Annotated in this window: 55 protein-coding genes, 1 tRNA gene and 1 pseudogene (2 of these 57 only partly in view); 32 read left to right on the forward strand and 25 right to left on the reverse strand. The window is 39.8% G+C overall.

Features of this window, described 5'->3' with window-relative positions; translation table 11 throughout:
• Positions 1-123 carry the 3' end of an acyltransferase family protein gene (locus tag ACX1N5_RS00855; RefSeq protein WP_458800078.1) on the forward strand. 855 nt of this gene lie to the left of the window's left edge, so the window shows 123 of its 978 coding nt (coding positions 856-978); the start codon falls outside the window, past its left edge; it ends in the stop codon at positions 121-123.
• On the opposite strand, the gene ACX1N5_RS00860 is transcribed toward ACX1N5_RS00855, so the two are convergent.
• Positions 120-815, reverse strand: coding sequence for a 3'-5' exonuclease (locus tag ACX1N5_RS00860; RefSeq protein WP_458800080.1), 696 nt, complete (start codon positions 813-815; stop codon positions 120-122). The two genes, ACX1N5_RS00855 and ACX1N5_RS00860, sit on opposite strands and share 4 nt — an antisense overlap.
• Before the next feature lie 54 nt (positions 816-869).
• Positions 870-1,316, reverse strand: a complete 447-nt coding sequence (locus ACX1N5_RS00865) for a hypothetical protein (protein ID WP_458800082.1) — start codon at positions 1,314-1,316, stop codon at positions 870-872.
• Between the two features lie 202 nt (positions 1,317-1,518).
• On the opposite strand from ACX1N5_RS00865, the gene glyA reads away from it, so the two are divergent.
• Together glyA and ahpF are read left to right on the forward strand one after the other, a co-directional pair.
• Positions 1,519-2,772, forward strand: coding sequence for a serine hydroxymethyltransferase (glyA, locus tag ACX1N5_RS00870; protein ID WP_458800084.1), 1,254 nt, complete (start codon positions 1,519-1,521; stop codon positions 2,770-2,772).
• A 550-nt stretch (positions 2,773-3,322) separates the two neighbouring features.
• Complete coding sequence (gene ahpF / locus ACX1N5_RS00875) at positions 3,323-4,888, forward strand: alkyl hydroperoxide reductase subunit F (RefSeq protein WP_458800267.1); 1,566 nt, start codon at positions 3,323-3,325, stop codon at positions 4,886-4,888.
• Between the two features lie 165 nt (positions 4,889-5,053).
• Here the strand turns inward: ahpF and ACX1N5_RS00880 are convergent, their stop codons facing one another.
• The 3 genes from ACX1N5_RS00880 to ACX1N5_RS00890 form a co-directional block, all read right to left on the reverse strand.
• Positions 5,054-5,302 (reverse strand): YfhL family 4Fe-4S dicluster ferredoxin, encoded by a 249-nt coding sequence (locus ACX1N5_RS00880; RefSeq protein WP_131380899.1) that lies wholly within the window; start codon positions 5,300-5,302, stop codon positions 5,054-5,056.
• 3 nt (positions 5,303-5,305) lie between these two features.
• Positions 5,306-6,673 (reverse strand): prephenate-dependent tRNA uridine(34) hydroxylase TrhP, encoded by a 1,368-nt coding sequence (gene trhP / locus ACX1N5_RS00885; protein ID WP_004753210.1) that lies wholly within the window; start codon positions 6,671-6,673, stop codon positions 5,306-5,308.
• A gap of 149 nt (positions 6,674-6,822) precedes the next feature.
• Positions 6,823-7,182 (reverse strand): hypothetical protein, encoded by a 360-nt coding sequence (locus tag ACX1N5_RS00890; RefSeq protein WP_458800086.1) that lies wholly within the window; start codon positions 7,180-7,182, stop codon positions 6,823-6,825.
• A gap of 330 nt (positions 7,183-7,512) precedes the next feature.
• On the opposite strand from ACX1N5_RS00890, the gene ACX1N5_RS00895 reads away from it, so the two are divergent.
• Entirely contained in the window at positions 7,513-8,343 is an 831-nt protein-coding gene (locus ACX1N5_RS00895) for a DODA-type extradiol aromatic ring-opening family dioxygenase (RefSeq protein ID WP_131380895.1), read from the forward strand.
• Positions 8,344-8,457: 114 nt separating this feature from the next.
• Here ACX1N5_RS00895 and ACX1N5_RS00900 read toward each other — a convergent pair whose 3' ends face one another.
• Both ACX1N5_RS00900 and rlmH read right to left on the reverse strand, forming a co-directional pair.
• Positions 8,458-9,234 carry a dioxygenase family protein gene (locus ACX1N5_RS00900; RefSeq protein ID WP_131380893.1) on the reverse strand — a complete coding sequence of 259 codons (777 nt, stop codon included), beginning with the start codon at positions 9,232-9,234 and terminating at the stop codon, positions 8,458-8,460.
• A gap of 35 nt (positions 9,235-9,269) precedes the next feature.
• Entirely contained in the window at positions 9,270-9,749 is a 480-nt protein-coding gene (gene rlmH / locus ACX1N5_RS00905; protein ID WP_004753203.1) for a 23S rRNA (pseudouridine(1915)-N(3))-methyltransferase RlmH, read from the reverse strand.
• Between the two features lie 565 nt (positions 9,750-10,314).
• Between rlmH and ACX1N5_RS00910 the strand changes: the two genes are divergently transcribed.
• Positions 10,315-10,686, forward strand: a complete 372-nt coding sequence (locus tag ACX1N5_RS00910) for an RcnB family protein (RefSeq protein WP_458800089.1) — start codon at positions 10,315-10,317, stop codon at positions 10,684-10,686.
• Positions 10,687-10,985: 299 nt separating this feature from the next.
• The gene (locus tag ACX1N5_RS00915; protein ID WP_458800091.1) at positions 10,986-11,408 is read left to right on the forward strand and encodes an RcnB family protein; all 423 of its coding nucleotides are present in this window, start codon (positions 10,986-10,988) and stop codon (positions 11,406-11,408) included.
• A gap of 86 nt (positions 11,409-11,494) precedes the next feature.
• On the opposite strand, the gene lon is transcribed toward ACX1N5_RS00915, so the two are convergent.
• The 4 genes from lon to ACX1N5_RS00935 all read right to left on the reverse strand — a co-directional run bounded on the left by lon (position 11,495) and on the right by ACX1N5_RS00935 (position 15,530).
• Positions 11,495-13,924 (reverse strand): endopeptidase La, encoded by a 2,430-nt coding sequence (lon, locus tag ACX1N5_RS00920; protein WP_458800093.1) that lies wholly within the window; start codon positions 13,922-13,924, stop codon positions 11,495-11,497.
• A gap of 128 nt (positions 13,925-14,052) precedes the next feature.
• A complete protein-coding gene (locus ACX1N5_RS00925) occupies positions 14,053-14,640 on the reverse strand; it encodes a 5-formyltetrahydrofolate cyclo-ligase (protein ID WP_458800095.1) in 588 nt (195 codons plus the stop codon).
• Between the two features lie 68 nt (positions 14,641-14,708).
• Complete coding sequence (locus ACX1N5_RS00930) at positions 14,709-15,212, reverse strand: hypothetical protein (protein WP_458800097.1); 504 nt, start codon at positions 15,210-15,212, stop codon at positions 14,709-14,711.
• 232 nt (positions 15,213-15,444) lie between these two features.
• Positions 15,445-15,530 (reverse strand) — tRNA-Leu (locus tag ACX1N5_RS00935).
• Between the two features lie 315 nt (positions 15,531-15,845).
• Between ACX1N5_RS00935 and pgaA the strand changes: the two genes are divergently transcribed.
• Genes pgaA through pgaD form a run of 4 tightly spaced genes read left to right on the forward strand, consistent with a single transcriptional unit; the run spans position 15,846 to position 21,869 of the window.
• Positions 15,846-18,356: a poly-beta-1,6 N-acetyl-D-glucosamine export porin PgaA gene (gene pgaA / locus ACX1N5_RS00940; RefSeq protein ID WP_458800099.1), complete on the forward strand. Its 2,511-nt coding sequence runs from the start codon at positions 15,846-15,848 to the stop codon at positions 18,354-18,356.
• The gene (pgaB, locus tag ACX1N5_RS00945; protein WP_458800101.1) at positions 18,356-20,143 is read left to right on the forward strand and encodes a poly-beta-1,6-N-acetyl-D-glucosamine N-deacetylase PgaB; all 1,788 of its coding nucleotides are present in this window, start codon (positions 18,356-18,358) and stop codon (positions 20,141-20,143) included. The genes pgaA and pgaB overlap by 1 nt, the downstream gene beginning before the upstream one ends.
• A complete protein-coding gene (gene pgaC, locus ACX1N5_RS00950) occupies positions 20,140-21,387 on the forward strand; it encodes a poly-beta-1,6-N-acetyl-D-glucosamine synthase (RefSeq protein WP_458800103.1) in 1,248 nt (415 codons plus the stop codon). The genes pgaB and pgaC overlap by 4 nt, the downstream gene beginning before the upstream one ends.
• On the forward strand, positions 21,384-21,869 hold the full coding sequence (gene pgaD, locus ACX1N5_RS00955) for a poly-beta-1,6-N-acetyl-D-glucosamine biosynthesis protein PgaD (RefSeq protein ID WP_458800105.1): 486 nt from the start codon (positions 21,384-21,386) through the stop codon (positions 21,867-21,869). Before pgaC ends, pgaD begins: the two co-directional genes overlap by 4 nt.
• Positions 21,870-22,437: 568 nt before the next feature.
• On the opposite strand, the gene ACX1N5_RS00960 is transcribed toward pgaD, so the two are convergent.
• On the reverse strand, positions 22,438-24,168 hold the full coding sequence (locus ACX1N5_RS00960) for a hypothetical protein (protein WP_458800107.1): 1,731 nt from the start codon (positions 24,166-24,168) through the stop codon (positions 22,438-22,440).
• Between the two features lie 587 nt (positions 24,169-24,755).
• Here ACX1N5_RS00960 and ACX1N5_RS00965 point away from each other — a divergent pair.
• Both ACX1N5_RS00965 and ACX1N5_RS00970 read left to right on the forward strand, forming a co-directional pair.
• A complete protein-coding gene (locus ACX1N5_RS00965) occupies positions 24,756-25,187 on the forward strand; it encodes a hypothetical protein (RefSeq protein WP_458800108.1) in 432 nt (143 codons plus the stop codon).
• A 221-nt stretch (positions 25,188-25,408) separates the two neighbouring features.
• A complete protein-coding gene (locus tag ACX1N5_RS00970; protein ID WP_131380869.1) occupies positions 25,409-25,939 on the forward strand; it encodes a YaeQ family protein in 531 nt (176 codons plus the stop codon).
• A 59-nt stretch (positions 25,940-25,998) separates the two neighbouring features.
• Here the strand turns inward: ACX1N5_RS00970 and metH are convergent, their stop codons facing one another.
• Positions 25,999-29,685 carry a methionine synthase gene (metH, locus tag ACX1N5_RS00975; RefSeq protein ID WP_458800110.1) on the reverse strand — a complete coding sequence of 1,229 codons (3,687 nt, stop codon included), beginning with the start codon at positions 29,683-29,685 and terminating at the stop codon, positions 25,999-26,001.
• A 427-nt stretch (positions 29,686-30,112) separates the two neighbouring features.
• Here metH and ACX1N5_RS00980 point away from each other — a divergent pair, with 427 nt between their 5' ends.
• Positions 30,113-31,732 carry an inorganic phosphate transporter gene (locus ACX1N5_RS00980; protein ID WP_116726366.1) on the forward strand — a complete coding sequence of 540 codons (1,620 nt, stop codon included), beginning with the start codon at positions 30,113-30,115 and terminating at the stop codon, positions 31,730-31,732.
• Positions 31,733-31,833: 101 nt separating this feature from the next.
• Here the strand turns inward: ACX1N5_RS00980 and ACX1N5_RS00985 are convergent, their stop codons facing one another.
• Both ACX1N5_RS00985 and ACX1N5_RS00990 read right to left on the reverse strand, forming a co-directional pair.
• Positions 31,834-33,363, reverse strand: a complete 1,530-nt coding sequence (locus ACX1N5_RS00985; RefSeq protein WP_131380863.1) for a hypothetical protein — start codon at positions 33,361-33,363, stop codon at positions 31,834-31,836.
• A gap of 106 nt (positions 33,364-33,469) precedes the next feature.
• Positions 33,470-34,090 carry a rhomboid family intramembrane serine protease gene (locus ACX1N5_RS00990; RefSeq protein WP_004753173.1) on the reverse strand — a complete coding sequence of 207 codons (621 nt, stop codon included), beginning with the start codon at positions 34,088-34,090 and terminating at the stop codon, positions 33,470-33,472.
• A gap of 138 nt (positions 34,091-34,228) precedes the next feature.
• Here ACX1N5_RS00990 and nfuA point away from each other — a divergent pair, with 138 nt between their 5' ends.
• The gene (gene nfuA, locus ACX1N5_RS00995) at positions 34,229-34,873 is read left to right on the forward strand and encodes a Fe-S biogenesis protein NfuA (RefSeq protein ID WP_131380862.1); all 645 of its coding nucleotides are present in this window, start codon (positions 34,229-34,231) and stop codon (positions 34,871-34,873) included.
• A gap of 284 nt (positions 34,874-35,157) precedes the next feature.
• Here the strand turns inward: nfuA and ACX1N5_RS01000 are convergent, their stop codons facing one another.
• Complete coding sequence (locus ACX1N5_RS01000) at positions 35,158-36,180, reverse strand: hypothetical protein (RefSeq protein ID WP_131380860.1); 1,023 nt, start codon at positions 36,178-36,180, stop codon at positions 35,158-35,160.
• A 224-nt stretch (positions 36,181-36,404) separates the two neighbouring features.
• Between ACX1N5_RS01000 and ACX1N5_RS01005 the strand changes: the two genes are divergently transcribed.
• Positions 36,405-37,019, forward strand: a complete 615-nt coding sequence (locus ACX1N5_RS01005; RefSeq protein ID WP_131380858.1) for a carbonic anhydrase — start codon at positions 36,405-36,407, stop codon at positions 37,017-37,019.
• 490 nt (positions 37,020-37,509) lie between these two features.
• Here ACX1N5_RS01005 and ACX1N5_RS01010 read toward each other — a convergent pair whose 3' ends face one another.
• Entirely contained in the window at positions 37,510-38,724 is a 1,215-nt protein-coding gene (locus ACX1N5_RS01010; protein WP_458800114.1) for an acetylornithine/succinylornithine family transaminase, read from the reverse strand.
• Positions 38,725-38,884: 160 nt separating this feature from the next.
• Here ACX1N5_RS01010 and grxD point away from each other — a divergent pair, with 160 nt between their 5' ends.
• From grxD to ACX1N5_RS01025, 3 genes are all read left to right on the forward strand, one after another.
• On the forward strand, positions 38,885-39,226 hold the full coding sequence (gene grxD, locus ACX1N5_RS01015; protein WP_458800116.1) for a Grx4 family monothiol glutaredoxin: 342 nt from the start codon (positions 38,885-38,887) through the stop codon (positions 39,224-39,226).
• 67 nt (positions 39,227-39,293) lie between these two features.
• Positions 39,294-40,076, forward strand: coding sequence for a Rossmann-like and DUF2520 domain-containing protein (locus tag ACX1N5_RS01020; protein WP_458800118.1), 783 nt, complete (start codon positions 39,294-39,296; stop codon positions 40,074-40,076).
• Positions 40,077-40,208: 132 nt separating this feature from the next.
• Positions 40,209-40,874 (forward strand): methyltransferase domain-containing protein, encoded by a 666-nt coding sequence (locus ACX1N5_RS01025; RefSeq protein WP_458800120.1) that lies wholly within the window; start codon positions 40,209-40,211, stop codon positions 40,872-40,874.
• A 187-nt stretch (positions 40,875-41,061) separates the two neighbouring features.
• Here ACX1N5_RS01025 and trmB read toward each other — a convergent pair whose 3' ends face one another.
• On the reverse strand, positions 41,062-41,778 hold the full coding sequence (gene trmB / locus ACX1N5_RS01030; protein WP_458800122.1) for a tRNA (guanosine(46)-N7)-methyltransferase TrmB: 717 nt from the start codon (positions 41,776-41,778) through the stop codon (positions 41,062-41,064).
• A 246-nt stretch (positions 41,779-42,024) separates the two neighbouring features.
• Between trmB and ACX1N5_RS01035 the strand changes: the two genes are divergently transcribed.
• Positions 42,025-42,636: a glutathione binding-like protein gene (locus ACX1N5_RS01035; protein ID WP_458800124.1), complete on the forward strand. Its 612-nt coding sequence runs from the start codon at positions 42,025-42,027 to the stop codon at positions 42,634-42,636.
• Between the two features lie 71 nt (positions 42,637-42,707).
• Here the strand turns inward: ACX1N5_RS01035 and ACX1N5_RS01040 are convergent, their stop codons facing one another.
• The 3 genes from ACX1N5_RS01040 to ACX1N5_RS01050 all read right to left on the reverse strand — a co-directional run bounded on the left by ACX1N5_RS01040 (position 42,708) and on the right by ACX1N5_RS01050 (position 44,375).
• Positions 42,708-43,124 (reverse strand): HIT family protein, encoded by a 417-nt coding sequence (locus ACX1N5_RS01040; protein ID WP_458800126.1) that lies wholly within the window; start codon positions 43,122-43,124, stop codon positions 42,708-42,710.
• A gap of 24 nt (positions 43,125-43,148) precedes the next feature.
• The gene (locus ACX1N5_RS01045; RefSeq protein WP_458800128.1) at positions 43,149-43,415 is read right to left on the reverse strand and encodes a YARHG domain-containing protein; all 267 of its coding nucleotides are present in this window, start codon (positions 43,413-43,415) and stop codon (positions 43,149-43,151) included.
• A gap of 84 nt (positions 43,416-43,499) precedes the next feature.
• Entirely contained in the window at positions 43,500-44,375 is an 876-nt protein-coding gene (locus ACX1N5_RS01050) for an NAD(P)-dependent oxidoreductase (protein WP_458800130.1), read from the reverse strand.
• A gap of 331 nt (positions 44,376-44,706) precedes the next feature.
• On the opposite strand from ACX1N5_RS01050, the gene ACX1N5_RS01055 reads away from it, so the two are divergent.
• From ACX1N5_RS01055 to trpB, 9 genes are all read left to right on the forward strand, one after another.
• Positions 44,707-45,894, forward strand: coding sequence for an O-succinylhomoserine sulfhydrylase (locus tag ACX1N5_RS01055; protein ID WP_458800132.1), 1,188 nt, complete (start codon positions 44,707-44,709; stop codon positions 45,892-45,894).
• Positions 45,895-45,907: 13 nt separating this feature from the next.
• Entirely contained in the window at positions 45,908-46,240 is a 333-nt protein-coding gene (locus ACX1N5_RS01060) for a YbaB/EbfC family nucleoid-associated protein (protein ID WP_322782728.1), read from the forward strand.
• A gap of 11 nt (positions 46,241-46,251) precedes the next feature.
• Complete coding sequence (gene recR / locus ACX1N5_RS01065; protein WP_116726353.1) at positions 46,252-46,848, forward strand: recombination mediator RecR; 597 nt, start codon at positions 46,252-46,254, stop codon at positions 46,846-46,848.
• A gap of 254 nt (positions 46,849-47,102) precedes the next feature.
• Positions 47,103-48,245, forward strand: a complete 1,143-nt coding sequence (locus ACX1N5_RS01070) for a ribonuclease D (RefSeq protein ID WP_458800134.1) — start codon at positions 47,103-47,105, stop codon at positions 48,243-48,245.
• Between the two features lie 109 nt (positions 48,246-48,354).
• Positions 48,355-48,654, forward strand: coding sequence for a YcgL domain-containing protein (locus ACX1N5_RS01075; RefSeq protein WP_116726537.1), 300 nt, complete (start codon positions 48,355-48,357; stop codon positions 48,652-48,654).
• A gap of 2 nt (positions 48,655-48,656) precedes the next feature.
• Positions 48,657-49,046, forward strand: a complete 390-nt coding sequence (locus tag ACX1N5_RS01080) for a hypothetical protein (RefSeq protein WP_458800136.1) — start codon at positions 48,657-48,659, stop codon at positions 49,044-49,046.
• 15 nt (positions 49,047-49,061) lie between these two features.
• Positions 49,062-49,907 carry an AAA family ATPase gene (locus ACX1N5_RS01085; RefSeq protein ID WP_458800138.1) on the forward strand — a complete coding sequence of 282 codons (846 nt, stop codon included), beginning with the start codon at positions 49,062-49,064 and terminating at the stop codon, positions 49,905-49,907.
• 12 nt (positions 49,908-49,919) lie between these two features.
• Positions 49,920-51,107, forward strand: coding sequence for a vWA domain-containing protein (locus tag ACX1N5_RS01090; protein ID WP_458800140.1), 1,188 nt, complete (start codon positions 49,920-49,922; stop codon positions 51,105-51,107).
• A 24-nt stretch (positions 51,108-51,131) separates the two neighbouring features.
• The gene (gene trpB / locus ACX1N5_RS01095; RefSeq protein ID WP_458800142.1) at positions 51,132-52,334 is read left to right on the forward strand and encodes a tryptophan synthase subunit beta; all 1,203 of its coding nucleotides are present in this window, start codon (positions 51,132-51,134) and stop codon (positions 52,332-52,334) included.
• Positions 52,335-52,484: 150 nt separating this feature from the next.
• Here the strand turns inward: trpB and ACX1N5_RS01100 are convergent.
• From ACX1N5_RS01100 to ACX1N5_RS01110, 3 genes and pseudogenes are all read right to left on the reverse strand, one after another.
• Positions 52,485-52,907 (reverse strand): annotated as a pseudogene (locus ACX1N5_RS01100) (CBS domain-containing protein); the annotation flags it as partial.
• 112 nt (positions 52,908-53,019) lie between these two features.
• Positions 53,020-53,451 (reverse strand): CBS domain-containing protein, encoded by a 432-nt coding sequence (locus tag ACX1N5_RS01105; protein WP_131380832.1) that lies wholly within the window; start codon positions 53,449-53,451, stop codon positions 53,020-53,022.
• 154 nt (positions 53,452-53,605) lie between these two features.
• Positions 53,606-53,839: a hypothetical protein gene (locus tag ACX1N5_RS01110; protein WP_004753120.1), complete on the reverse strand. Its 234-nt coding sequence runs from the start codon at positions 53,837-53,839 to the stop codon at positions 53,606-53,608.
• Positions 53,840-54,056: 217 nt separating this feature from the next.
• Here ACX1N5_RS01110 and ACX1N5_RS01115 point away from each other — a divergent pair, with 217 nt between their 5' ends.
• The 4 genes from ACX1N5_RS01115 (at position 54,057) to ACX1N5_RS01130 (ending at position 57,149) form a co-directional block, all read left to right on the forward strand.
• Positions 54,057-54,419: a hypothetical protein gene (locus ACX1N5_RS01115; RefSeq protein ID WP_004753118.1), complete on the forward strand. Its 363-nt coding sequence runs from the start codon at positions 54,057-54,059 to the stop codon at positions 54,417-54,419.
• A 174-nt stretch (positions 54,420-54,593) separates the two neighbouring features.
• Positions 54,594-54,938: a hypothetical protein gene (locus ACX1N5_RS01120; protein WP_131380830.1), complete on the forward strand. Its 345-nt coding sequence runs from the start codon at positions 54,594-54,596 to the stop codon at positions 54,936-54,938.
• Positions 54,939-55,015: 77 nt separating this feature from the next.
• A complete protein-coding gene (gene ftsY / locus ACX1N5_RS01125; protein WP_004753113.1) occupies positions 55,016-56,131 on the forward strand; it encodes a signal recognition particle-docking protein FtsY in 1,116 nt (371 codons plus the stop codon).
• Between the two features lie 424 nt (positions 56,132-56,555).
• Positions 56,556-57,149 (forward strand): nitroreductase family protein, encoded by a 594-nt coding sequence (locus ACX1N5_RS01130; RefSeq protein WP_458800145.1) that lies wholly within the window; start codon positions 56,556-56,558, stop codon positions 57,147-57,149.
• A gap of 60 nt (positions 57,150-57,209) precedes the next feature.
• On the opposite strand, the gene ACX1N5_RS01135 is transcribed toward ACX1N5_RS01130, so the two are convergent.
• A protein-coding gene (locus ACX1N5_RS01135) for a cyd operon YbgE family protein (protein ID WP_458800147.1) crosses the window boundary here: on the reverse strand, positions 57,210-57,384 show its 3' portion. Its footprint extends 119 nt past the window's final position; 175 of the gene's 294 nt are visible here — the last part of the coding sequence; the start codon falls outside the window, past its right edge; it ends in the stop codon at positions 57,210-57,212.

Here is a 57,384-nt window from a genome sequence, read left to right on the forward strand (position 1 = left end):
GCATTTTGCGCTAGTATTTTGACTTGCTGGGTTTGTATGCTACCCATTTTTCAGCGCAGCATACAGATGTTATCCAGCGGTTTTTTATGGCTATTTACCAAGATTTTTCCGCAAAAAACCTAGATTTTAAAACCTGACTTTTCAAGTGCAGTCCGCAAATAAGGGTCAAGTTCATCCTGTTTCAGTAACCAGTTGGCGTAGTCTGATGGCAAGTCTTTAATGGCTGTACCTTTGTGCTTGCCAAAATTAATCATTTTAGGAATACGTGCATTTTCAGAAGCGACATAAAGTTCTTCAACTGTTTGTATGCCAAGACTGGCAATAATATGCATCAAAATATTGGCAGTTAAAATAATATCTGCATCGGCTCGGTGCGCGCCTTTGAGTAGTTCGCGGGCTTTTTCACTGCCACGACTGATTTGATAAATGAGGGCAGAAATGTTGTGTGCTTCCGCATCTGCCCAGACTTGACGTGCCAGTGCTAGCGTGCAAATCGGTTTTAAATGCGATACATCAACCCCACAACGGGCAATGGCTTGTACGTCATAATCAATATTGTGCCCAATAATATAAGTCGTTTCTTGAGGGAGTTGAAAGGTCGTGTAGCTTGGCTGGTCGGCAATATCCGATTCTAAAATATGATGCACCGCCATAGCCGCATAAGAAATGGGTTCGCCAACCGAATACAATTGATCGAAAATCTTGCTTTTATCTAAGCTGAGTTTGCCTTGCTGGATTTCAATCGGTGCATAAGCAATTTCAATCGGTAAGCCGTTGAGCGTATGGGTTTCAGTATCAAGAATAATAGTATGCATAGCCGTCACAGGAGTTTTTTGTGCAATGTAACATTGCTTGAGATCAACTACAAATTAGCGCGTTCGTTGTTGCTGCAAAACGACTTGTAAATCTTGCTGTAAGGCTTCGCTAGAAATCAGTGCTTTATAAATGTATATAGGAATGCCATCTTCCTGATCTGTTGCTTTAAAACTTTGCGTACCATCACGGTATTCAAAAATTGCCAGTGGCATTTTGTCCTGATCCAGAATAAAAAAGCGCTGCTGTTTAATTGAAACTTCATAATTGAAAAAAGTCTGTTTCAATAAACGTAAAAAAGCTGCCTGATGGGTACTGAGTTGGTTTAGATCACGAATACGGTCACTATCAGAGCGATGCTGACTTTTAGAGTACAGGCGCTGCACATGACTGCGCTGTGGCTGTTGGTTTTGCATAGCTGATTGTGGTGGTGCAGATTGTTTTTGTCCACGAATATAATAGCCTAAGCAAAAACCTAAAATTAAACAAATCAATATCAACATTTTAAAATTATTTTAAAAATCTAAACCTTGTTATGATCTAAAATTCTGCAATTGAATTCAACAGATTTTAAATCATAGTTTAAATTGAGCGATTTTTATTGCAAGCTGAGAAAACTTCATGCCGAAAAACCTCAAACTTCGTGCTAGAATAGGCTTCGATTTTAGCACGGCTTAAAAGCCCTAATTGATAGGACCCTCGCTAATGTTTGCCAACATCTCTATTTCTGAATTTGATCCAGATTTAGCAAAAGCAATTGCTTCTGAAGGTGAGCGCCAAGAAGCTCATATTGAGTTGATTGCCTCTGAAAACTACTGTTCTCCAGCAGTTATGGAAGCTCAAGGAAGTAAGTTAACCAATAAATATGCAGAAGGCTATCCAGGCAAACGCTATTACGGCGGTTGTGAATATGTTGATGTCATTGAGCAAATGGCGATTGACCGTGCTAAAGAATTATTTGGTGCTGACTACGCAAACGTACAGCCACATGCTGGTTCTCAAGCAAACTCTGCAGTTTATTTAGCATTACTTAACCCAGGCGACACAGTTTTGGGTATGAGCTTGGCTCACGGTGGTCACTTGACTCACGGTGCAAAAGTTAGCTTCTCGGGTAAAACTTATAACGCAGTTCAGTACGGTTTAAACCCTGAAACTGGCGAAATCGACTATGAAGAAGTTGAACGCCTAGCTTTAGAACACAAACCACGTATGATCATTGCAGGTTTCTCTGCATACAGCCGTGTTGTAGATTGGCAACGTTTCCGTGACATCGCGGACAAAGTTGGCGCTTATTTGTTTGTTGACATGGCACACGTTGCAGGTCTTGTTGCTGCTGGTGTTTACCCAAGCCCAGTACAAATCGCTGACGTAACCACAACAACGACTCACAAAACACTTCGTGGTCCACGTTCTGGTTTGATTCTTGCGAAAGCAAACGAAGAAATCGAGAAAAAACTTCAATCAGCTGTATTCCCTGGTAACCAGGGTGGTCCATTGATGCATGCGGTTGCAGCAAAAGCAATCTGCTTCAAAGAAGCAATGGCGCCTGAATACAAAGCATATCAGCAACAAGTCGTTAAAAATGCTCAAGCAATGGCTGAAGTTTTAATTGCTCGTGGTTATGACATCGTTTCTGGTGGTACAGATAACCACTTGTTCTTACTGTCATTGATCAAACAAGACGTGACTGGTAAAGAAGCAGATGCATGGTTAGGTGCAGCGCACATTACTGTGAACAAAAACTCTGTACCAAACGACCCACGTTCTCCGTTTGTGACTTCAGGTATTCGTATCGGTACACCTGCTGTAACGACTCGTGGTTTCTGTGAAGCAGAAGTACGTGATCTTGCAAACTGGATCGCGGACATCTTGGACAGCAAAGGTGACGAAAGTGTGATCGCTGCTGTTAAAGACAAAGTTGCAGAAGTTTGTGCAAAATTCCCAGTTTATGCAAAATAATCGTTTTGCCTAACTGAAAAAAGCCTCCTGAATTTGGAGGCTTTTTTATTTTTAAGATTGATAACGATAAAAATCGAATTGAACACAATCTGTATAACTTACAGATAGGAATTCTTCTCTTGATTGCTGTGGTGTTGCTGCATCTTTAATATTCTCTATAAATTACATACTGCTTTTTTAGGCATCCCATTTTTTGGGGAACCTTTGAGTACTTAATTGCTAGAAATTGAAATTATGATGTGACTCTCTGTTTATGACTATTTTCGGTGACAAGGCTGGTGAGTTTGAGTTTTTATGCAAATCTGTTGATTGCTCAATATAGCTATATGAACTACTGCGGTAGTTACTTTATCTGATTGCAAGTTGTATGTTGCAAAAGCTGATTGAAACCTATGCTTCAAAGCAATTGAGTGATTGAGTACAGAACAAGTTTTTAGTTATTTGATTTGTAAAACCGATCACATGAATAAAAATATACTGTTTTAACAATGAAAAGACTTGCGTTAATATAAACCCAAGTTAAGAAATTCGCTCTATTTGGAGAAATATGATGTTAGATCAAAATATTAAAGCACAATTGAAAGCATACTTAGAACGTTTAGAAAGCCCAATTGAGTTAGTTGCCACACTTGATGATTCAGATAAGGCTGAGCAAGTCAAAGAACTGGTGACTGAAATTGCAGAATTATCTGATCAAGTCACAGCCCGTTTCGATGGTGAAAATGCACGCCGTCCTAGTTTTGGTATTGCAAAAGCAGGTGAACAACCTCGCGTATTTTTTGCAGGTTTGCCAATGGGGCATGAGTTTACCTCATTGATCTTGGCGTTATTGCAAGTTTCAGGTTATGCACCAAAAATTTCAGATGAATTATTGAATCAAATTAAAGGATTAAACTTAAAAGCAAATTTTGATGTGTTTGTTTCTTTAAGTTGCCATAACTGTCCTGACGTGGTTCAAGCCTTGAACTTGATCGCGATTTATAATCCAAACGCAACCACCACGATGATTGATGGCGGCTTTTTCCAAGATGAAGTTGAACAGCGTAAAATCATGGCTGTGCCAATGGTGTTCCAAGATGAACAGCATATTGGTCAAGGTCGCATGACCCTTGAAGAAATTGTGGCGCAACTGGATCAAAACTCGGCAGAAAAAGACGCCGCAGCGCTCAATGCCAAAGATGCTTTTGATGTGTTAGTTATTGGTGGTGGGCCTGCAGGCGCAACTTCGGCGATTTATGCAGCACGTAAAGGTATCAAAACAGGGATTGTGGCAGAGCGTTTTGGTGGTCAGGTGATGGACACTATGGACATTGAAAACTTTACCTCGGTACAAAAAACTCAGGGACCAAAATTCGCAGCCGATATGGAAGCGCATGTGCGTGAGTACAATGTCGACATCATGAATTTACAGCGCGTAAAACACATTACAGGTGCAGATCAAACGAGCAATGGTTTAGTCTCAGTTGAACTGGAAAATGGTGCCAAACTTGAGTCTAAAACTGTAATTCTATCGACAGGTGCGCGCTGGAGAGAAATGAATGTTCCAGGTGAAGCTGAATACCGTACCCGTGGTGTCGCATACTGCCCACACTGTGATGGTCCACTGTTTAAAGGTAAACGTGTCGCCGTGATTGGTGGTGGTAACTCAGGTGTCGAAGCCGCAATTGACTTGGCAGGAATTGTTGAGCATGTGACTTTGGTTGAGTTTGATACTAAACTTCGTGCCGATCAGGTGTTACAAGACAAGTTGAATAGCTTGCCAAATACTACAGTCATTATGAATGCATTATCTACTGAAGTATTGGGTGATGGTTCTCAAGTGACTGGCTTGAAATATAAAGACCGTACTACAGGTGAAGAGCATGTGGTGGAACTTGCAGGCATCTTTGTACAAATCGGTTTATTGCCAAATACCGACTTCTTAAAAGACAGCGCAGTTGCATTGTCAAACCGTGGTGAAATCGTGGTGAATGACCGCAATGAAACCAATGTGAAAGGTGTCTTTGCAGCAGGTGACTGTACTACAGTGCCATACAAACAGATCATCATTGCAACAGGTGAAGGCGCGAAAGCATCACTTTCAGCGTTTGACTATATTATCCGTTCAGGGCAATAAGTTGAATTGTAAAAACTAAGCTTGATCTAGCGAGGCTTGTTTCATAAGTTGCTTTTATTTCTTCCTCTAGAAGAAACATAAAGAAAGTGGATGTCATTATGAAAGAAGCCTGTTAATTAGATCAAAAAAAGAGCGACAAGATTGTCGCTCTTTTTTATGGTTGTTTTACACAATATTGAGTGCTTTAAACTTCTGCATTAACTGAGCCTGATCTTCTACGTGCGCAGGGTCAGGTTCAATACAGTTGATCGGACAAACTGCCATGCAGGTTGGCGCTTCATAAAAACCGACACATTCGGTACACCGTTCAGGGTCGATTTCATAGACTTTTTTGCCTTCAGAAATGGCGGTATTGGGACATTCTGGTAGGCACATATCACAGTTAATACATTCGTTGGTAATCAACAATGCCATTGTTTAACCTGCTGAATAAGCTAAAGATGCTGCCTGAATATTGCCTGTGGCATCTGGCAAGTTGCGAACTAGCAAGGCAAACTCAACATCAATGCTGGCATCAAGTGGAATTTCAACGATATGTCCTGAGCCTTTGGCATTGTCAATCTGATTGCCTTTCAGGTCACGCATTTCGGTTAAAGTAAAAGTAATGTTGCCTTTTGGGGTCATAAGCTCAAGTGAATCACCCACAAGGAAGCGGTTTTTCACCTCAATACGAATATAGTCACCATTACGTTCAAGCACTTCACCACAGAACTGTTGATAATCAAAATGTGATGAACCATCTTCATAGTTTTGATATTCGCTATGTACATGGCGGCGTAAGAAACCTTCGGTATAACCACGGTTTGCCAAACCTTCGAGTTGAGTCATCAGGCTCGGGTCAAATGGGCGACCTGCCAAAGCATCATCAATGGCTTTACGGTAAATTTGCGCGGTACGTGCACAGTAGAAATATGACTTGGTACGGCCTTCGATTTTTAATGAAGCAATGCCCATATGCGTCAAGCGATCAACATGCTGTACGGCGCGTAAATCTTTGGAGTTCATGAAGTAAGTGCCGTGTTCATCTTCTTCAGCGGCAAACATATCTTCATCATTACGCTGAATCAGCACAGGCTCGGCAAATTGATGCTGATCATTTGCATTTGAACAACAGGCTTTTTTCTCTTCAACTTGAGTGACAGGAATAACATCACCTGTGGCATCTTCTTGTGTTTCGTGGATTTTGTATTCCCAACGGCAAGCATTGGTGCATGCACCTTGGTTGGCATCGCGTTTATTCATATAACCAGATAGCAAACAACGTCCTGAGTACGCCATGCACAATGCACCGTGTACAAAGACTTCAAGCTCAATCTCTGGAACATGCTGTTGAATTTCTTCAATTTCATCGATTGATAGTTCGCGTGACAAAATCACTCGGGTCAAACCATAGTCTTTCCAGAATTTAACGGTTGCCCAGTTAATGGCATTGGCCTGTACAGACAAATGAATTGGCATATGCGGGAAATGCTCACGTACCATCATGATTAGACCTGGGTCAGACATGATCAAGGCATCGGGTTGCATCGCTACTACAGGCTCAAGATCGCGAATAAAGTTTTTCAGTTTGCTATTGTGTGGCTGAATATTCACGACCACATAGAATTTTTTACCCAGTGCATGTGCTTCATTAATGCCGATTTGTAAGTTGTCATGATCAAAGGCATTATTACGTACACGTAAGCTATAACGGGGTTGACCTGCATAAACTGCATCTGCACCATAGGCAAATGCATAGCGCATGTTTTTGAGCGAACCAGCAGGTGAGAGAAGTTCTGTTTTCATGGTAAACACAGTAAAAGCTTAGAAAAAATAGGGGAATATTTTAGTGATTCTCTGAGTGGCACTCAACCTAGTATTTTAGTCAGGATTTTTGAGTAATTCGGCATAAAAAAACCACACCGAAGGGTGTGGTTTTACTGGGTATAGATGAATTAATCGTGTTTTGGAGCAGGTTTTTTGCTGTCGTGGTCAGTGACTTTGTGTACGACGTGTTTTGTGCCTTGCCCCACTTTATGTACAACATGTTTGGTGCCATGACCTATTTTGCGCGCGACGTTTTTAGTTCCATGCCCAACTTCACGGGCAACATGTTTGGTTTCATGTCCAACGTTGTGGGCTACTTTTTTAGTATCATGCCCAACTGTATGTGCTGCATGTTCAGTTTTTTGTACAACTTTATGTGTTGTTGATTCAGTCTTTTCAGGATGCTGTTGCACAGGTTCAGCCATTGCAGTACCTGTAAATGCAGTTGCAGCAAAACCAAAGATTAAAGCAGCAGTAAGTTTTTTCATTTCGGGATCAACCTTGTTTTTTCGTTAGGTGGTGGATTTCACACTGACATTATCTCTAAGAGTTGTGGAAATTGTATGGAGCTAAGTTGCTAGGATGTATGGAGAAATATGATATATGACATGAGAATGGTTAATTCTTTTATCATTAAAGCTTATTTTAAGAAATGCTGTCACATTTTCCTCATCAAGCCGCAATATTGCAACGATAAAAAATATAAATTGCACAGCGTTGCATAAACTTATGCGAGTGTCCTATTTTCTTTATTGTTTGTATTCTAGGCAAATCGTAAAGTAACACTATATTGTGTTATTCGGATTTAGGTGATTTACATGTCTACAATAATTCCAACTCGGCAGCCTGTATTTTTTGTTTCTCATGGCGGTGGGCCTTGGCCGTGGATGCCAGACCATCTGGAAACTATTTATGCCAATCTTGCGCAGTCATTAGCCACATTATTACCAAGCCTGCCGCAAAAACCCAAAGCCATTTTGATGGTTTCAGCGCACTGGGAAGAACGTGAATTTACTGTACAGGCGACTCCTGAGCCAGGCATGATCTATGACTACGGTGGTTTTCCTGAGCATACCTATCATATTCACTATCGTTCGGCAGGTTGTCCTGAACTGGCACAGCGCGTCAGTGAATTGCTCACCCAAGCGGATATTTCTGTGCAGCAAACCACAACTCGCGGTTATGATCATGGTATGTTTTCACCAATGCAAGTGATTAACCCCGCCGCAGATATTCCTGTGGTGCAGTTGTCCTTGAAAAAGGGCTTAGATCCTGCAGCTCATATTCAAATGGGGCAGGCTTTAGCGCCGCTACGCGATGAAAATGTGCTAATTATTGGCAGTGGTTTAAGCTACCATAACTTACGTATGTTTAATGCATATGCTGCTGAGCCTTCAAAAGCCTTTGATCAATGGTTATATTCAACGGTGGTTGAACATCAAGGTACAGCACGCAATCAGTTATTGACCCAGTGGGAGCAAGCTCCTGCGGCGCGCATTGCTCATCCACGTGAAGAACATCTCTTGCCTTTAATGGTCAGTGTAGGCGCAGCACAACAGGAAACTGGAGTGCAAACCTATCATGAAACTGGATTTGTAGGTGGTTTATGGGTGTCCAATTTTGCTTTTGGTGAGTTGAAACAGGCGTAGTTGAGTCATTCTCTTTCTTTTATCAACCCAGTAGATATGAGATAGAAGTTTACCCAAGCGATAAAAACCGAGGTCTATTTGTACCTCGGTTTTTCATTTTAGAAGATCTGTCAATTAATCAAAACGATAAATGTCCATGCCTAATGCACCCATTGAAAAACTGCTATGCACAATGGTGAAGCGATGCCCCAAACCCATGGCAAAAAATAATGGTGCAAGATGTTCAAGACTTGGGTGATTTTGCTGAATATGGGGAATAGTCTGCCAATCTAAAACAGCTTCGTAGTTCTGATGGTTGAGCTTTTGTACCACATAATTGCGAAATTCCGATGCCCATACAGGCACTGTTGCCTGTGCATTATGCCAAGACAGTTCTGCTAGATTATGGGTAATACTGCCTGAGCCAATCAGCAGGATTTGTTGCTGACGCAGTTCCTTTAAGGTTTGCCCAATCTTAAAAATCTCTTCGGCGCTGTAGCTCATCGGTAAAGAGATTTCGACTACAGGAATATCCGCCTCAGGATATAAATGTAATAAAGGCATCCAAACCCCATGATCACGTGGGCGGGTACTATTGGCATGTGCATGTAAGCCAGCTTCTGCCAGTAAATGTAAAATCTGTTCGGCAAGCTCTGGTTGTCCAGGCGCAGGGTAGCGAAGCTGATATAAGGCTGGTGGAAATCCACGAAAGTCATGCCATGTTTCAGGGCGTACAGCACTACTGACTTCGAGTGCCTGACTTTCCCAGTGGGCAGACATGACCACAATGGCTTGAGGACGAGGCAGGTTTAGACCTAAACGCTGCAATGCTGGGCCAACCTGTTCAGGGTCGAGTGCCAGCAGGGGAGAACCATGAGAAATAAATAACCCAGGTAAAGTTTGAAGATGCATAAGGTTCACCTGAATTTGAACTGTTGCATCATGCTTTAAGCACGATGATACGGATGATTATGATTAATGCTCATGGCGCGGTAAAGCTGTTCAATTAGCATCACCCGAACCAGAGGATGTGGTAGTGTCAGTTTAGACAAAGACCAGTGCCACTTGGCTGCCTGTCGTACGGCATCACTCAAGCCATCGGGTCCACCAATTGCTAAAGCAATATCCTGACCCTCTAGCATCCATTGCTGCATGGTCTCTGCCAGTTTCTCGGTACTCAGTTCCCGACCACCGACTTCAAGTGCGATCAGGGTTTCACTGGGTTTGAGCGCAGCTAAAATACTTTCACCTTCAGTCTGGCAGTATTTCAAGATATCGGCATCGGAGTCATTTTTACCACGTTTTGCCATCGGCAATTCAACAAATTGGGTTTGGACGAAGGGTTGAATCCGTTTTAAATAGTCATCTACACCAGTCAATACCCAAGCAGGCATTTTCTGTCCAATGGTTAAAATGCGAATCTTCATCGTGACAATCTTTGCGAAAAAAACAATTATAACCTGAGCGAAGATAAACAAAGCAAGGCTTTGTCTGAGCGCAAGGCGAAAGCTGTGCTTGAGTGATAAGAAGATAAACAAAGCAAGGTTTGTCTTGAGAAGCGGTTAAAGCTTCGCAAGGAGGCGAAAGCTACATTTAATAGGAATAAGGTGCACTATATCGTGCCTTGCAAGAAACCTTGAAGCAGTTGAAATATTCTAAAAGCGATCTTTATGCTATTTGTATTTTTATACGAAAGTGAAAATGCGATTCAATCGTCCATGGGATGAATTTGGATCGAGCAAAATTATCTTAAAAATTACAGAATCCGCACAAAAAAGAGAATCTTTTAAAAAAATAGATTAATCTGAAATGGAATATGTAAAACTTATTACATAAGGAAATGGCTTTCTACATCATCAAACTATATTTACGGGCTAACTTATTTCTTAAGCAGGATGCATCTTCAAAGTTTGATGATAAAACCAAGTCGGTGTAAATCCTTAGTATCTTCAGTCAAGTTTCGGCTTGATGATGAAAAAGAGGTAAATAGCGATGTTGAAGAAAATTATAACCACCGTGTTAGTGGTTTCGACAGTAGCCACCAGTAGCCTAGCAATGGCAGAGCCTTGGCATGATCGTGATGGAGATCGTCATGGTTACGATCACCGAGGTGATTATCGAGATCATCGAGATTACCGTGACGGACGTGGTTGGGAACATCGTCATGAAGACTGGGATGATCATCGCGGTCACTGGTCACGTGGTGACCGATTACCCCCTCGTTATCGTGGCGATTATGTAGACTGGCGCGAGCATCACTTGCCATACCCACCACGCGGGCATCGTTGGGTACGTGTGAATGGCGATTACTTATTGATTGCAATTGCCACAGGTATAATTACTGGGGCAGTTTTATCGCGCTAGAAAACCGCTGTATTTGACAAAAAACTGCTTCCTTTGAAGCAGTTTTTTTATGCAGATTTACAGTAATTATTCATAAAATCAAAAAATTAAGATTTGCTTAAACCGTTAAAAATCGTAGTAATTAAGCACGAAAAATGAGACAAAGCATTGCACAAAACTGCATCGATCTACATGGTTTCTCTTAAATATTTCCGTACAGTAGCCAAAAGCGTAACGCCGTACATCAGTTTAAATGTATGCGTGAAAGTATCAATATTTTGCTCTGGCGGTATCTGGATGCAAAATGACAGGAGAAAGAAATGAGTAAGTCAAAATGGATGGCTGTCGCCTTGGCACTCAGCACCAGTCTTGCATCGGGTCTAACTTTGGCAGATCCGTGGGATCATGATGATCGAGCATCAGAATATTATGAGCATCATCATTATCGCCATTGGGATGAGCCACCACCACGTTATTGGCGAGAATATTCATCACATGATTGGCGAGAATACTCATCACGTGATGACTGGCGAGATCGAGATCATCCCGTACGTTACTGGCATGAAGGGCAATATATTCCGCGTGATTACATGGATGATCGCTATTATGTAGACTGGCATGAACGACGTTTACCGCCACCTCCATATGGTCATCGCTGGATGCAGATTGATGGAGACTTTGTACTGGTTGCGGTGGCATCAAGTGTGATTACTCAAATTTTACTTGGCCCCCATTTTCATTAAGCTATTCAATGGATTGATGAAAAATTGAATATTTTAGGCAATAAAAAAACCACTTCCGAAGAAGTGGTTTTTTTATGTTTTTGGGATTAGTGACGAGCCGTTTGGTTTTCAGCCACTGTTGCAACCAGTGATGTTTTTGGTAAAGGCGTTGGTTGTTGAGTCAATGCCAATGGCAAGATCTCATCAATGCTTTTCACGGCTTTGATTTCTAAACCTTCCTTCACGTTATCAGGAATTTCCGCCAAATCACGCACGTTGTCCTGTGGAATGAAGACCAGTTTGACCCCACCACGATGGGCTGCCAACAACTTCTCTTTCAAGCCACCAATTCGCAGTGCACGGCCAGCAAGCGTAGTTTCGCCTGTCATCGCGATATCTGCACGGATTGGAATACCTGTAAAGGCAGATACCAATGCCGTAGTCAGTGCCAAACCTGCGGATGGACCATCTTTCGGTGTTGCACCCTCAGGTAAATGCACGTGAATATCGGTTTCATCAAAACGTGATGCTTCGATACCAAGTTCATCAGCGCGGGTACGAACTACAGTCATCGCTGTGGTGATCGATTCTTTCATCACATCGCCAAGCGAACCTGTGGTAATGAACTTACCTTTACCTTTTACCGCAGCTACTTCAATGGTAAGTAATTCACCACCTACAGATGTCCATGCAAGACCATTAACACGACCAACTTGTGCTTCAGATTCAGCCATGCCGTAATCGAATTTATGCACACCTAAGTAATCTGGCAAGTTCTGCTCAGTCACATCAATATGCAAGCTTTTCGCTTTCTTGCTTACCGCTTCTTTCACGACTTTACGAGCAATTTTAGAAATTTCTCGTTCAAGGCTACGCACACCTGCTTCGCGGGTATAACGGCGGACAATGTCACGAATCGCTTCTTCATGCACAGTGAGTTCTTTGTTTCGTAAGCCATTGTCTTTAATTGCTTTCGGTACTAAATAGCGTGAAGCAATATTGACTTTTTCATCTTCGGTATAACCCGGAAGACGAATGACTTCCATACGGTCAAGCAATGCTTCAGGAATATTCATGCTGTTAGCTGTACAGATGAACATGACTTCAGACAGGTCAAGATCCAAATCTAAATAGTGGTCGTTAAACTTACTATTTTGTGATGGGTCAAGAACTTCAAGCAATGCTGATGCAGGGTCGCCACGGTAGTCCTGTGCCATTTTATCGATTTCATCGAGTAAGAATAGCGGATTCTTCACGCCGACTTTAGTCAATGACTGCACGATTTTACCTGGCATCGCACCGATATAGGTACGACGGTGACCACGAATTTCAGCTTCATCACGTACACCGCCCAAAGCCATGCGTACAAACTCACGACCAGTCGCTTTGGCAATGGATTCACCAAGAGAAGTTTTACCAACCCCTGGAGGACCTACTAAACAGAGGATAGGGCCTTTGAGTTTTTTCACACGTGATTGAACAGCTAAGTATTCAACAATACGGTCTTTAACATCATCAAGACCATAGTGGTCAGCATCAAGAATCTCTTGTGCTTTTGGCAAGTTAATACTCACCTTGCTGGCTTTATTCCATGGTGTATCTAAAATGACATCTAGATAGTTACGTACCACAGCCGCTTCGCTTGACGCAGGTTGCATGGCTTTGAGTTTGCGAAACTCTGCTTCTGCTTTTTTGCGCACATGCTCAGGCAAATCTGCTTCGGCAAGACGTTTTTCAAGCTCAGCAACATCATCTTCAGCACCGCCATTCATATCGGAAAGTTCACGCTGAATGACTTTCATTTTTTCATTCAGAAAGTATTCGCGTTGGTTCTTTTCCATCTGGCGTTTGACACTATCGTGTAGTGTCTGCTCAATTTGCTGCTCTTCAGATTGTTGCAACAAATAAGTCATTAGCTCTTTTAAGTGAGCTTCGAATTCATCATGTTCCAAGAAATTCTGTTTAACTTCAATATTTAGAGGAACACGTGTTGCGACGAAGAATAACAATTGTTGCAAATCATCAATCTTAGTTGCAGCGGTAATTAACTCGCGTGCATTGCGCAATTTTGCTTCAGCATATTGAGCAAATAATGCTTTCAATTCTTGTAAGCGCTCATCCTGAGTGTCTTGGTCTAATGCTACACTCATCGGGCTTAGCGTATGTTCAGCTGTGAAATACTCAGTTTGATCAATGATCTTTTCTAGTTTTGCACGATGTAAACCTTCAATCAGTACTTTGATGCAGTTTTCATCGTTTTCGTGGTTCACAACTTGCACGATTTTCGCCACAGTTCCGTATTGGTACAGGTTGTCCTGATCAATATCTTCAGTGAGAGAATCTTTTTGTGCAACCACAAAGACTAAATTGTCACTGCTACGCGCCATATCAACAGCTTTTATTGATTTTTCACGACCAACAAAAAGCGCGATTTGCATGTGCGGATAAACCACTACATCACGTAACGCTAATAATGGTAATATGTTTGGAATTGTCAGTTCTTGCGAACTTTCAAGATTCAAAATTTGTTCAGTCATGGGCACTCCTAATGAGTGACAACAGTGTTGCCATGATTTTTATAGTGATGGGTTTTTTTTAAATTACAAGGGCAAGTCTTGTGAAAAAATTAAAAAACCATGATTTTGATTAAATTTAAAACAGCTTGTTATCGGTTAAAATATCGATAAGATTGTGGTGTACAAAGTGCATGTAGCGGCTGATCCCAAGGCTGATGGGGAAGCACAATATCAAGGCGTTGAAACTCATGCGCTAGCCCTAAGCGAAAGGGAAAATGTTGAGCCTGAGACAATGTACGATCATAAAAACCACCACCCATACCCAAACGCATACCTTTTATATCACAAGCCAGTAAAGGCATACACAATACATCTAGATGCTTCACGGCAATCCCGCGTTGTTGCGGTTCCAGCATACCCAAGCAGTGTGGCGCAAAACGCCGTGTATAAAATTGTTGTCTAGAAATTTTGACCCAGAGTAAATGCTGATTCATATTGCAGATTTTGGGTAAGTAAACTTCTTTATTGAGTTTGAAGCAATGTTCGATGAGCTCTTTGGTTTCAATTTCACCAAAAGCATCTAAATATAATCCGATTTTTTTTGCCTTTTGAATCGCAGGAACGCGTCGGAAACGACTTAATATGGCCTGAGCAGCCTGACGTTGCTGAAAACAGGTGAGTCGACGACGCTTACGCCGCAGTTCACGACGTAACTGTTGGAGGTTTAAAGCATTCATGATCTGGTCATTTGGGTTCGGCTTACGATTGAAGTATTACCATAAAAAGTAAACGAGTAAAGTAGCACCTATGATGCACTGGTCATTTTACTGATTTTTGCTTGGGCGCGATGGGTTAACTGAATAATTTCTTGCTGATTCTGTTCAAGTTTTTTTTGCAATTGTAGGATCTTGAGCGTATCTGGACGTTGAGCTGCTCCCAGTTGTGCAAGTTCAAGGCTAAGCTGATTGTTATGCATCATTTTTTGACGAATCGTATCAACCTCTGCGCTACTCAATAATAAGTCCTGTAATTCATAATTAAATTTTGTGACACGCTGCTGCATGCTTTGAATAATTTGTTCAATTTGGGCAGCATTACCAGAACGAATGGTATGTAAGGCTTGTTGCTGAAAAACAGAACTTTCCTGATTTTGGCGTTGTGCTAAATTTTGTAGTATTCCAAGATCTATTTTAATATCAGTGGCTTGATTGTGGCTAAAATGAATCTGTTGTGAATTTATATGGTTGGGTTTGCAGGCAAATAGTGTCCATGAAGAAAGGCATAAACAGACAATCAACAATGGTTTCATAACATGCCCCGACTTTGCTGTGAATAAAAGAAATATAGTGCCTTCATAGAAAAAGCTTAATCATGCAGGGGGAAAGTATAAAGTCTCTAAGTATGCGCTATGCTGTAAAAACACATAAAAATTGAAAATTTTGTTACAGCTTTGTAATTACACAGAAAGTGCAGAAAATCTATAGATATAAAAAAACCAGCTTTCGCTGGATTTTGTTTACACCATTTTAACAGTTTTAAAATGGTGCCCGGGGCCGGACTCGAACCGGCACGCTTTGTGGGCGGGGGATTTTAAATCCCCTGTGTCTACCTATTTCACCACCCGGGCATGGCCGCAATCATAAAACAAGTTATTTTTGTTGGCAACACTATCTTGTGGTATTTGCTTTAAAATTACTCAAATAACTGTTTTTTGCATAAAAATAAGAAAATATAAAAATATGGAAGTTGATGGTTTGAAAGAAGCACTGTTTCTGCCCATAAAGCGCGTTCTCATTAAGCGAAATATTTTTAAAAAATAATAAAAGACAAGTAGATGAGAACATATTTTTTGATGATGTAAAATTTTGCAACAATAGACTCATAAAGAAAAATATGTTTAAAAAACAAACAATATACTTTTGATTAAAATAGGAATAGAGTTATGGGAAAAGAACATTATAAACTTAAAAAAAGGATGCCAAAATTGTCTATATTTAATTATCGTAGTGCAATAAGTTGCATTACCTCTTTACTGATCATACCGATATCGGTTGCGCATGCCACTGAGGAATCGGTAGAGTTAAAATCATCTCGTGAGAAAGCAGTTGTTCTTGTCAGACAGGGGCAGATTGAACAAGGTATGTCTTTATTTCATACATTAATATCTCAGTACCCCGATGATCAAATTGTACTTGCGGATTATTTAACTTTACGTTTTCAGACACAAAAATTTAATCAGGATGATATTGCCTTACTGCAGCGTATTCAGCCGAATAAATTTCCAGAATATGCCCAGATTCCTGTTATTCAGGGGGTAAGAGACCTGCAACAATTTAACCTTGCTCTGGCATGGTTAAAAAAATTTGAACCATATAATAAAAATGTCCAATTACAGGTAATGAAAGCGGTACTGTATGCCGAATTAAATCAACCACAGGATGCAGTTGCGACTTTAAAAAGCATTTCTTTAAGTGCTTTAAATGCAGATCAACTGACCCAAGTCTCTTACGCCTATCGCATGTCTGGCAAACCGATTGAAAGTTTGAATGCAGCCGGTCTTGCTTATGAAAAAGCACCGAAGGTTCAGGGGGTACAAGAGGAATATTTTTATGCTTTGATGGACTCAGGAGCACTTTTGGAAGCTGAGCAGTTTTTAAAGACTCACAGCAACTTAAGTGACAAAAAGTCAAGCTTATCTTTAAATTTGGAGTTGTTGCAGTTTGGTCAAGATATCAAACATGCCATAGCGCATTATAAGTATTTATCGAATCATGGCGAAGGAGATAAAGTCAGCTATGCAGATTTGGATAAATGCTTAGCCAAAGCAACCGACTTGCAGAAACAGGTATCAAGAGAAAAACCTGGGTATTTTAACTTTTATTACAATTATATTTATGCTCTCAGCTTTCGCGGTAGATCTAGCGAAGCAATTGAGTATGCACAGCAATTAAATCGCCCTTATGCAGATATGCCTGCTTATGTCAGACATGCATTGGCAAATGCTTATCTCCGAATCAAACAGCCTCAACAAGCTGAAACTTTGTATCTCAGTTTACTAAAAGAGAAGAACTATCCAGATATGGAAGTTTATTCTGGTCTTTACTATTCCTATATTGAGCAGGAAAAGTTTCAAGAAGCAGATCAGCTAATCAAGGATGTCGATCATCTCATTCCAACTTATCATTATGGAAATGCTAAGGGTGAGGATAAAACGACTGCCGATGATCGCTATGAATATATTAGCTTAAAAGGTCTGAATTTCGCCTATCGCAATGAATTAAACACATCGGAAAAATACTATCAAGATGTCGTTGCTAAAACACCGAATAATTCTCTTTATCTCAATAATTTGGCAATGATACAGCGCTGGAGAGAACAGCCTCTTCATTCCAAAAAAACTTTAGCAAGATTAACAGGTAGAGAGCCTGATAAAAACACATTAATTAATCAGATGAAGAATGAGCAAGACTTGGGCAACATTCAAGCTTGGAAAAAGGATCTGTCTCATCTGCTCGAATTGTATCCAGATGATAGTGGTGTGATAGAAAGCCGCAAGGAAATGTCTGATCGAGATCACTTTAGTATTAGCCATGAATCGACTTGGGGACATAGTAATTCAGATCAGATAAATCAAAACTTGAGAGGAACGCGGGATTTCGATAGTTATACGCGGCTAAATTCACCATGGATGTATGACAATTATCGTATTTTTGCCTTTTCTCAAAATCGTAGTGGTCATTTTGATATCGGTAATATTCGGGATGATCGCTATGGTCTAGGCTTGGAGTGGGCATCTAATCGTAAAGACTTAACAGTAGCATTGTCTCAAAATTCACATCAAGAAAAAACAGGCGCTGATATCAAGTGGTCGCAATGGCTCAATGATAATTGGCAGTACCGTTTGCAATATAACAGTCAGGCACCGATTCCGTTACAAGCACTACGTAATAAGCAAGATGGGAAATTATATTCAACAAGCATTCTTTGGCGTCAAAATGAATCACGTTCAGCTGGATTGACTTATGCCTATACAGATATTTCTGATGGCAACAAACAACAAGACTGGACTTTTGATTTTACTCAGCGCTTACAGGCTTCTCCTCATCATATAACCGATATGCTTGTAAGCGCAGGCTATGGTACGAATAGTAAACAAGAACCGCTTTATTTTAGCCCCGATCAATATTATGCAATGAACGTTACTCTCCAGCATGATTGGGTAACATGGAGAAAATATAACCAAAACTTTACGCAACATTTTGAACTAGGAACAGGGTTCTACAATGAAAAAAATTATGGAACCAAAGTCACTTGGAATGCGCAATATTTGCATCGCTGGTCATTGTCTCGCACATGGCAGCTTGAGTATGGAATTGGCATTACAAGACACCCTTATGATGGAAAACAAGAAGACCGTACTTATGGTCTAGTAGGATTTAGGGGTATTTTTTAATGATAAAGTTTAATCAAACAATATTGCCATATGCTTTTGTGCTATCAAGCCTTTTGTCAGTGCAAACATATGCTGCAGCGCCTGACAGCATATTAGGACAAAATCAATCAATTGCATTGAATTTTCACAATGTAAGAGAAGACGTACTGAAAAGAGATGATGCGGACTCATATGCGATTAACTCTCGCAATCTTGCCGAATTCTTTGACTGGTTAAGTCACTCCAAGTGGCATCCTGTTTCGCTGCAACAAATTATTGATGCTCGTGAAGGGAAAAAACCACTTCCTCCAAATGCGATTGTCTTAAGTTTTGATGATGGATTACTCAGCTGCTATACGCAAGTTTATCCATTATTGAAGCAGTATAAGTTTCCTGCCGTTTTTGGGATTGTAACGGGCTGGACCAACAAAACCAGTAAATTTGATGAAGAAACGACCTACAACAATCCCAGTAATTTTATGACTTGGGATGAAATGAGGGAAATGCAAAAATCGGGATTGGTCGATTTTGTCAGTCATACAGATCATTCTCACCTTGGGATTTTGGCAAACCCGCAGGGAAATGAAGAACCTGCGGCAATTACTCGGCTATATTTAAAAAATCAGCACCGCTACGAAACAGATCAGGAATTTGAAGAGCGAATTTATAGTGATTTGCATCAGTCCAAAGAGATTTTGCAGAAACAGCTTGGTGTTCAAGTTCGAGCAGTGATTTGGCCATACGGTGCAGTAACACCAGAAACCGAGAATATTGCCAAAAAAGCCGGCCTGCCAATTTCATTTAGTTTAGGTCGATCTGGTATTAATCAAATTAATGACCCAGTATATAAACGAATACTTATATTGAATAATCCTGATTCAGAAGGTTTACAACAAGAACTATTAAATGTTGTGAATTATCATGAAGATTCGAAAATAAACATACGGCATAGCCTGAGTATTAAACTTGATGATTTAATTGGGCAATCGGGTCAATATGATGATCAGCGTCTAGGTGTAATGCTGGATCGTCTACAGGCTTTATCTGTCAATAAAGTCTTTGTAGATGTTTTTGACCAGAGTAATGAAAAAGTATTTTTCCCAAATACTATTTTCCCGATGTCACAAGATGTAATGAATCGTTTTACCTGGCAGGTTCAATCACGTTTATCTGTTGATGTCTATGCCAATATCCCATTGAGCTCTTTTAAAAATCAACCACAAAAATTAAATCCATTTGTTATGGATTTAATGAAAAATAACACAAGTTTATCTGGAATATTTTTAGAGTTTGATGATGACTTATCGGCGATTACAACGCCAGAAAAAATGAAATGGTTTGATAAAATTAAACAAACTGCGGAATATTATTCAAATGTCAGTAAAACATTTAGATTTGGGCTTAGAGTTCCACTTACTCCAGATCTTGAAAATTCCATGGATAATGTTTTACCCAATCTGATGAATCATTTTGAATTTGTTAATTTCATTTTAGATAAACCAGCAGATAAACAACAGACTAAAATATTGAAAAAGGTATTTGGTAACTTGCCATTATCTACAAAAAGTCGAATATCTTTCAGTATTGATACAAAAAATTTAAAATCTGAGTCTGACTGGAAAGCAGCTCAAAAAACATTAATCGATTTACAGGGATTAGGTATTCAAAATATTGGTGCAAATCAATATAACCTAGAAAATGGGATGTTTTTTCATAAGTATCTTTATACACCACTCAGCCAAAATGACAGTCCATTGAATTATAAAAATCCATTTAAAAATGATATGAATTTGGAGAAAGTCCCATGAGCTGGCTAAAATATTTATTTGATTTTGCTTTTTTATACCCTCTATTTATGGCATGGATTTGGATTGTCGGTGGTATATGGTTTTTCTTTAAGCGTGAATATCCAAAACGTCATGTTCCAAAACCTACAGGTGAAGGGTGCAGTATTATTATTCCTTGCTTTAATGAAGAGGAACATGTTCGAGATACCATTCGTTACGCAGCACAGACACAATATCCAAAATTTGAGATCATTGCGGTTAATGATGGAAGTACCGATCGAACCGGGCAAATTTTAGATGAGTTGCAGAGTCAATATGCAAACCTTAGAGTAGTGCATTTGGCAAAAAATCAGGGAAAAGCATTTGCGTTACGCTCAGGTGTCTTGGTAAGCCAATATGAATACTTGGTTTGTATTGACGGTGATGCATTGCTGCATCCGCATGCGGTGCTATGGATGCTAGATCCGATGGTCAACTTGCCACGCGTTGGTGCGGTAACAGGGAATCCTCGTATTATTAACCGTTCGAGCATCTTGGGAAAATTACAAGTAGGCGAATTTTCTTCAATTATCGGCTTGATTAAACGTGCTCAACGAACTTATGGTCGTCTTTTTACGGTTTCTGGTGTAATTGCTGGTTTTCGTAAAACTGCACTGAAACAAGTCGGATTTTGGTCAGATGATAAATTAACAGAAGATATTGATATTTCATGGAAATTACAATTTAATCAATGGGATATACAGTATATTCCTCAAGCACTCTGTTATATTTATATGCCTGAAACTTTTGTTGGTTTATTTAAACAACGATTGCGTTGGGCTCAGGGTGGTATGGAAGTTTTACGTGACTACACCAAACACATTTTTAAATGGCGACTACGCCGTATGTGGATCATTGTTTTAGAAACCATCATGAGCGTCACATGGTCTTATATCATGCTGCTTATTTTTATCTTGTATTTTCTTGGTGTATTTTTCCATATTCCAAATGAACTGTTTATTAAAACACTTTTACCTGAATGGTATGGAACGATACTTGGTTTTACTTGCTTGATTCAATTTACAATAAGTTTGTGGATCGATAAACGCTATGATGGCAGCAATCGCTTCTTTCGAAATTATTTTTGGGTCATCTGGTATCCACTTTTCTTTTGGTTAATTACAACAATAACAACAGTTATTGCAGTACCTAGAGCATTATTTTTACCTAAAAAACGTGCACGATGGGTTAGCCCAGATCGTGGTTTTAAAGGAGATAAAGTATGAGCAATCCAGTCATTAATTATCAAATCATCGAGGATGAATCAAAACTTGATTTACCTGAATATATTGATAATCCTCATTATGTTAAAAATAAAACAGCAGGCTATATTTTACAGTTAATAGGTTGGGTGCTATTTATTTTAATTATCTTCCCATTAATTACGCTATTCTTATGGTATTTTGAGTTTAAATTGGTCAAAAAATATATTTTTAATGATGCAATGTATGCTCAATTAACAAGTTTAATGCATATAGGAATTGGTATTTTAATTTTCAGCTTATTACTGATTTTATGGGCGTCTTATAATTGGGTTAGATTTAATAATAAAGAGCGAAGAAAAAAGTCTCAAAATACGCCAATTGATGAGTTTGCTAAAGATTTCTTACTCACTGGAGATGATCTGGTCAAATTGCAACAAGGATCTAATATTGTTTTGCACTACGATGAAGATGGACTGCTAGAATATTATGATGTTGTGAAATAGCTCAATGGCTTTAATTGATTGTTTTTTAATTCACTGTTTGCTTTTGAAGATATAGATGGAATAAGAAGGTGATTGGCTTTTAGATATTTTAGGCAGTATGAATAGATGGTTAATCACTTTTTTAGTCGTTTAAATTCATCTTGTTCATAACTTTAAAAGTGATCATCTTCTTCGTTGATTATTTGCTCCATAGTTTTTTGATTACCCATTAATAATCTATGGATCAATAGATTGTTTCCAAAAAAGTTCTTAGAACTTGGTTCAAGTGATTACAGATATATCATAGCCAACTTTCTATTGAATGATTGAGCAGCTAAATATGCATGTTAAAGATAGACGAGCCAAGTTAAGCGTAAAGATGGAGGTTTTCCTCTGCCTCCGTTATTGGGGTGAATACTGAAATTTATTCATGCTGCGATAAGTTATAGCATTGCAGATCTAATCGCTTCAAGAAAGGTCTAACAACAGAAGGAAAGCTATAGCAACAGGAAAAAGCACATGCTTGTGAAGTGCAATCAATTCAATTACTCAGACTATTCATTAAATACACATTAAGAATTCTTTGAAATTACCCAAATTTTGCTGAGAGCATAAATTCATAATTTAAAGCCAATAGTATGCTTTGCATATTGAAACTATTGCGGTCTTCGGGGAGCTGTAAAAGAAGTGGTAAACGTGTCACCCCATTTTCACCATTTGCGAATGCATAATGACGTATTTGGGAGTCCATGGCCGAAATTAAATTTTTTGCTTCTAGATAAACGCTTTCCTGAGAGGCTTGTTTCTGAATTGTAATGATTTTGAGATAACAGTGATCTCGAATATCAATGATATTCTGTTTTAATTCATTGATTTTAAATTCATGGTTTTCAGACTTGTGAAAGAACCGTTTAATAAAACTGACATTTTTCGTGTTCTGTGTTTCTCGCTCTAACTGGCGTAGCTGCTGTTGTATATTACGAGTTTGCTCAATCGCATCATTAAGCAGTTCTCTAATTTGTTGAGTGGGTGCTAAAACTGCTTGTACATGTTGTTGATATTGATGTTCATCATAGAAGATCATGAAAATCTGTTTCCGGCGCTGTTCTAATAATTTTACATACGCAACTAAACGATATTTGAACAGGCGAGCATGCTGATTGAACTGAAGAATTGGCTCCTGCGATAAAATTTCCAGTTGATGTAAAAATTCATTCAGTAACCTGAGAATATTGAAATAGCAAAATTCTAATTCATCCGTATGTTGAACGCTTTTTTTTAAGCCTTTTAGGAAAGGTTCAAAAATATTTAAAGACAAATCTTTTTCTAAAATTTCGATATGCTCTTTAACCAGATGATCAACTGAAAAACTTTGAATATTCAGAATTTCTTTCAAGCTCGGAATGAGATGCTGCTGATTATATTCATGCAGGGATTCAATCAGTTCCACAATGTGCGGATTCATTTCACGTTGAATACCAATGATTCTAGTCATCATTTGTTTAAAATTTTCAACATAATCTGGTTGATCGAGCTGTTGAGGATCGAGAACCAGACCACTGATATAAAATCGATCTTCTTTACCAAAATTTTCTTCGGTTAAGAAGCGGCGAATTGAATAAGCGGAAACTGAATGATCGTAAGAGCTGCCGAGAACAAAATAATATTGAAAGGTTTTAATAATTTCAAAGTTACGAACCAGTTGTTCAGCAATAAAATAATCCTGAAAAATGGCCAGTTTCTGTTCAGCATATTCACTCGGTAAAATTTGGGCAAACCAGCTTCCCAGAATTTCACTTTTCATGAAGACTTCAAAGATAAAAGTGCGAATTTGCTCTCTGTCCAGATCACGATGATTTTCCGAAACAGAAAAATCTAACTGCCGAATAATTAATGCAGAATCATAGAGAAATGCTTTTTTTATGAGTTGTTGAGCCTGAATATCTTTTTGATTTTCCAGATCTATTTGATTAATTTCACGAACAATCGTTTCTAAGTAATCTGCAACTTGAAAGTCGGTTTGATAATTCTCTAGATAACTGAAACTAGCATTAATTCTTTGTGCAAGTTGCAATAGCTCTGAATTTTGCGTATGCAGAGCAATATCTTTTAAATGAGTATAATCTTTAAATTCAAAAACATGGGTCAGGTAATTCCAATAAATATTCTGAGGTTTTAAATACTCATCTTCTATTTTTTGATGCAGTGCTTTAGGGGTGGCAGAAAGTATCGAATCTAGTTCTTGCTGCCAATTGCTATCAAGAATAGGATCAATTTGTTTTAACTTTACCCGAAGCTGATAAGGGATATATGTCTGCATGGAAATCCAAAGCCCTTAAACTAAATTCACTATTAAAAACGTGCTCATTATCACAAAAATATCCAATAATTTGTATTTTGCATAGAATTTTATGTGTATAAATTGTATTTTTCCCTAAGAACTTTAGATTGGGACATGTCCTGATTTGAAAAAATTAGTTTTAAAGGCTTAAGAGAATTCTTTAAGCTCTTTTTATTTGTATATTTTTAAATGACACGCACTCTATCTAACAGATAATAAATCTCTTTCATAACTCAAAAAGTGATCATCTTCTTAGTTGATTATTTGTACCACAGTTTTTGAGTATTCATACATATTTATGGATAAAATACATCATTTTAAAAAAAATTCTAAAATTCAGTTCAAGTGATATACAAGTGTCTCATGGTCAGGCTTCTACTGAATGGTTGAGCAGCTAAAAATGCCACGTTACAGGTAGACCACCCAAGTTAAGCGTGGAAGATCAGGTTTTCTATTAGAACTGAGAAAAATGCTTCATGAGAGGAGGGGATAATAATTTTTTAACATTTTCTATCTCAGAACATAGATACTTTACTATCAGTATTTATTGAAATAAAGAAACCCATATGCAACCTTTCCAATTTTCTCTTAAAGCCGACCATATCGAGATTCTGTGGAATTCACAGCAGTTTATCCTTACTCAAGGATTGGATGCTATTCAACAACAGAGTTTGGTACAAGGCATCTGGTCTGAACTTGCCATTGAGAAAATGATCTATTTGATTGAAGAACTACTAGAATCAGAACCACAGCTAAGACATGTACAGGGGAGAGCAATCACCTCTGATTCAATGATGAAGCTATTGAATCAACTATTTTTTAAAACATCAGACTCAATTGATCGAGTCCAGCTTGAGCATGCCTTTAATGATTTTGTCGATCATTTAAACTATTATTTGCATCAAGTTAAAGAAGACCAACAACAAGTCTTTGTTTATTTTGTGATGATTCGTGAAATGATGCATCACCTTAAAATTCAGGAAATTTTGATCAAATAATGTGAATGATTATAAAGAGGGTAAAACGATTTAAATAATTCAGTATCCAAGGTTTCTCTTGTTGTTATGAAGTTAACATTTGGTGTGCAGTATTACTTCATATGATCATTGCAGAGCTTGAAACTTTGCAATCCCAATTTGAATGTTGGCCTGAAAAATTTCTACACGGGCATTTAAAATTGGTTATGCTAGGCGCGGATTTTTTAGGTAATTTGTAGCACATGGCACTTAAAGCAACGATTTATAAAGCAGACCTCAATATTGCGGATATGGATCATCACAATTATGGTGATTATCAATTGACGATGGCATTGCATCCATCAGAAACCATCGAGCGTTTAATGGTACGTGTTTTGGCTTTTGCTCGTTATGCCGATGAGCAACTGGAATTTACCAAAGATTTATTTGAAGTGAATGAGCCTGCATTGTGGCAGAAAGACTTAACAGGTCTGCTCGAAAAATGGATTGAAGTCGGTTGTCCTGATGAAGATAAAGTAAAAAAAGCCAGTGCGCGTTGTCAGCAGGTTGTCGTGATTGCTTATGGTAGCTCAGTGGAAGAATGGTATAAGCGTAGCAGTAAATTGAAAACTTTAAAAAATGTTGAAGTTTGGCAACTGACTGAAGCAACCACCACAGCAATCCAAGCGTTATGTGAACGTACCATGCAGTTGCAGCTCAACATTATGGATGGGGAGTGGACGCTGATGAGCGATGCTGGTCAAGCCGTGATTGAATGGATCAAGTTACAGTAATTTTTGAGTATCTTCATTTAAAAGAAAGCCCCTCAGTTGAGGGGCTTTCTTTTCATTAATCAAGCAATCGAATCATCTAAATTTGGTGCTAACCAACGCTTGGCTTCATCCAGTGTCCAACCTTTACGTTTTGCATAATCTTCTAACTGATCTTGCGAAATCTTGCCGACATTAAAGTATTCACTTTGTGGCAAGCTATAGTAGAAACCACTGACCGATGAAGGCGGCCACATTGCAAAACTGCTGGTGAGCTGAGTCCCAATTTTCTCAGTCGAACCGAGCCAGTTAAACAGGGTCGCTTTTTCTGAGTGTTCAGGGCAAGCAGGGTAGCCTGGTGCAGGACGAATCCCGACATATTTTTCTTTAATTAATTCTTCATTGCTTAAAGTTTCATTGGCTTGATAACCCCAGAACTCTTTACGAATACGTTCATGCAAGTGCTCAGCAAAGGCTTCTGCAAAACGATCTGCCAAAGACTGGATTAAGATCGCCGAGTAATCATCACCCTTGGCTTTATAGTCATTGGCAATTTCTTCTGCGCCAAAAATCGAAACCGTAAAGCCGCCCAGATAATCCTGATGATCGTCAGTTGGTGCAATAAAGTCAGCCAAAGACAAGTTCGGTTTGCCTGTAACTTTGTCTGACTGCTGACGAATATGCTCAAAGTGATGCGTTGCATTGCCAGACTCATTATAGGCAGTCACGGTATCGGCACCTGTACGTTTGGCAGGATACAAACCAAACACAGCACGAGCATCGAAGCGTTTATTTTCAATAATATCTTTGAGCATCGCTTGTGCTTGGTTATACAAGTCAGTCGCAGCTTCACCAACCACTTCATCTTCTAAAATTTTCGGGAACTTGCCCGCCAAACTCCATGAAATAAAGAATGGTGTCCAGTCAAAGTATTCAACCAAAACATCAAGCGGGTAATTGGTAATGACTTGTGTCCCAATAAAGTTTGGTACAGGTGGTACATAACTTTGCCAGTCAATTTTTAGACCATTATCAACCGATTCTGTATAGCTCAGTTTCGCAGCCTTAGGTTGTTTGTTGGCTAAACGCTCACGGATTTTGTTATATTCCGCACGTTGGTCAGCAATAAATGCACCACGCATGTCTTGAGATAAAAGTGTGGTAGCAACACCCACAGCACGCGAAGCATCGGCAACGTAAATTACTGCATCATTTTGGTATTGAGGTTCGATTTTGACCGCAGTATGTGCTTTAGACGTGGTTGCACCACCAATCATCAACGGGATATTAAAGCCTTTGCGCTGCATTTCTTTAGCAACAAACACCATTTCATCCAGACTTGGGGTAATCAAACCTGATAAACCGATGATGTCACATTTCTCATCAATTGCAGTTTGTAGAATTTTCTCAGCAGGAACCATTACGCCAAGGTCAACAATATCATAACCATTACAGCCCAAGACCACGCCTACAATATTTTTACCAATATCATGGACGTCACCTTTTACGGTTGCCATCAGGATTTTACCTTTAGATTGGCTGCCAGTCTTTTCTGCTTCAATGTACGGGTTGAGCCAAGCCACCGCTTGTTTCATGACACGTGCTGATTTGACTACTTGTGGCAGGAACATTTTACCTGAACCGAACAAGTCACCAACCACGTTCATACCATCCATCAACGCACCTTCGATTACATCAAGAGGGCGTTTCGCTTTTAAGCGGGCTTCTTCGGTATCTTGGTCAATATAAGTAGTAATCCCTTTGACTAGCGCATATTCAAGACGTTTTTCAACTGATTGGTTACGCCATTCAAGGTTTTCAGCTTCTTTGGCTGCACCGCCTTGCCCACGGAATTTTTCGGCTACTTCCAGCAGTTTTTCTGTAGCTTCGTTACCACTTTCACCCTGATTCTGATTCAGAACAACATCTTCAACAGCATCTTTGAGTTCTTTTGGAATGTCATCATAGATTGCCATTTGCCCTGCATTGACAATCCCCATGGTCATGCCTTGCTTGATGGCATAGTACAAGAACACGGAGTGAATCGCTTCACGTACAGGTTCATTACCACGGAATGAGAACGAAACGTTAGACACACCACCTGAAATCATGGCATTTGGCAGGTTTTGTTTAATCCAGCCTGTTGCTTCAATGAAGTCCACAGCGTAGTTATTGTGTTCTTCAATCCCTGTTGCCACAGCAAATACGTTCGGGTCGAAGATAATATCTTCAGATGGATAACCAACTTCATTGACTAAAATGTCATAAGAGCGCTTACAGATTTCACGTTTACGTGCTGCGGTATCCGCTTGTCCATCTTCGTCAAATGCCATAACGATAATCGCAGCGCCATACTGACGACACAGACGTGCTTTGTGTACGAACTCGTCATAGCCTTCTTTTAAAGAGATCGAGTTAACGACAGGTTTACCTTGAACACACTTTAAGCCCGCTTCAATGATTTCCCATTTAGAGGAGTCAATCATGATCGGTACGCGTGAAATATCAGGTTCAGACGCGACAAGATTTAGGAAATGGACCATCGCATTTTCCGAATCCAGCATGCCTTCATCCATGTTAATGTCGATGATCTGCGCGCCAGCTTCAACTTGTTGCTGAGCAACTTCTAAAGCTTCGGCAAATTTTTCTTCACGAATGAGGCGCAGGAATTTTTTAGAGCCTGTCACGTTAGTACGTTCGCCAACGTTAACAAATAAAGAGTCTTTATAGATGTTAAATGCTTCTAAACCACTTAAACGGCAAGCGGGAATGGTTTCAGGCACTTGGCGTGGTGGCAATTCTTTAATCGCTTCATAGATAGCGCGAATATGTGCAGGTGTTGTACCACAGCAACCACCTGCAATGTTGATAATGCCACTTTCTGCAAATTCACGAATAAAGGCTGCGGTTTGATCAGCAGTTTCATCATAAGAACCAAAAGCATTTGGTAAGCCAGCATTTGGATGTGCAGAAATATACACATCAGCAACATCACTAATGGTTTTAACGTGTGGGCGCATGGCATCTGCACCCAGCGCACAGTTAAAACCTACTGATAAGACATTGGCGTGACGAACCGAGTTCCAGAATGCCTCAGCAGTTTGACCTGTTAAAGTACGACCAGACGCATCGGTGATCGTACCCGAAATCATAATCGGTAAGCTACGACCTAACTTCTGGAAAGCTTCTTCCACGGCAAAAATGGCCGCTTTACAGTTCAGCGTATCAAATACCGTTTCAATTAGGATAATGTCTGCACCACCTTCAATTAAGGCAAGTGTAGATTCAACGTAGTTTTCTTTAAGTGCATCGAAAGTGATGTTACGAAAAGCAGGGTTGTTCACGTCAGGGGAAATCGAACAGGTACGCGATGTCGGTCCAAGCACACCTGCCACGAAACGCGGCTTCTCTGGAGTAGAATATTTTTCACACGCAGCTTTAGCCAGGCGTGCTGCTTCACGGTTAATCTCAGGAACCAGATCTTCCATGTGATAATCTGACATGGAAACCCGTGTTCCGTTGAAACTGTTGGTTTCAATAATATCTGCACCTGCTTCAAGGTATGCTTCATGAATACCTTGAATAATGTCAGGTTGGGTGAGTACGAGTAAGTCGTTGTTGCCTTTTAAGTCATGTTCCCAGTCGGCAAAGCGCTCACCCCGATAATCTTGTTCCTGTAATTTATGTTGCTGGATCATGGTGCCCATAGCACCATCGAGCATCATAATACGTTGAGAAAGGATTTGTTTTAAAGTGTTGAGTGTCGACATACACAGCCTTATATAGCAGAGGGCAACAGCGAGAAAATGAGCTTATTATACGCATGATTGATGTTTTTTGAGCAAAAATAGCGATTTTAATCATATCGGTTTCTTATAAGCTTTATTGATTACACTTTTATGCTGTGCAAAAAAGCGTTAACTGGGTTGCAGATAGCTCATTTTTTTCCAAAAAAATTCATACAAGCTAAAAATTTCATTAATTTGCAATATTTGTATGGCAATTTAGTCAACAGCCAAATGATGTGTTGGTGTAAAGACAAAGTGTAATTGAATTAAAATAGATCAGATTTTTATCAACTCGTTCAAAATATGCTAAAAAATTAAAAATTGATTTTTCTGTGAAAGGGAATGTCATATAATTGTCATAATTTAAATGAAGAATAAGAGGACTTTTTGATCCTCTTTACATGACTGCATGAATTCGAATATTCCCTCTGCGCCAAAGTCAGTACAATTTGATTCAACGAAATCAAAAAATGTACATGCACCAACTCCTAAGTTTTTTGTGCCTGTATTGTTAACGGTCATTATTTCGACCTTAATTTACATCGGTTTTCAAGTCAGTGCTGATCTGGCACATGTTCCGCCATTAAATTTATATTCAGTAATTTTACTTTCAACCGCTTTGCTCATTGCATTGGGGTTTGAATTCGTCAATGGTTTCCACGATACCGCCAACGCTGTCGCGACAGTCATCTATACCAATGCATTACCTGCACCTGTTGCAGTGATGTGGTCAGGATTTTGTAACTTCCTTGGTGTGATGCTGGCAAGTGGTGCGGTTGCCTACGGTATTATTGCCTTGCTACCCGTTGAGTTGATTGTCAATGTCAACAGTGGTGCAGGTTTTGCCATGGTATTTGCTTTGCTTATTGCTGCAATTATCTGGAATCTTGGTACGTGGTTTCTGGGAGTTCCTGCTTCAAGTTCACATTCCCTGATTGGCTCCATTCTTGGTGTGGGGTTAATGAATCATTTGTTGAATGCTTCTACAGGAACCAGCGGTATTGATATGACACAGCTTCTCAAAGTTGGGAAGGCTTTGTTATTTTCACCATTGATCGGTTTTGCATTTGCAGCGATTGTTTTTGTCTTGGTGAAGTTTGTTTTTAAACGTCAGCTAAGCCTGTTTGATGCACCAAATGGTCATACACCACCTCCACCGATTGTCCGTGCTTTATTGATTTTCACCTGTACGGGTGTAAGTTTTGCGCATGGCTCGAACGATGGTCAAAAAGGTATGGGCTTGATTATGCTGATTTTGGTTGGGTTAGTGCCGTTAGCATATTCACTCAACAAAAATCTGGACAATAATCAGGTTAGTCAGTTTATTACGTTATCTCAGCAAACAGCGCCTGCGATTTCGACAGATTATGCTCATATTGAAGACGATAAAGCCCGCGTTATTTTGACTCAGTACATTCAAAATAAAAAGGTTACACCTGATGTACTACCAGCTTTGGCAAGTACAACGCATCATTTAGGGCAAGAGTTGTCACAATACAAATCATTAAAAGATATTCCTGAGCAGCAAGTCAGCCAAATTCGCAATGAAATGTATTTAAGTACCAGTGCTTTGAAAACTTTGGATAAAGCTGAAGCCTTACCAAAGTGGGATGCAGCACAGCAAAAAACCGTGAAAGCTTATCAAAAAAGTTTAGATGGTTTCTTACAATACATTCCAACATGGGTGAAAGTGGCAGTTGCTCTAGCGTTAGGCTTGGGGACTATGGTTGGCTGGAAGCGCATTGTGATAACAGTGGGCGAGCGTATTGGTAAAAACCATATGACCTATGCTCAAGGTATGTCGGCTGAACTGGTTGCGATGAGTACGATTGCCGCGGCAGACAGTTTTGGTTTACCTGTATCAACTACACATGTTTTAAATAGTGCGGTTGCAGGAACTATGGTTGCCAATAAGTCTGGTTTACAGTGGATCACTATCCGTAATATTATTTCAGCCTGGGTACTGACTTTACCTGCAACCATCTGTTTATCTGGTGGTTTATACTGGTTGTTTTTACGCTTTGTCTAATTAACTTCCAAAAACAGATTCATAAAAAAAGCTTTGCCTCGGCAAAGCTTTTTTTGTGTCTTGTTCTTTAATAATTCTGTTAAACAGTCAAAGACAACAACTTATTTTTTATTTAATGGGAATTTATCGGCCACTAACCCATAAATTGCAGCGAATGGTAATGCACTTCGAACCAGATAAGCTGCATTCCACATACCGCCATGATTGGCGCCATTCATGAGCAATTCCAGTGGATGATCTAACTGATTGTTTGGGTTAGCAAGGGCTTTCGGATTGCGTAGGTCATGAATCCACATCGCTGCCATGAGTGCATTGGTGGTTTCTGGTTGGAAAGCTTCTACATTAAATAAATGTGCACCATTAAATGCAGCTCTAAGTAATGGGTTTTTAGTCACAGAGTGTGTGGTGGTCGATGGTGCGATATTGATACAGACATGCTGACCTTGCTCTCGTGCTATAATTGCTCGCCACTGCTGAATTCGTTTAGCAAGAGCGTAGTTAGGGCCTTGTTCAATAACCAGACAATCGGCAATCGCATAATCTTTACCATTGTTAGAATGATAGAGTTCACGAGAATGCGGTTTCAGGAAATGACGGATACTCAGCTGCGAAACACCTTTGGCAAGCAATTTCTCAATCGTAGAGCGCTCTCTGGATTTTTGTTTGCAATTCTCAACCACATGTTTAGGAACCGCATAGACGTCAGTAGGGGTGCACATAAACATCAGGCTGGAGTCAGGTTTTTGCTCACTGACATACTGCATGATTGCATCCATTGCCATCGCAACGCGGACATGTTTTTCACCGTCCAAATAAGCGATTGCTGCCATATGTAGGCGCTGAGGCATTTGAGCTAGCCAACCTGCAATTTCAGGTGTCTGGGTCAGCAAATTCGCACCCAGTTTATGGCTTAACTCACTGATCGAATAGTCATTTGCAAGAGGTTCCTGACTGGGTGCAATCAGTGTTGCATTGCCTTGTTCTATTGTATTTAAAATACGTGACCAAACTTTTTCATTAGGCAGATCAATTGCCACAATATTGGCTTTCCATTTGCAAAGCCAAGTCAGAGGACCTGCTTCTGAACCTGCTCCAAACAGCACCATGTGATAGTTTGACAAATCGAGCCATTCTGGATGTGCATAAACCTCACGTAAGGCCTCCGCATGGCTAGGTTCAATAATGCCTTGCTGTTCCCAAGTCGTAATCTGATCAAGTAAGGCTTGTCCTCTAAGTTCCTGACCATGATAGGGAACATACCACTCTGGCGTATGCTGACCTTTTCCTTTGATTGTAATGCTGTGTAAATTCTGAATGTGTGGTACTCGCATAAAGTCTTTAAGCGAGTGGTGTTGATTGTTGCGGTAAAATTCAAATAATTGATGTGCCTTATGTAAGCCCTGACTGGCAATCTTGAAAGGGTTATCCTGATATAAAATACCTTGATATACCATTGCCTTAAAATAATGCGGGTAACGCTTGCGCCAGTTTTTTTCCTTGAGCACTTGCTGGGACAATTTGTTGTCAACTAAAGCCAGTGCTTCAGAAATAATCTGTTTGCCTGTGTGCGAGGTACTGGCACGATGGGTTTCTGGGTCAATTGGAAATTGTAATCCTTCAGGAGCAGACATTGATCTTCCTTATTTTCATTTACTGCGATCATGATTCATTATGTATCCCAATACAGCAAAAGGCATAACATAAATGATCAAATTTGCTAAAAAATGTAGCTTTTTATTAGAAGAATGGCACATGCTGAATTTGATTAAAGAAGTAACCAATCACTGCCGGGTTAACTACAATCGTGACAACAACACCATAGAGTGCTCCCCAGAGATGTGCGCTGTGATTAATGTGGCTACCTTGACGTTTACTTGACCAAATGCTGTAGCCTACATATAAAATTGCAAAAACAATCGCGGGCATGGGAATGAAAAAGACCAGAATTAGGCTCCAGGGTTTAAACAGAATATAAGAAAACAGTACAGCAGAAACGGCACCTGAAGCCCCTAAACTTGCCCATTGATAATCATTCTTATGTTTTAGATAACTTGGCAAGATACTAAAAATTAATGCCCCAAAATAAAATAGCACAAAACCCATATTGTCTAAGTATTGGCGATAAAACTGTTCAATGACACTACCGAAGAAAAACAGGGTAATCATGTTAAACAGCAAATGAGTACCATCGGCATGAACAAAGCCATGTGCAAAGAAACGATCATATTGACCTTGTTGAACAGCAGGTGGCCAAAAAATTAGTCGGTTCATGACCTGTTGCTTGGAAAACGCCAACAACGAGATCGCAACAGTGATAATAATTAAGGTAATGGTGTGGTTAAACGGTAAAGGTAACATAAGATTTTCGCTTAATTCCGATCAGGTTTCATAGAGGCGATATGCGGGCATAAAAGAATTCCGACAATTTTAGTTGATTTTTCTCAATTCCCCCATATCTTCAGTTAAAATACAATCTTCATATTGAGGAAAAACGTTATGTCGACTGAGAACATCAGCACTAAAGTGACAGACGCAGAGGAAATTCCAAATTTATTGATTACTCCCTCTGCACAAGAGTATTTAAGTGATTTATTGGAAAAACAAAATACTCCAGGCATTGGTGTTCGTGTTTTTGTAGAAAACGCAGGAACGCCGCGTGCTGAATGCTGCATGGCCTATAGTGCGCCAGATGAAGTAATTCCAACAGACTATAAACAAGATTATCCAGATTTTCCTGCCTTTGTTGATCGTCCATCGATTCCGTATTTGCGTGATGCTGTAATCGACTATAACAAAGATCGCTTTGGTGGTCAGCTGACTTTCCGTGCACCAAACTCGAAAGTGCCGCGTGTTGGTCCAGATGCTTCGATTGAAGAGCGTATCATCTATGTGTTGCAAGCTGAAATTAACCCAGGTCTTGCAGGGCATGGCGGTAGCTGTTCGTTGGTTGAAGTCCAAGATGACGCTGAGAATGGTTTAACCGCAGTACTAAAATTTGGTGGTGGTTGTCAGGGTTGTTCAGCAATCGATGTGACCTTGAAGCAGGGTGTCGAAACGACTTTGCGCGAACATATTCCTGAGCTGCAACGTGTGGTTGACCAAACTGACCATACTCAGGCTGAAGGCGCTTATTTTAAATAATAACGAAAGCGTTTGCTGTAAAGCCAAAACCTCCATAAGTAATGGAGGTTTTTTTATGATCTGAAAAAATAACTGATCTTAAAAGCCTAGCTTATACGCTACAGCTAAAGTGCTGAGTAAAGTTTTGACTATATTTATTTGCATGAAGAGCTGTTTCTACAGCCCGATCTATCGCTGATCAATGATTAGTTGTCAGCTATCACACAGAGACAAGCAGTAGCACTAGAGTGATACGGTTTGGCAATCTTAGCTTAAACGAAAGAAAGTTCAGGTTTAATCAGACCCTATTCTTGATTGTTGTCGAAGGCCAAAATTTGCCGTGTTGTTTCAGCATAATAAAAGCGTTCTAAAAAACCACGTGCGCGTTGTCTTAAAAAGCCTGAGCTAATTGCTTGTTGCATAACAGATGCAAATAATGGCTGTAACTGCTGCATGAGTAAGCCTTCATCTATATTTAAATCACGTAGTAATTGTCGGAAGTTACGCTCCTGATTGCGCACATACCACGTATATAAACCATCATGTAGCTGCTGTTTTAAATAGTCCGTTTGACGCAGATGATTCCAAACCTCATGTGCAAGCCCAACGGTATGTGGCAAGTCTTCTAGGACGATATAATTTTTAAACACGCTGAGTGGCGAGGCTTTGATTTTGTGCCACAGATTCGCCTGAAAATGATAGAGCTTGTCATTGTCAAAATGCTGATTCAGCACTTGTTCGCTCAGTTGGCTCAATTTTACGATATTTTTTTGTAAATAATGTGCCACTGTCTGTTCAAAGCGTGAGTCTGTGACACTTTCAAACACCGATTTGCCCATTTTCATAAAACGCCCAACAGTTGGGACACGCTTGCCCATACTATGTTCGAAATAATCTTCTAAAGCTTGCTGAATCAGTTGGGAAATCATGGCAGAAAAAGCAGGATGATTCACAACCCGATGAATTAATTTGTGACGATGTTCAGTTTTGCTCGCAACATATTGAGCAATTTTGTCAATGGTCATGACATCGAAGATATCTGCAATTTTTGTATGATCATTGAGGTCATGTACCAAAGCAAAACGAATATGCTCTACACATTGTTCAACAAAAAATGAGCTTAACTGGTTTTTTAAGACTTGTTGTTCCAGCAAATTAAACAAACTTTGAAAGTCCCACAAATCCTGCAAGTTTTGTTCTGTAAACCAATGAAAAAACGCCTGAACTTCATCATGCAGATTTTTAGGTTGAGAGAATTCCTGCTCTAAAAAATCGAGATGAGCTTCAATTAATTGCTCTATACGAGGATGTGCAGCAGTGGCAGTCATAGACAATCAAAATCAACATGGAAAGCTTTCAGTATACCTTGTCTAAAAAAATAGATGCTAGAGATAGATTTTATGCAAATTAAAAAAACTTGGGAAAAAAGTGCTTTGAATTACGAAATTCAGACCAATAAGTTCTACAAAGAGGATGTTTTAGTCAGTGACAAGCGTGTTATGCAGTTTTAGAATGTTGTTGATTTTTCAATTTAAAGCGAATGGGAAATAACATGTTAACGGCACAAGAAGCCCTAGAGCGTTTAAAACAAGGTAACGAGCGTTTTGTAAATGGGAAATCCTCAATTCCTGACCTCGTTTCACAAGAACACCGTGAACTACTCACAACAGACCAAAATCCGTTTGCAATTATTTTGGGTTGTTCGGATTCTCGAGTTCCTGCTGAAATTGTATTTGATCAGGGCTTGGGTGATCTATTCGTAATTCGTGTTGCAGGTAATATTGTTGCGCCTTCTCAAGTGGGAAGTGTGGAATTTGCAGCAGAACGCTATGATTGTGCTGTTGTGGTCGTTTTAGGTCATAGTCACTGTGGCGCTATTCAGGCAACCATTGATACTTTGATGAATCCTGACAGCCCACCATCAAGCAACTTGATGTCAATTGTCAATCGTGTGCGTCCATCGGTTGAGATTTTGATGCAGACTGAACTTAAACACGATCTTTGCAAACTTTCAGAACATGCAGTACGTTCAAACGTCTTTGCATCAGTTAATCAATTACGTCATGGCTCAGCAGTATTAGAAAGTCTGATTGCTAAAGGTAAAATGATTGTTGTGGGTGCTGAGTATTCACTACAAACAGGTAATGTCGATTTTTTTGATTTCTAAAAATTAAAAAAGAGTCTTATTCTGAAATAGAATGATACGTTGTTTTAAACAAACGCCTGATGAATTTTCATTGGGCGTTTGTATTTTTAAAGATAAATGTAGTTGCTGACTGTTGGGTTTTTTATCATTTTTACTTTAGTAAAGTGAAAAAATAAAATGGGCTGATGACGGACATTGATTCTAAATCTCTATTGATTTCGTAATCAGTTTTCTAGCCTTTGCAATCTTTTTTTAAATTCCGTTTTTTAAGATCTTCTGTAAACATGAGTTTCTAAGCCTACAGTGTTGAAATGATTACTGAACAATCCTAATGGATCGCTTTACTGACTAAATGTGAACGTAAATCTGCTTAAATACACTCAACCCAATATAAAAAACCGAGTTAATGACTTAACTCGGTTTTCAATCAATGACTGTGCTTCTTTGCTGGATCCGTTGGATTTTTCCTATGGAATAAATACAACAAAGGGATAATCTGTGATGAGACAGATTAGTTGTGCAAGAAGTCTTTAATCAGTGGTACAAGACGTTGAATCAGGTCATCTGCCTGTTCTTGCGTCATGTTCAGCGCTGGCAATAAACGTACAACGTTGCCCGCAGTCACATTAATGATTAATTGTTTTTGTTCGCGAGCAGTATTGACCAATGCACCACAGGCTTTCGGCAATTCGATCCCGATCATCATACCAAAACCACGCACAGTCACATTTAACCCGCTAAGTTGGCTACGTAACTGATCAACAATGTATTGACCAATTTTTCCAGCATTCTCAACAATATTTTCTTTTTGAAGTGTATCAAGCACAGTATATACCACACGTGAACCCAAAGCTGTACCGCCATAAGTTGAACCGTGGTTACCTGCTTGTAACACGCCTACAGCACGACCTTGAGCCATTACAGCACCAATCGGGAAACCATTTCCTAAGCCCTTCGCCGTGGTTAATACATCAGGAACAATGTTGGTGTGTTGATAAGCAAAGAATTTACCTGTACGACCATTACCTGTCTGTACTTCATCAAGCATCATCAGCCATTGGTGCTGGTTACAGATCTGACGAATTTCTTCTAAGTAACTAAATCCTTGAGGAGCAGTATTGACGCCACCTTCACCTTGAATTGGCTCAACCAGTATTGCCACAATATCAGGATGAGCTAAAGCTAGCTCTTGGATTGCTTCAATATCGCCAAATGGAACGCGTAAGAAACCTTCCACTAAAGGAGCAAAGCCTTCTTGCACTTTGGCATTGCCTGTTGCTGAAAGGGTTGCCAGAGTACGGCCGTGGAACGAATGTTCAGCAACAATAATTTTTGGTGACTGGATACCTTGCTGGTGTCCATATTTACGTGCAATTTTAATTGCACCCTCATTGGATTCTGCGCCACTGTTGGAAAAGAAGATTTCTTCCATACCAGATACTTCTGCCAGTTTTTGTGCTGCGGCAGTTTGCCAAGGAATCTCAAACAGGTTGCTGGTATGAACAAGGGTTTGAGCCTGTTCTGCAATAGCTTGTGCGATTACAGGGTGTGCATGTCCCAAACCACAAACCGCGATCCCTGTTAGCGCATCGAGGTAAGCTGTACCATCTTCAGTATATAAATACGAACCTTGTCCTCGCACAAAACTGATCGGTTGGCGACCATAAGTTGCCATTAGATGAGAAGGCTGATCAGTTTGTACCGGAGCAAGGGTAATATTACTCATGATAATCTCGTATTGGTTTTAGATTAAAAAAGGTTTATATAAACAAAATCTGCCACAGATGGAAAGTCATAATAAGAGAAAAACAGAAAAATTCTCGACATACCCACCTTATTCCTAAGTTTTAGGTATAATACCGCCTAGAATAGTTGAGGATTTATCTATGACTGAACAAGCACGCGATACTGAAGCGTTAATTCGTGATCAAATTGCTAAACATGCTGTACTTCTATATATGAAAGGCACACCACAATTCCCACAATGTGGTTTTTCTGCACGTGCAGTAGAAGCACTCAGTCAGATTGGTCGTCCGTTTGCTTATGTGAATATCTTGGAAAACCCAGATATTCGTGCAGCTTTACCAAAAATTGCAAACTGGCCAACATTTCCACAGCTTTGGATCAATGGCGAGTTAATCGGCGGTAGCGACATTATGCTAGACATGTTCCAAAAAGGCGAATTACAGCCTTTGGTTGAACAATACAGCCCAGCACCAGAAGCATAATCTGTTGCCGATCTGAAAAGCGCCATATCTGGCGCTTTTTTATTGTGGAGTGCTTGAGAAAATCATCATGAAAATAAGTTTTATTGGTTCTGGGCGTGTCGCTACTCATTTGGCAATGGCCTTACAACAATCGGGACATCAGATTCAGCAAGTCTATAGCCCAAATTTGACGCATGCTCAGCAGCTTGCGATACAGGTTCATGCTGGTGCAGTAGATCAGTTACAGCAATTAGATCACCAGATTGATTTGTTAATCATCGCGGTAAAAGATCAGGCAATTGCGCAAGTTGCTCAGCAGCTACCTCAACATTTATCGAATACATTGGTATTGCACACTTCAGGTAGTACAGACCTTCAGATTTTACAGCAGCATCATGTACGCTGTGGGGTACTGTATCCATTACAAACATTTAGTTTCGAAAAATCAGTAGATTGGAAAAATGTACCTTTACTACTTGAAACCACTCAGCCACAAGATTTGATCTTATTGCAAGATTTAGCACAGCAGTTAAGCTCGCGAGTGTATGTCTATTCATCCGCACAGCGCTTGAGCCTGCATTTGGCGGCGGTATTTGCCTGTAACTTTAGCAATTATTGTTATGACATGGCTAAACGGGTGGTAGATGGTGCAGCAGTCGATTTTAGCTTACTCTATCCTTTAATTCTGGAAACTGCGCAAAAAGCTACGCAGTTTGACCCTAAAGATGTACAAACAGGGCCTGCAGTACGTCAGGATCAACAGATTCTGAAGATGCATCAAGATATCTTGCAGCATCAACAACAGGCTGATTTAGCAGAGATTTATCAACAATTGAGTCATGCAATTCAGCGCAGACATACGGCAACATAAAATAAGTCAGAGACTTTGACGTTTTTCTGATAATGAACTTCTAGGTCAATAAGCTAGAGTAGTATCCCAGATTCCTTTATATTGATACCCATGATTTAAGATGATGAAAAATAACAAAATCAAGAGGATAAAATGGCAAAAAATTTTCATAGCCCGCAAGTGGTTGCCAGTTATGATCAACACATCGTCAAGCTCATACCAGGTTATGAGCTGATTCATCAGCAGATCGCGGCAATTTTACAACACTATTTGCCAGAGTCAGCACGAGTTTTGGTGGTGGGCTGCGGCACAGGTTATGAGCTGGCTTATTTGAACCAGCAGCATCCCGACTGGCAATTTACTGCATTAGACTTGTCTGCCGCCATGCTGGAAACAGCGCAGCAGCGTTTGGCAGGGGTGACTCAAATTGAGTGGGTTGAAGGGGATTTAAACTGCTTGGATTCAACTGCGCAGTACGATGCCGTCTTAAGCATACTGGTTGCTCATTTTATTGAACCATCAAAAAAACAGGATTTTTTCCAGTCTATTTATCGGCATTTAAAGTCAGAGGGTATATTGCTCAATGTTGATTTGACTCAACCTGAGCAGGAGAGTGACCTTGCTATGCTGCAACAGGTGTGTGAGCAAACAGGTTTAACACCTGAGCAAAGTCAGAAAATGCGTCAGCGATTACAGCAAGATTTTCATTTATTGAGTCCTGAACAGAATATTCAGCTATTGCACCGTGCAGGGTTCGCTCGCGTCACAGGCTTTTGGCAAATGCTGCAATATCATGGTGTGATGGCATTTCCTGTTTAAACAGACCGATTATTAACAGGCTTAGCATTCTATTATAAAAATAAATTAATCTACTGTGAGGCTGTCCAGTGGTATGGCTTTGATGAAGTCTTGATGTATGTAATTAATTGAATTATTAAAATTTTATTGTTGGTTCTCTTGGGGAAAGCATAATGCCAAATTAGCTTGGCATTATGCTAAAAATCAATTATTTAATTTTTTTAAAAATAAAGTCATTAATCTTGTGACCTGACTCTAAACCACGACGTTCAAACTTGGTCAGAGGACGCCATTCTGGGCGAGGGTAGCTGTTGCCTTTGCCTGCCAGATTTTCTAGGTTTTCCCGATTGTCTAAGACATCAAGCATCCATTCTGCATAGGGTTCCCAGTCTGTTGCAGCATGGAATGTACCGCCAAGTTCCAGTTTTTGTTCTACTAGAGTCATACGTTCATCGACCACAAAACGGCGTTTGAAATGACGTTTTTTCTGCCATGGATCTGGAAAATACAATTGTACACAGTTAATGCTGGCATCTGGCATTTCACGCAAAACTTGAATCGCATCGGCATCTAGCACTTTCAGGTTGTCTAAGCCTGCTTCGCCTGCTTCATAAACGCATTGGGCAATACCAGGAATATGTACTTCAATCCCGACGTAGTTACGTTCAGGGTTGGCTTGCGCCATGAGTACGAGTGAACGACCCATTCCAAAACCAATTTCAACAGTCAATGGACGTTCAGGATGCGAAAAATGCTGACGTAAATCACCGACTGGATATTCCAAAATAAAGTCACGATGTTGTTCCAGCGCGGTACGTTGTGAAGTATTTAGCGGGGACGAGCGACGCATAAATGTCACAATTTCACGGTGCTCGTGCAAATTGTCTAACTCAACAATTTGTGGTTCAAGTTGCTCGTTACTCATAAGAATGGAATTCAATGGATTAAAAAACCGATATTTTAAGTCGCGATTTAAGCAAGTCAAATAAAAAATCTCTCATCCATACGATGGTGCTATCGCTTTAGACAACAGAAAATAAGTTTTATGGTTTTTTTGCAAGTAATGTACTTTTTTGCAATTTTCGTGATTCAGTACTTGCAAGTTGTATCGTAGCGTTTTAAAACAATAAAGTCAGAGTAAAAAACATAGAAAAAGGACGAGAGACAAGCTATGAAGCTGTATTATTCGCCAGAGGCTTGCTCACTTGCAGCCCATATTATATTAAATGAAATTAATGTTGATTTTGACTTGGAAAAAGTCAACTTAAAAACCCATACCACAGAAAAAGGGGGTGATTATTATCAAATTAACCCAAAAGGCTATGTGCCAGCTTTAGAAATTAACCCAGGCCTGATTTTAACTGAAATGGTTGCGATTTTACCTTTCTTGGCACAGCATGATCCGCATCAGGACTTGATTCCACCCTCAGGTTTGGGACGTGCTAAAGTGTTGGAATGGTTGGGTTTCTTAAATTCAGAATTGCATGATGCGTATGCTATATTTTTTGGTAAACCACTGACAGATGAAGAAAAATCTAGAGCCTATCAGGAAATAGACCGATTGCTAGATTATATTGATCAGGCGATTGCCAACTCGGATACCGAATACTTGGTTGGCGATAATTTTGGTCCTGCTGACGCTTATTTGTTTGTACTGACCAACTGGTCAACGCCCATTAAGCATGAGCTTAATCCATATAAGCACATTATTGAGTTACGTAACAAAGTAGCTGTGCGCCAGTCTGTGCAAATCGCAATGCGTGATGAAGGTTTAATTAGTTAATTATTGTTTTTTATCAAACTATTTTAAAATTAAATAAGAAAAAAGGAGCAATTGCTCCTTTTTTTATGTTTTTATGCTAGTGCAGCTTTAATTTTTTCTGCAAAGCCTTTGATTTTCTCCTGATCGCCCATTTCTGCAGCGTGTCGCCCTAGCTTATGTACTGAACTTGGAATCAGATGAAAATGCACATGGGGTACAGTTTGTCCTGCGGCTTCGCCCGAAAGTTGCATCAGCACAATGCCTTGTGCATTGAGTGCAGTTTCAATGGCACGTGCTACTTTTTGCACAATTTGAATGGTGTAGACTGCATCTTCTGCAGGCAAGTCCAGCAAAGTTTCTGCCTGAGCTTTTGGGATAACCAAAGTATGGCCATCGGCTTGCGGCATAATGTCCATAAATGCAAGTACGCGGTCATCTTCATAGACTTTAATTGCTGGAATTTCGCCACGTAAAATTTTTGCAAAAATATTTTGGTCATTATATGCCATAACGTATTTCCTTAAATTGCTGAATTATTTACAGCTTAATTCTTTCTGACGAGCTTTGATCTGGTCAAGCTTTTGTTGCTCTTTATCAGAAAATTTTGGTTTGGTGGTATGACAGTTGTCGTTACCATATTTTGCTTTGGCTTCAGGATCGCTAAAACAATAACCTTTTGACGCATAAATCAGATTATAGTCATCTTTGAGTTTTTGACATTCCTGCTCAGAGGCTGCAAGCGTATTGATGCTGAACAATCCCGCCAACATCGCAATAAGCGCAACTGAAAACTTCTTCATGAGCTGTTCCTTTATTTGTAACGATATGTGTTTATACACAAGGTTAATATGGATACAGTTGCGCCAAATTGCAATGTTTAAAGATTACTCAATTGTAATCTTGCTCCATGATTCGTACATTTTTGCCACAGTAGAGAAGTCACTGTTTTCTTCAGCTAAGGCATTGGCAGCTTGAATCAGGCTTTGTGATAAACCAATCACAGGCGCAGCAAGTTTGGCTTCACGTACCAGATCAACCGCGATGCCTGTATCTTTTGCCAGAAGTGGCAAAGCAAAAGTTAGTGGGAAACTACGGTTAAAGATACGGTTGGGTACGATATTGCTGGTTACGGTGCTTTGCCCACTTGAAGCATTAATACATTCAAATGCTTCTGTCAGGTTTACGCCGTGCGCTTTTAATGTGGTTGCACCCTCACAAGCTGCACATAAATGCACAGCCATGAGCATATTATTGACCGCTTTTACTGCAAAACCTGCACCTGATTCGCCAACATGTTTAATCAGTTTTCCAACCGCTTGCATGGCAGGCAAAGCACGTTCAAAGGCTGCTGCATCGCCACCCACCATAACAGTTAATGTCGCATTTTCAGCTCCAACAGTTTGCCCGCTCACAGGTGCATCAAGGTAGTCAACACCATGCTGTTTAAGCTTCGCTGCGAGTTGCTGTGCGCTCGCAGGAACACCACTGGTGCAGTCGACCCAGATTGCGCCTGATTTGATTTTGACGCTGTTAATCAGGTTTTCAACGTCTTGGCTGGTCGGCAAGCAAGAAAAAATAATATCGGCTTGTACGGCTTGTTCTAAAGAAACTGCTTGTGTTGCATGTGTTTGAGCATGTTGTTTGGCTTTTTCTTCTGTGCGGTTCCAAACTAGAACTTGCTCAAAGTGTTTCGGTAAATGTGCTGCCATACGGTAGCCCATAGCACCTAAACCGAGGAATGCAACAGATGAGATGGTCATGATAAGTCCTTGATAATATGGATTGGGAGCTTTAAAGCAATCAATATGCCAAAATCACTGCATACTGAAATGGCAATCTTCTGCTATTGATATAACCAATTTTGATAAGATCGGCAATGTAAAATGGCCTTATAAATTTAAACGATTGCTGAAAATCGATGCAAATAGCAAATTTGTGAGCTGAAACTTGGTTGTGAAACCAATAATTGCTCAAAAAATGCATAGCGACAGCATAATCATGAAATATTTTACCTTGACCGATTGGCTATAAGGCGCTCAAAATGTTGGCAGTTTTGATTCTATGCATAGCGTTATATAAAGAGTAGAGCTCATGAGCCAGCACGACGATTCCCAATATCAATTAGATACTTTAGCCATCCGTACAGGGCACACTCGCAGTTTCGAGGGTGAACATAGTGAACCGATTTTCCTGACTTCATCTTTTGTCTATGCCAACGCTGCTGAAGCTGCAGCAAAATTCTCAGGCAAAGAGCCAGGCAACATTTATTCACGTTTCACCAATCCAACAGTTGCCATGTTTGAAAAACGTCTGGCAGCCTTAGATGGTGCAGAACGTGCAGTGGCAACAGGTTCGGGTATGGGTGCGATCTTGGCAATTGCGATGGCGTACTTAAAAGCGGGCGATCATGTGATTTGTTCACGTGCTGTGTTTGGTTCTACGGTCAGCCTGTTTGAAAAATATATTGGTAAATTTGGCGTTGCAGTTGATTTTGTAGATTTGACCAACTTGCAAGCTTGGCAAGATGCGATTCGTCCAGAAACCAAACTATTCTTTGTTGAATCTCCATCAAACCCATTGGCTGAAATTGCGGATATTCAGGCACTTTCTGATCTGGCACATGCACATGGTGCATTGTTGGCAATTGATAACAGCTTCTGTACGCCTGCTTTGCAGCAACCAGTCAAGTTTGGTGCAGACCTTGTGATTTACTCTGCAACCAAATATATCGATGGTCAGGGGCGTGCTTTAGGCGGTGCAGTGGTCGGTAAACATCAATTACTTGAAGAAGTGTTTGGTGTGGTGCGTACCCTTGGCCCGTCTATGAGCCCATTTAATGCATGGGTATTCTTAAAAGGCTTGGAAACTTTGCGTTTGCGTATGAATGCACACTGTCAAGGTGCACAAAAACTGGCTGAGTGGCTCAATCAGCACGATAAAGTTGAGAAAGTTTACTATGCAGGCTTACCTGAACATGTCGGACACGAATTGGCGGCAAAACAGCAATCTGGCTTTGGCGGCATTGTATCTTTTGAAGTGAAAGGTGGTCGTGAAGCAGCTTGGAAAGTAATTGATAGTACCCAGTTTATTTCAATTACTGGTAACTTGGGCGATGTAAAATCAACCATTACTCACCCGGCGACCACGACACATGGTAAATTATCCGATGCGGCTAAAGCTGCTGCAGGAATTCGTGAAGGTCTTATTCGTGTATCGGTTGGTTTGGAAGATATTCATGATATTATTGCCGACCTTTCTCGTGGTCTCGATCTGATTTAATTTTGGAGTCAATCTGATGAATATTAATATGCTGATGCAGCAAGCCCAGCGCATGCAAAAAGACATGGAAAGCAATATTAAAAAAGCCAAAGAAGAGTTGGCACAAACTGAAGTACATGCTGAAGCGGGTGGTGGTCTTGTAAAAGTCACTATGACTTGCCGTCATGTGGTAAAACGTATTGAAATTAACCCAGAGTTGCTACAAGACGAAGCAGACATGGTTGAAGACTTGATTGCAGCGGCAATGAACGATGCATCACGTCAGGCTGAAGCAATTTCAGAAGAAAAAATGAAAGCTGCAAATGCTGGCACAGGTTTGCCACCTGGTTTATCTGGTTTGTTCTAAGGGATTATTTGGTGTTTAGTCCCCGTTTTGAACAGCTTGTTCAAGCATTACGCACCTTGCCAAGCGTTGGGCCAAAGTCGGCTCAGCGTATGGCGCTGCATCTGGTGATGAAAAACCGTGAAGGTGCTTTTCAACTTGCCCATGCTTTGCATGAAGCGGCAACCTATATTCAAAGCTGTCATGTGTGTCATTCACTGAGTGAGGATGAAATTTGCGAGATCTGTGCATCACCACGTCGAGATGACACGGTGCTGTGTGTGGTTGAATCTCCTGCCGATGTTATGGCAATTGAGCAAAGCGCTGGATTTCATGGGAAATATTATGTACTTGGTGGGCATTTGTCGCCGTTAGATGGTATTGGACCTGAAGAAATTGGTATTCCCGCATTGGTTCAACGCTTAAAACAGGGGCAGATTCAGGAAGTGATTCTGGCAACTAATGCGACGATTGAAGGTCAGGCAACAGCACATTATATTTTGGAAGCGTGTAAGACTTTACCTGTCAGCATGACGCGAATTGCTCAAGGTGTACCACAAGGTGGCGAGCTTGAGTATGTTGATAGTCATACGTTAAGCCAAGCCTTGCATCATCGTATGCAATTGAAATAATCCAGTTCGCCATTCAAAAACCTATCATTTGAGTGGTTTTTAGTTTTAAATTAAAATTGTTTAAAATATGCAGATTATAAAAACAATAAAATGACTTTTATTGCTTGGTCAAAAATATAACAATAGGAGTGGTTTTTTTAAATTGTTGACAATTATCGCAATCGACAGGTTTCTGATTCATCGGTTAATATGTAAAACGGTTTAGCGTTATTTTTCTCACCTTTGAGGTAATGCATCACGCATTTTGCAAGAACATGTATCATTTTATTCAGCATCAACCCGAACTCGAGATGGTCTTAGCTGCCATGGACCAAAGTGCCATTTACGCACTCGATAGTGAATTTATCAAGGTTGATACGCTGCGGCCAAAATTAGGTGTATTCCAGATCAATGTTTCTGAGCAAACTTATTTGCTAGACGGTGTAAATTTAGATTTGACTGAGTTCTGGAAAAAATTGGCAACAGCCCAGCAAAATATTTTCCATGCCTGTGGTGAAGACATTGATTTAATTTATCATTATGCTCAAATTCACCAGTTAAATAATGTATTTGATACACAGGTTGCGATGTCATTTTTAGGGCATGGTTTACAGGTCAGTTATCAAAATGCGTTGAAGCAAATGATCGACATTGATATTGAAAAAGATCAGACGCGTTCAGACTGGCTGGCTCGTCCATTGTCCGATAAACAGCTCTGTTATGCTGCCAACGATGTTATTTATCTGAATCATCTGGCACAACGATTAAAGTCGCAACTCCAAGAGAAAGGTTTGCTTGAGTTTGTGTTAGAAGATTGTCAACACTTGACTGAAGAAATTGCACAGCAAACGCCAATAGAGTTGTTATATACCGATATTGGAAATTATCGCCACTCACGTCGCCAACTGATGCAATTACAGCAGTTGAGTATCTGGCGAGAACAATTTGCAAAAAGCTTAAATATCCCACGGAGCTTTTTGTTAAAAAATTCGAGCATGATTGATTTAGTTGAAAAAAATCCGCGTAACCATTTTCAGCTCTCGCACATTAAGCATATTCGTCCAAATGTTATCCGTGAGTACGGTAAGCTTATTCTGGACTTATTGAAATATTTACCAGAGAAAGAGCTTTGGCCTGCCAGCATTCCACGACCAGTCAAGCATATTTCCAAGCCAGTAGCAGAGCAGATCGATCGTATGATTGGTGGGGTGGTTGAACAGACCAGTATCCCACATGCGGTACTTATGCGTAAGAAGTGGCTCAATGAGCTCTATCAATATATTGTTATGCCGCAAACAACACAAAAATTGTCCAGTTACCTCATGGGTTGGCGCTATGAATTACTCACCCAGCCATTGCTCGAAATCTTGCAGCAAGATCAGGAAAATCTAGCTGAGCAGATGAAAGTTCGCCAATAACTCAAAAAATCCTATAGAATATTGCTGACTCTAGCGTCAATAATGATGCTAGATTCGGTTATTTTCGATATTGTTATTTCTGTATTATAAGAGTGCCGTGGTTATGGTTGTGCATTGTGATATTTATCGCTCTAGCAAAAAAGATGAAATGTATTTGTATGTTGCACGTCAAAATGCAGAGCAGGCGCATGAAGATCCATTTGCGAATGTTCCAGAAATGTTAAGCGTTGCTTTTGGGCGCGCAACATTTGTCATGCATCTTGAGTTAACCGAAACACGCAAGTTGGCGCGCGCCAATGTATTGCATGTGATGGACTCTTTGCAAACCAAGGGTTTCTTTATTCAAGTTCCACCAGAAGGCCTTATTAATGCAAATGCAGTCGAACCTGAAGGATTGCGAGGCGCTTAACGATGAATACAAGCATCGTGCATCAAACAATGACATTTCTCACAGTGGTTCCTGAAAATATTATTGCAGTGAGTGTGTATGTTGCAGGTGCAATTCTTGTTTTGCTGCTGTGGTATTTAATGACTAGGCCGTATCCAAAGTTTTGTGCAATGTCGACGTGGATTGCGTTTGCATTTATGGTGACGCCGAGCATTTCAGATGGGAGTAATGCTGCAATTGCTCCTGCTGTATTTGGACTCATGTTTGGTATTGTTACTCATGATCATAATTTGATGTGGGTAAATCTAGCTACAATTTTATTTGTGATTGGTTTAGGCAGTATGGTGGGTTTCTTCTGGTTAAAATTTTTACAATCTAAATCTCAACAAACCAAGAAGACTGCTCCACTTTAGCAAAAGGAAGGCTTTATGGTTGCCAAAGCGACAGCGCAGTTTCAAGGAACATCACAGTATATTGCGGCAGATGGACTTAAACTTGCAGTGAATGCTGCCTGTACTTTGGAAAAACCATTATTGGTTAAAGGCGAGCCAGGTACAGGGAAAACTTTACTTGCAGAGCAAGTCGCTGCTAGTCTTGGTTTGAAACTGATTACATGGCATATCAAGTCGACCACTAAAGCTCAACAAGGGCTATATGAATATGATGCGGTGTCGCGCTTACGCGATAGTCAACTTGGTGACAGCCGCGTTTATGATATCCAGCATTATATTAAGCCTGGAAAATTATGGGAGGCTTTTACCAGCACTGAACGCTGTGTCTTGTTGATTGATGAAATTGATAAAGCAGACATTGAGTTTCCAAATGATTTGCTGCATGAATTAGACAAAATGTCATTTTATGTCTATGAAACCAATCAGACCATTCATGCCAAGCAACGCCCCATCGTGATTATTACCTCAAACAATGAAAAAGAATTGCCGACTGCTTTCTTGCGTCGCTGCTTTTTTCATTATATTGAATTTCCAGATGAAGCCATGATGCGGAAAATTGTTGCGGTACATTTTCCGCAGATTTCGCAAAATTTGCTCAGTCAGGCGTTACAGGTCTTTTATAAACTTAGAGATATTCCGAACTTAAAAAAAGCACCATCAACCTCTGAACTGATTGACTGGTTAGCACTTATTTTAGTGGATGATTTGCCTGAACAGATGCTACAACAACAGTCAGCCTTGCCGCCTCTGTATGGTGCACTGATAAAAAATGAGCAAGATTTACAATTGCTCGAACGTCTTGCTCAAATGTCGCGGCGTTAACGGACAATACTTATGTTTATACGTCTATTTTATACTTTAAGAAAATATGGCGTTCCTGTTACAACTCAAGAATTACTCGATTTAAATCAGGCGATTGAAAGAAATTTAGTATTTGCTGATATTGAGCAATTTTATTGGCTTGTGCGTATGCTCATGGTAAAAGACGAGCGTTATTTCGATAAATTTGATCGCGCATTTAAAGCTTATATGGACGGGGTTGAGCGCCTGACTCAAGAAGAAATTTTAAATCAACTGCAACACTTACCTAAAGCATGGTTTGATCTGGAACTTATTGAAAAAAACCTGACTGAGCAGCAGCGAGCAGAACTGCAAAAAGCCAATTCTTTAGCTGAGTTATTACAACAACTTGAACAGCGGTTGCACGAGCAGCAGAAGAAGCATCAGGGTGGTAATAAAATGATTGGCACAGGCGGAACATCTCCGTTTGGTGCTTATGGTGATCATCCTGAAGGAATCCGAATTGGTGGGCCGAGCCGTAAACGTTCGGCAGTCAAGGTTTGGGAGCAGCGTCAATATAAAAACCTAGATGATGAACAAGTGTTGAGTTCACGCCAGATGCAACTGGCATTGCGTTATTTACGCCGTTTTGCTCGTCAAGGTGTGGCACAAGAACTCGATATTCACGCCACTATTCAGGCAACAGCCAAGCAAGGCATTTTAGATGTGCAGTTTGTTCCAGAACGCCGTAATGGTGTAAAAGTCCTCATGCTGTTTGATGTCGGCGGATCTATGGATGGCTATGTTCAGCAGTGTGAAGCCTTGTTCAGTGCTGCAAAAAATGAGTTTAAGCATCTGGATTATTTTTATTTTCATAACTGTCTGTATGACTATGTCTGGAAAGACAATACTCGCCGTAATACAACTCGATTATCCACTTGGGATTTACTCCATACTTATAGCTCAGACTATCGGGTAATTTTCGTTGGTGATGCCAGTATGGCACCCTATGAGTTACAGAGTGTCGGTGGTTCGGTTGAGTACATGAACGATGAGTCGGGGCAAATCTGGTTACAACGCGTCCGGCAACATTTTCAGAAAACGGCATGGTTGAACCCTGAAGATCAGCGTTATTGGACATATACCAAAACCATTGGTCTGATTCAGCAGGTTTTTGAACAGCAGATGTACCCAATGACCCTAAAAGGCATTGAGGAAATGACTAGGTATTTATCACGTTAACAATAAATGAAGTGGGATAATATAATGCAGCAATTACAAGGTTTTGCTTTACCAACTCAAGATGGTTTTTTTGGGGAATATGGCGGTCAGTTTATTCCACCGCACTTAAAAGCGGCAATGGATGAAATCAATACTGCATATGAACAGATTCGCCATACTGCTGAATTTCAGCAAGAACTGAGTGATTTATTTCAGCATTATGTTGGTCGTCCAAGTCCATTGTTTTATGCGAAGCGTTTATCCGAACAACTCGGTGGTGCACAAATTTATTTAAAACGCGAAGATTTAAACCATACGGGTGCGCATAAGATCAACCACTGTTTGGGTGAAGCCTTACTTGCTAAATACATGGGCAAAACCAAAGTGATTGCAGAAACAGGGGCAGGGCAACATGGTGTCGCACTTGCAACAGCCTGTGCTTTGGTGGGCATTCCATGTGAAATTCACATGGGGCAGGTGGATATTGAAAAAGAACACCCTAATGTCGTCAAAATGAAGATTCTAGGGGCAACGCTAATTTCTGTAACCCGTGGAACAGCAACTTTAAAAGATGCAGTTGATAGTGCCTTTGAAGAATATTTGAAAGATCCTGAAAACTACATCTATGCGATTGGTTCAGTGGTTGGGCCTCATCCATTTCCAAAAATGGTGCGTGACTTTCAGGCAATTATTGGCGATGAAATTAAACAACAAAGTCAGGCACAATTTCAGCAATTCCCAGATTATGTGGTTGCTTGTGTCGGTGGTGGGTCGAATGCAATCGGCGCATTCACTGCATTTTTAAATGAAGATAGTGTCAAGTTGGTGGGTGTTGAACCTGCAGGTTATGGTCTGGATACGACACAACATTCTGCAACTCTAACATTGGGCAAACCAAGTCAAATTCATGGTATGGCATGTTATGTTTTGGAAGATGAACAGGGCCAGCCACTGCCTGTACACTCTATTGCATCAGGTTTGGATTATCCTGGAGTAGGACCACAGCACAGTTTCTTAAAAGATTTAGGTCGGGTGGAATATACCACAGCAACCGATCAGGAGTGTCTGGATGCATTTATGACTTTATCTCGTGTAGAAGGTATTGTTCCTGCGCTAGAAAGCTCACATGCAGTTGCATGGGCGCTGCGCGAAGCACCACATTTGCCAAAAGAAACTAAAATTGTCGTGAACCTGTCTGGTCGCGGCGATAAAGACGCTGATTATGTTGCTCAGAAGTTAGGTTTATAAGTTCTATATAAAATAAAAGAGCTACCTTTGGGTAGCTCTTTTGATTAAAGATGAACAGTGGCGAAGTTATTGTCTATCATAGGATTGCAATTGCTGAATTAAATTTTGCTGATCCTTGATAGTCGCATCAGCTAGATCCCCAAAATTTTCAATATAATTCTCCAATTGTTGAATCAGGTCATGTTGATCTTCAATAATGGCTTTCACCAAATCTCCGACTGCAACCATTCCTACAAGCTTTTCTTGCTCTAGAACTGGTAAATGCCGTAAATGATGATCGGTCATTAATTTCAGACTGTCTTTCACAGTATGTTCTAGCTCAATGGTAATCACCTCAGCAGTCATTAACTCACGGACTTGAGTTTCTTCGGTGAGAAACTGGTGTTTGAGCATTTTACGTGCACAATCCCGCTCTGATAAAATTCCAATGACACGCTGTTCTTGAGTGACAATCAAAGCCCCTATATCTTTGTTTGTCATTAAAGAAATTGCTTCATGGATAGAAGCATCTGGTGAAATTGTATGAACAGAAGGATCAATTTTATTTTGTATCACATATTTAATATTAGTCATGATTTTCCTAGATTTTTCGTTGTTCTAGTATGACTAAGATGGAATAAATCGATCATTTTATCAACAATAAAATCCATATAAAATGTAAGGAATAATTGCATTTAAAATTGATTTAGTTCGAAATATAGTGCTGTAGCTGTTGAATCAAATCATGTTGATCTTCAATGGTTGCCTTGACTAAATCGCCAATTGCCACAAGACCAACCAGTAAGTCATTTTCTAAGACGGGTAAGTGTCGTAAATGTCGATCAGTCATTAACTTTAAGCATTCTTCAACGGTATTATTTAACCGCACACTAATGACGGCTGAGGTCATGAGCTCACAAACTTGTGTACTATCTGCGGATAAATCACGCATGATAATTTTTCGTGCGCAGTCACGCTCTGACAAAATACCAACGACTTGATTACCTTCAGTGACAACCAGTGCACCAATGTCTTTGTTTGCCATCAGCGTGACTGCTTCAGTAACTGATGCATCTGGAGCAATGGTGTAAATCGATGAATTCTGTTTTTTTTGAATTACATGGGCTACGTTTGTCATATTATGCTTATCCTTCGCGGTTTTTTTAGTTGTAACTTAAGATGGAATAAATGATGAAATTTTGCAAGAGTGAAAAAATGAATAAATGTATATAAAAATTATGTATAAGTCATAAATAACAGGCACAAAAAAACGCCACCTAAGTGACGTTTTTTTAAGCTTTCATAGTTGCCAGTTTTTGCCAGTATAAGGCTTTCAGGCTATCTCGTTCTACGCGGAATCCTTGGGTGTAAAGTTCTGCCAAGAATAATGCAGCTTTGCCATGACCTGCGTGTGCGACATTTTCTAGATCTGTCACAGCATCACAAAAATTCATTTGTGACTGGATTGTGTTAACTGCATTTGCGTACACATGCTCTAGGTCCTGTTGAGAGAGTTGTTTAATCATATATAGCTCCTTATTTTAATTATGATTACAATCGACTTATTTACTGAAGTCTAATTTAAATTAACATATCTACATTTAACTAATATTACAGTTCATATATTAAGTCAATCTCAATATGAAGGCAATTTCTATTCTTTCAAGGTTACATGATTAAACATTAAACAGAAATATTTTTTATTAATATAGAAATATAAAAGTATAACAAGGAGAGTAAATAATGACCCTAACAATAATAGATGGTTTAGAGTTTGACGTGCCTTTAGACCAGGCGAAAATTAAAGCACTTGCTTTACTACATCACGATCAGTTAGGTGAGGCCATTTATCACAAAGATCAGCATATTGGTGAGCTAGGAATTGCGCATCGTGTCAAGATAGCGGATTTTACTCGTCAATTGCCTGCTGAAAAACGCCTCGAATTTTATAGAATATATAATCATGAATTGCGTCGTTTGGCGGTTGATGATCCATTGCATCCTCCACATGCTGAAGAGGGCGTCAATGTATTTTTATTAATTGTGATTATGTTGATGATTGCAGTGATTTTATATTTTGCTTTTGTGCGCCATGTAACAGGTTAATACATAGTTCATTCAATGTTTAATATGAACTAAACATAAATGATGAGACTTCTTTCATCATGATTTATATCCTTTTATATTTTTTCCATAGAGAAAAGGAAAATAGATTAATGAAAGAAGTCTATTGTACTCTAAGGATGATCAACTTAAACTAATAATTCATAGAGGTTGGTCATGCTTAAATCTATAGATACTATCGCAATATTATTTAGAAGCAGAGTTAAAATATCTGTTCAATATTTTTCGCATCTTTTACTCAGTTGCATCGCACTGTCGGTGATTGTTTTTGTATATTTTCTTTCAATTTGCCCAATTCAGAGTCATCAATATGATGTAGTTGAAAACTTGGCTCGTTCAGCGCAGTATCCCAAAACTCAGCATTTTGCGATTCAGTTGCTACAAAAATCCAATTTGACTCAATGGCAGTACTTTCAAGTGATGCGCGCTTATCAATATGAGAAAACAAAAACAATGCGTTATCCTGCACTCAATACAAATGATACTCTGCCGAGATTTTAAGCGGGCTCAAGCGGTAGAATAGCAATAACTTATGTTAAACTTATTCTTTTTAATGCAATGTTTTTCAAGGGATCAGCATGCAAGAACAAACACATGGGCAAAACAAATTTTTGATTGATGCAGAGATTGGTGATGATGATGTCACTTTGCCAAGTTTACCTGCTGTTGAAGTTCCAATTGTAGAAAAAAAAGCTGAGCAAGTTGTAAATTTAACTCAAAGTTCAGCACCTGAAGTGACTGAAACTGACGCACAAGAAAAGCCTAAAGCAGGCGGTTTCTTTAGCCGTATGAAAGAAGGCTTAACCAAAACTCGGAAAAATTTTACCGATGGTATGGTGAATATTCTGATTGGTGGTAAAGAAATTGATGATGAACTTTTAGAAGAAGTTGAAGAGCAATTATTGATTGCGGATATTGGTGTTGAAGCAACTAAAACCATTATTGCAAATTTAACCGAACGTACCGCACGCGGTGACCTTATTTATTCTCATGCTTTATATAAAGCGCTTCAGGAAGAGCTGGTTGCACTTTTAGCACCGCGTGTAAAACCCTTGCATATCGATACCAATAAGCGCCCGTTTGTCATTCTGATGGTTGGGGTAAATGGTGTAGGAAAAACCACCACCATTGGAAAATTAGCCAAGCGGTTACAAGGTGAAGGTAAAAAAGTCATGTTGGCTGCTGGTGATACATTCCGTGCAGCTGCAACTGAACAATTGCAAATTTGGGGTGAGCGTAACAATATTTCTGTGGTTGCTCAGGGTCATGGTGCAGATAGTGCGTCGGTTATTTTTGATGCTTTCGAAAGTGCGCGTGCTAAAGGTATTGATGTATTGATTGCTGATACGGCAGGGCGCTTACACAATAAAAGCAACTTGATGGAAGAGCTGAAAAAAGTTAAACGCGTCATGCAAAAAATTGACGCCACTGCACCACATGAAATTATGCTGGTTGTTGATGCAGGCACAGGACAAAATGCGATTAATCAGGTGCAAGAATTTGATCAGGCAGTTGGGTTAACAGGAATTACCATTACAAAACTTGATGGTACAGCCAAAGGCGGGGTGCTATTTAATATTGCAAGTCGTACTCATGTTCCAATCCGATTTATTGGTGTTGGCGAAAAAATTGATGATTTACGCCCATTTTCAGCTAAATCATTTGTTGCTGCGCTTTTTGAAACAGAAAAATAAAATCTATATCGAGAGACTCTGTTGACGCTTTATTTATGATTTGCGTTATCAGTGAAAAGTGACTTCAGCAAGGTATGAAACCAGACACTGGAATTCCGATTGTCTGGTTTCATAATGAAGTTTAGTCATCATTCTTCTGAATTCTGTTATTTTGAATATTTCTTCATTAACAATGCTGCACTAATATCACTAAATTTTATTGTTATTGCCTTGAAATACTTAAAAAATCTTGTGTCGTGCAATGTGTGGTTTATGTTGCATGAACCTACGAAATATCAATAATCCCTAAGATCTTGAGATATTCTTCATTTTATTCTAAAAATAGGACACAGTGTTTAGATAAGCCTGCTTTTTCCGCAGATATAAAACATTAAAATTACAGTCATTGCATTTTATTAAAATTGTGACAATCAGGAGTTACAGCATGTCTTTTATCGATCAAATTGAAAAACGCCGTACAATTTATGCAATTGGTAACCAAGTTGCTTTATCAAATACCGAACTTGAAGCATTAATTAAAAAAGCAATTCGTCTTAGCCCATCTGCATTTAATTCACAAACATCTCGTGCAGTGATTTTGTTTGATGCATCACATGTTAAATTTTGGGAAATTGTGCGCGAAACTCTACGTAAAATTGTGCCAGAAGCAGCATTTGAAGCAACGAATAACAAAATCAACAGCTTTGCAGCAGGTAAAGGTACGGTTTTGTTTTATGAAGATCAAGATGTGGTGAAAGGTCTACAGGAACAGTTTGCTGCTTATGCAGACAATTTCCCTGTTTGGTCTGAACATTCTTCTGGTATTGCTCAATTTGCAGTATGGACTGCATTGGCTGAACAAGGTGTTGGTGCATCACTACAGCATTACAACCCAATTATTGATGCTGAAACAGCAGAAACTTTTGCGGTACCTGCAAACTGGAAACTTCGCGCTCAGTTGGTATTTGGTTCAATTGAAGCACCTGCTGGCGACAAAACTTTTATGGATGACGCAGCACGTTTTAAAGTTTTTAACTAAGTTTTAATCTAGCCAATAAAAAAACCAGCATTTGCTGGTTTTTTTTATTGGCGTAGATTTTTAACCAAGCCAGAGGTAATAACCAATAGTCATCAGTGGCCATGCGACTACAGGGCTAAATAACCATTTCCATAACCACCAACGCGGTATAAAACCCACACCATAAATGAATCCACCTGAAATGCCTAACATGACGAGCATCAGCACACTGTGATTATAGTGTCCATTTGCATCA

Source organism: Acinetobacter sp. ANC 4636, assembly GCF_054454555.1.

Excerpts from the sequence above, each read along its gene's own strand:
- ACX1N5_RS00860 (WP_458800080.1), bottom strand. The coding sequence starts at position 815 with ATGCATACTATTATTCTTGATACTGAAACCCATACGCTCAACGGCTTA.
- ACX1N5_RS00865 (WP_458800082.1), bottom strand. The coding sequence starts at position 1,316 with ATGTTGATATTGATTTGTTTAATTTTAGGTTTTTGCTTAGGCTATTAT.
- glyA (WP_458800084.1), top strand. The coding sequence starts at position 1,519 with ATGTTTGCCAACATCTCTATTTCTGAATTTGATCCAGATTTAGCAAAA.
- ahpF (WP_458800267.1), top strand. The coding sequence starts at position 3,323 with ATGTTAGATCAAAATATTAAAGCACAATTGAAAGCATACTTAGAACGT.
- ACX1N5_RS00880 (WP_131380899.1), bottom strand. The coding sequence starts at position 5,302 with ATGGCATTGTTGATTACCAACGAATGTATTAACTGTGATATGTGCCTA.
- trhP (WP_004753210.1), bottom strand. The coding sequence starts at position 6,673 with ATGAAAACAGAACTTCTCTCACCTGCTGGTTCGCTCAAAAACATGCGC.
- ACX1N5_RS00890 (WP_458800086.1), bottom strand. The coding sequence starts at position 7,182 with ATGAAAAAACTTACTGCTGCTTTAATCTTTGGTTTTGCTGCAACTGCA.
- ACX1N5_RS00895 (WP_131380895.1), top strand. The coding sequence starts at position 7,513 with ATGTCTACAATAATTCCAACTCGGCAGCCTGTATTTTTTGTTTCTCAT.
- ACX1N5_RS00900 (WP_131380893.1), bottom strand. The coding sequence starts at position 9,234 with ATGCATCTTCAAACTTTACCTGGGTTATTTATTTCTCATGGTTCTCCC.
- rlmH (WP_004753203.1), bottom strand. The coding sequence starts at position 9,749 with ATGAAGATTCGCATTTTAACCATTGGACAGAAAATGCCTGCTTGGGTA.
- ACX1N5_RS00910 (WP_458800089.1), top strand. The coding sequence starts at position 10,315 with ATGTTGAAGAAAATTATAACCACCGTGTTAGTGGTTTCGACAGTAGCC.
- ACX1N5_RS00915 (WP_458800091.1), top strand. The coding sequence starts at position 10,986 with ATGAGTAAGTCAAAATGGATGGCTGTCGCCTTGGCACTCAGCACCAGT.
- lon (WP_458800093.1), bottom strand. The coding sequence starts at position 13,924 with ATGACTGAACAAATTTTGAATCTTGAAAGTTCGCAAGAACTGACAATT.
- ACX1N5_RS00925 (WP_458800095.1), bottom strand. The coding sequence starts at position 14,640 with ATGAATGCTTTAAACCTCCAACAGTTACGTCGTGAACTGCGGCGTAAG.
- ACX1N5_RS00930 (WP_458800097.1), bottom strand. The coding sequence starts at position 15,212 with ATGAAACCATTGTTGATTGTCTGTTTATGCCTTTCTTCATGGACACTA.
- pgaA (WP_458800099.1), top strand. The coding sequence starts at position 15,846 with ATGGGAAAAGAACATTATAAACTTAAAAAAAGGATGCCAAAATTGTCT.
- pgaB (WP_458800101.1), top strand. The coding sequence starts at position 18,356 with ATGATAAAGTTTAATCAAACAATATTGCCATATGCTTTTGTGCTATCA.
- pgaC (WP_458800103.1), top strand. The coding sequence starts at position 20,140 with ATGAGCTGGCTAAAATATTTATTTGATTTTGCTTTTTTATACCCTCTA.
- pgaD (WP_458800105.1), top strand. The coding sequence starts at position 21,384 with ATGAGCAATCCAGTCATTAATTATCAAATCATCGAGGATGAATCAAAA.
- ACX1N5_RS00960 (WP_458800107.1), bottom strand. The coding sequence starts at position 24,168 with ATGCAGACATATATCCCTTATCAGCTTCGGGTAAAGTTAAAACAAATT.
- ACX1N5_RS00965 (WP_458800108.1), top strand. The coding sequence starts at position 24,756 with ATGCAACCTTTCCAATTTTCTCTTAAAGCCGACCATATCGAGATTCTG.
- ACX1N5_RS00970 (WP_131380869.1), top strand. The coding sequence starts at position 25,409 with ATGGCACTTAAAGCAACGATTTATAAAGCAGACCTCAATATTGCGGAT.
- metH (WP_458800110.1), bottom strand. The coding sequence starts at position 29,685 with ATGTCGACACTCAACACTTTAAAACAAATCCTTTCTCAACGTATTATG.
- ACX1N5_RS00980 (WP_116726366.1), top strand. The coding sequence starts at position 30,113 with ATGAATTCGAATATTCCCTCTGCGCCAAAGTCAGTACAATTTGATTCA.
- ACX1N5_RS00985 (WP_131380863.1), bottom strand. The coding sequence starts at position 33,363 with ATGTCTGCTCCTGAAGGATTACAATTTCCAATTGACCCAGAAACCCAT.
- ACX1N5_RS00990 (WP_004753173.1), bottom strand. The coding sequence starts at position 34,090 with ATGTTACCTTTACCGTTTAACCACACCATTACCTTAATTATTATCACT.
- nfuA (WP_131380862.1), top strand. The coding sequence starts at position 34,229 with ATGTCGACTGAGAACATCAGCACTAAAGTGACAGACGCAGAGGAAATT.
- ACX1N5_RS01000 (WP_131380860.1), bottom strand. The coding sequence starts at position 36,180 with ATGACTGCCACTGCTGCACATCCTCGTATAGAGCAATTAATTGAAGCT.
- ACX1N5_RS01005 (WP_131380858.1), top strand. The coding sequence starts at position 36,405 with ATGTTAACGGCACAAGAAGCCCTAGAGCGTTTAAAACAAGGTAACGAG.
- ACX1N5_RS01010 (WP_458800114.1), bottom strand. The coding sequence starts at position 38,724 with ATGAGTAATATTACCCTTGCTCCGGTACAAACTGATCAGCCTTCTCAT.
- grxD (WP_458800116.1), top strand. The coding sequence starts at position 38,885 with ATGACTGAACAAGCACGCGATACTGAAGCGTTAATTCGTGATCAAATT.
- ACX1N5_RS01020 (WP_458800118.1), top strand. The coding sequence starts at position 39,294 with ATGAAAATAAGTTTTATTGGTTCTGGGCGTGTCGCTACTCATTTGGCA.
- ACX1N5_RS01025 (WP_458800120.1), top strand. The coding sequence starts at position 40,209 with ATGGCAAAAAATTTTCATAGCCCGCAAGTGGTTGCCAGTTATGATCAA.
- trmB (WP_458800122.1), bottom strand. The coding sequence starts at position 41,778 with ATGAGTAACGAGCAACTTGAACCACAAATTGTTGAGTTAGACAATTTG.
- ACX1N5_RS01035 (WP_458800124.1), top strand. The coding sequence starts at position 42,025 with ATGAAGCTGTATTATTCGCCAGAGGCTTGCTCACTTGCAGCCCATATT.
- ACX1N5_RS01040 (WP_458800126.1), bottom strand. The coding sequence starts at position 43,124 with ATGGCATATAATGACCAAAATATTTTTGCAAAAATTTTACGTGGCGAA.
- ACX1N5_RS01045 (WP_458800128.1), bottom strand. The coding sequence starts at position 43,415 with ATGAAGAAGTTTTCAGTTGCGCTTATTGCGATGTTGGCGGGATTGTTC.
- ACX1N5_RS01050 (WP_458800130.1), bottom strand. The coding sequence starts at position 44,375 with ATGACCATCTCATCTGTTGCATTCCTCGGTTTAGGTGCTATGGGCTAC.
- ACX1N5_RS01055 (WP_458800132.1), top strand. The coding sequence starts at position 44,707 with ATGAGCCAGCACGACGATTCCCAATATCAATTAGATACTTTAGCCATC.
- ACX1N5_RS01070 (WP_458800134.1), top strand. The coding sequence starts at position 47,103 with ATGTATCATTTTATTCAGCATCAACCCGAACTCGAGATGGTCTTAGCT.
- ACX1N5_RS01080 (WP_458800136.1), top strand. The coding sequence starts at position 48,657 with ATGAATACAAGCATCGTGCATCAAACAATGACATTTCTCACAGTGGTT.
- ACX1N5_RS01085 (WP_458800138.1), top strand. The coding sequence starts at position 49,062 with ATGGTTGCCAAAGCGACAGCGCAGTTTCAAGGAACATCACAGTATATT.
- ACX1N5_RS01090 (WP_458800140.1), top strand. The coding sequence starts at position 49,920 with ATGTTTATACGTCTATTTTATACTTTAAGAAAATATGGCGTTCCTGTT.
- trpB (WP_458800142.1), top strand. The coding sequence starts at position 51,132 with ATGCAGCAATTACAAGGTTTTGCTTTACCAACTCAAGATGGTTTTTTT.
- ACX1N5_RS01105 (WP_131380832.1), bottom strand. The coding sequence starts at position 53,451 with ATGACAAACGTAGCCCATGTAATTCAAAAAAAACAGAATTCATCGATT.
- ACX1N5_RS01110 (WP_004753120.1), bottom strand. The coding sequence starts at position 53,839 with ATGATTAAACAACTCTCTCAACAGGACCTAGAGCATGTGTACGCAAAT.
- ACX1N5_RS01115 (WP_004753118.1), top strand. The coding sequence starts at position 54,057 with ATGACCCTAACAATAATAGATGGTTTAGAGTTTGACGTGCCTTTAGAC.
- ACX1N5_RS01120 (WP_131380830.1), top strand. The coding sequence starts at position 54,594 with ATGCTTAAATCTATAGATACTATCGCAATATTATTTAGAAGCAGAGTT.
- ftsY (WP_004753113.1), top strand. The coding sequence starts at position 55,016 with ATGCAAGAACAAACACATGGGCAAAACAAATTTTTGATTGATGCAGAG.
- ACX1N5_RS01130 (WP_458800145.1), top strand. The coding sequence starts at position 56,556 with ATGTCTTTTATCGATCAAATTGAAAAACGCCGTACAATTTATGCAATT.